Genomic DNA, 57,214 nt, shown 5'->3' with positions numbered 1-57,214 from the left:
TCATCCCAAGAATGATCGCCACTTCGCGCCACCCATAAATGCGGTTGCGCTCGGCGTAGTCGGTTGAGAGTTCAGCGCCCCAGCTTTGATGCGCAATTGTGAGCATGGTGAAGCCCACATAAAGCACGAGCATCCACACCAGAAGGTAGCCGGCGCTTGCGTCAGGCGAGGGGAAATACACAAAAAATGCCGCGACCAGCAGCAGCGGCACCGACAGGGCTATCCAATGGCGGCGGCGGCCCCAGCGGGTGGGGTAGTGGTCAATCACCACGCCCATGATCGGGTCCGTCACCACATCAAAAATGCGCGTCAGCATGAAGATGGTGCCGACCAGCGCAAGCCCCAGACCAACCTCGGTTGCATACAGTGGCGGCAGGTACACCGTGATAGGCAGGCCCAGCCCGCCCATGGGAAAAGTAAGGGCGGCATAGGCCGCCAGCGGTGCGGCTTTCAGGCGCTCGCCCATGGAAGGGCGGGAGCCTGCGGTGCCAGGCGAAGTTGTGTTGGTCAAATGTCCTCCGGCGGGTCGTGCCCGCGTTCTGTGCGCGAGCTTTGACCATCACATGCTGATATCGTCTAGTGCGCATCATGTGGGTGTCATTGTTTGAATGTCACCCCGCAAAAGTGGGACATAATGCCTGCGAAGGGGAGCATCGGGCGGATGAAAGACTTCAGGGACAAGGTGGTGGTTATCACCGGCGGCGCAACCGGCATCGGCTTTTCATTCGCCAAACAGTTTGGGGCGCACGGCGCAAAAATTGTGCTCGCAGGCCGCCGCAGGAACCGGCTTGATAAAGCGGTTGCAGCCCTTGGTGCACAGGGTGTGGATGCTGCGGGATGTGTTTGCGATGTCAGCAAACGTGCGGATGTAGAGGCGTTGGCGGATTTTGCGTGGGACACTTTTGGGCAGGCCGATGTTTTGCTTAACAATGCGGGCGTCAGCCAGCGGCTTTCAACTCTGTTGAAAATGGACCTCGACGATTTTCGGGCGCTGTATGAGATAAATGTGTTTGGCGTGCTCAACGGCATACAGGTTTTCGGGCGGCGTTTTGTCGAGCAGGGCACACCGGCAGCGATTTACAATCTGGGTTCAGAGAACAGTCTGTTTCCGGCCGTTCCCGCATCACACGCCTATGTTTCATCAAAGCACGCGGTGCTGGCGATCACTGAATTGTTGGCCGAGGAAATGCCGGACTTCATAGATGTGGCGCTGATCTGTCCGGGGTTTGTGCAGTCTGAAATGACGCAGGCCATGCCCGGCGGCATGGACACCGATGCCTATACGGCCATTGCGATGAAGCAGCTTATGGACGGTCAGTTCTATGTGGTGTCACACGCTTACAACATGGTGCATATCGATAAGCGATACACTGCGCTGAAAGAAGCCTACGCAACATATGCGCCGCGCTATGAGGGTGATGATGAGCACGACGCGCGGACAATGTTCGCGAAAATGCGCGGGTAGAGATTTTTGAAGACGCGCCGACAACACAACCAAATCCCGCTCCTGCACGATTTGCAGTGGCGGGCAACAGGCGGTAAATGAAGCCCTTGACCGCGACGATGTTTATTCCCCCAGACACCTTTTGATACACCCTTAAGACAATCGGAGCCTGACCCCTTGGACCAGCAAGAAATCATCCGCCTTGAGACTTATCTTCGGAAGAAGTTCCGGCTGGATATCATTGAAGTGCGCCAGCGCCCCATCAAGGATGATTCCGTTGAGGTGTATTTGGGCGATGAGTTCATAGGTGTGATTTTCCGCGACGACGAAGATGGCGAAGTCTCCTATGACTTCAACATGGCTATTCTGGGCTTTGATCTGGATACGGACGCCGCGTAAGAGCGCGGCTTATGGCTCGACGGGGGCCAGCCGCAACTCCTGTGGCGGTGCCTCGGGACGGGCGTTGGCACGGAATGTGGCAATCAGAGCCAGAACCTGATTGTCGATCTCTTTCCATTGTTCCAGATGGGCCCGCTTGTAGCGGTAGCGTAGCACCACGCGCTCACTCAGCAGTATTTCGCGGCGACACCACAGCAATGGCGCGTCGCGTGAACACACCAAAATGGCGGGTGCGCCAGCAGGCCCCGGCCCCACATACATGTCCTGACCGCTAAAGCCCGTATCATTGCGGAATACATAATGGCGCAGGCCATGCGGCCCAGGCTCGCCGTCCCGGTTGGTGACGGCGGGCAGGTAGACAAGCTCAAGGCGGGGTTGGGAGGCAAGCACGCTGTTGGCTTCCTCAATGCGGATGTGCAACACCGGCGATAGCGGATCTGATCGGTCGAACTCGTCACGGGTGCGTTCGGTGAACGGCGTTAGGTCGGGCAGCAGGGCGTGCATCTCAAGGCGCTCAAACGCGCCGCCCTGTCGGGCGCCGGCAAAGCGGGTGTAGTTGGCGGGAATGGCGAGCTGCACATCCACAATAGAGACTTGCACTTTATCCAGCCGGTCTGTTGCCTCAGGCGCAAGACCCAAAATCTCCTCGGTTGTGGGACCGACGTAATACCACAGGAAGATGGCGGCAAACACGATGACGCCAAGTGCCACGAGAACGGGAATAAGCCAAGGCGGACGCTCTACAACTTCATCACGGGTATTCGTCGAGCGGTCACTTGCCATGGGTTTTGATCGGGCTTTTGCTTTTGTCGGTTAACGGCGCGCAGCTAGCGGTACGACATCCTACAGGATTCGTGTTGGGCTGGTGGAGGTTGGTTCCGGTGGCGAGTGTTCTTGCCGTGCCATTTCAGTACGCCGTACGCGTTATTGCGTCACCATTCAGGGCAGCCTGAGGCGGGAAGTCTCAAAAACTCAGAAATGCCTTCGATTTTCACGCTGGTACGCGTCTTGCGCCCCAATCGATGCAACCGCCCGTTTGTGGGTGGTTCTGGGTCAGTTTTGGTGTCCGGGGCAGTTCAATGGGTGAGATGACAGTTTTTATGATGGCTGTGCTGACGGGTCTCGTCACCGCAGGCGTTACATCAAGTTTCTATCGGCTGATCACGCACAAGCCGCCAAGCTTCAATGTGCTGACCGCGCCGTTGCCGGAAGTTATTACCGGCACCGCAACTCTCGTTTTTGCCGGCCCGATGGTCATCATGCGCAACGCCGTGCGGGCAAGAGTTCTGGAACAACGGGCATGGATATGGCTCGCTCTATCAGCTGGCATTGCGGTTTTCTGGAGCTTCATGTCGGGCATTTTCGTGCTGCGTTTGATCCTGTCTGCCTAGACATTGGTGTGCCAATTGGAGGGCAGTTGGTCTGGCCGATGCGCAAACCATCTGACAAAACGTCATGGTGCACTGCATTTAGTTCCCGCGGAATTGCATGGCTGGCATACTGGTTTGAGAATGATCTGAAAATGGTTCACCATTCATAAACCGGGATTTTTGTGGCGCCCCTCCGTAAAACCCTTCTTTTTTTTTATTTTCAGGTGTTTATGAGATTTTGTCATTGTCTTGACAGATAGTCACCTGAGAACACCAATATCGAACTGTCATATACTTTTGCATCCACGCGTGCTGTTGCACCTTGACCTGCGAGGCCGTCACTCCTATCTGAATACTCGGAACAACGAGTTTAGATGCACTGCACAAACAAGCCGGTGGCTAACGTTTGATCAGTTTGGAGGGCCTACAGATGCAAAGCCTGTTTGGAAACATTCTTGCTGTCGTCGCTATCGCGGCCAGTGCCATTCTGTATGAAGTTGGCGTTCTGGCTCCAGGTGATGCATTTTTTGCAGTGGCCGTTGTGCTGCTGGTGTTCACGGCCAACCAGTTGATCGCGCGCGAAAATCAGCCGCTGCGCGATGCTGTCGTGAACATGTTCACAAACCCACGCTCTTACTCTGGACGCGGTGCATTTGCTGCTTACGTCGGCACTTCGGCAGTTGGTGCCATCGTGATCTTTCAGACGATGGCCTATCTTTAGACCCTCATCGACATAACCAAGACGGCATTCCTCCCTTATCGTCTTGCAATTGGGGCGCTTTTCCTCCTCCTCGGAAAAGCGCCCTTTTTTTATCTGATTTAGCGCCTTGCAATTGCGGGCACCGGCAATGGGTCAGGCCAGCTTATTTGGTGTTGTGTCGGCTGACTGCTGCGCACTACGCGTACGGCGACGCTTGATGACACGGCGACTTCCGGCCAGGCCCAGCCAGCCCAATACGGCGACGCCCAGTGCCCAGACCCATTCAAGCATCCAGCGCAGTATATTGATCGCCCCCTTGAAGGCTCGCAGCGAGGTTTTGCCGGTCAGTTCAATGATGCCGCGCGTCTTGACGCCCAATGTCATGGACATGTCGGCCACATTCTCTAGGTCGCGCGTATTATCCACATAGCGCATCAGCCGCACGCTTTCGGCGGGGCCAACGGCGGTACGCATTTCGTCCATGCGCGACAATACGGGAAAGAGTTCGGCGCTCTTTACGTTGTCCGTGTAGGCCCCGATGGCGCGGCGGGTGGAGGCCGGGTCTGCAAGTGATACATCGTTCAGGGTGCGGCGCAGAGCGGGAAAGTCCACGGCGCGGGACACCAGCGTGCCCAGCTCATCCGCAAATGATCTGGTCATGGTGCCGGCTTTCTTGGCCACTTTGAGCAGCGATACGCCCACACGTGCGGGCAAGCCACCCCCGGCGGTTGCAACCGTACCGGCGGTTACCGCGAGGCCTACAACCGAGAGGCCCAATATGATCTGGCTGTAGTCCTCACCAGCCACCATTTTGGAGCCTTCGCTGCTGATATCGCGAATATCGCCAATGACGGTGAGGTCTGAGGTTACAGCGCCTGCGAACGCGGCGCTGTCTGAGCCTTCGCCACTCACAAACCCTTCAAAGAAGCTGCCGGTATTGCGCAGTACAACTGCGGTTGTGGTTTGAGACGCTGCAAGGGCATCGCGGGTTTGTGGCGCCAGTTCGCGGTCCATATAGGCTGCAATTTCAGCATACATTTCCGCGTCGTCCTGGCGATTGTCGGCCAGTGCTTCGAGAATGCGGCCGTCCAGTTCATCCGCCGACACAACAGCATCGAGTTCCTGCATGATGAGGGTTTCTGTCGGGATTTCCTCAAGATAGGCGTCAAGCAGACCCGCCTCCAGCGCCAGAATAAGGCCGCCGGGAATGACGATCGCCAGAAAAACAAAGAAAAACGCCCGCATTTCCAACCCTCCGCGACATGCACCTATGTCCGGCCCCCACTACTGCCAGTAGCGTGCTGCATTGCGTAACAGGATGCAAATGACCGTTTGCATGAGGCTTAACGAGGTTTAGGCGCCTTCAGTTTCGGGTTTAATCCGGCGCCTGTCAGCTTGCCTGCTTCATTTTCGCAAGCATCTCACCCATCGCTGCATGAACCGCATTTACGGCCTGCAGGGGGCGGATCATCACGCGAAACTCCGTGATTTTGCCCTCGTCGTTGCAGGTGATGATGTCCACGCCGTTGACGTATTTGCCGTTCATCTCGGTTTCAAACTCAAGCACGGCGTGATGTCCGGCCATCACTTCCTTGGTGTATTTGAACTTGCCGGCATTGTCGGCGGGCTTGCCATCCGCAGATTTGCCCTCGCCGCCAAGCGTACCGCCTGCCGCCCGCAGATAGGCCAGGGTCAGATCCTTGCCGTGCTGTGGCGTGAACACTACCGGTGAAATGAACACGCAATCTTCCGCGATCAGATTTTCAAGACCACCCGGCTTCTTGTGAATGATGTAATCGTGCCAGTCGGCAATGCATTTTTCGATCATGTGATGGTCCGTCCCTGTTTGCTGTGCGCGGGAGAGTAACCCATCAACCGATAGGCCCGCCACCTTGCCTGCGGATTGCAACGACAGACGGACGCGGCGGCGTTGCATCATCAAAATCCGGCCAGCGGGTCATCGGGTCTTCAAAGGTCGAGGCACGGCCGTGCGGCTCAAAAGCCAGAGCACCGTCTGTTCCGGGGTGCTGCACCGCCACAAACAGGGTTTCGCCGTCTGGCGTAAAACATGGGCCGCACATTTCTGCACCAGCAGGCACACGGTAGAACATGGCACTGGTACCCCTTTGGTCGCCATGTGTGCCAAGTGCCCAAACACCATCGGCGGTACCCGACGTTTGGCTCCAGCCAGAACCTTGGTCAGTGGTCACCCACAAGCGGCCTGACGGATCAATTGCCAGATTGTCGGGGCAGGCAAACCAGCCATTGGCGCTTGTCGAGGGTGAGAACTTGGCACCAATCTGCGGCACCGACGGATCGCCGGCCTTGACCAGGATGTCCCACCTAAATGTATCAGCTGCGTGGTCGTCATCGGGCGGCGACAGCTCGACGATCAGGCCCCAGAAATTGGGACCACGGTCCTGCATGGCGTCCGTCTGACCCGGCGTGCGGCGGGAATTGTTGGTCAACGCCACATAGACTTTGTTGGTTTTGGGGTTTGGTTCCACGTCTTCGGGCCGGTCAAGCGGTGTGGCTTCCAGAAGGTCTGCTGCACGGCGGGTTTCGATCATCACGTCGGCCTGGCTGTCAAACCCGTTTTCAGCGGTCAGCGGACCTTGCCCGTGAATGAGCGGCATCCATGTCAGCGATCCGTCGTCGCTGAACCTGGCAACACTCAGCGTGCCCTCATCGAGAAGGCCAAAATTGGCGGCACGGTCGTCCGTATTCACCGTATTTTTGCTGACGAAACGATAAAGATAATCAAACCGCTGGTCGTCGCCCATATAGATGACAAGACGACCATCCTTGTTGATGATGCTTTCAGCACCTTCATGCTTGAAGCGACCCAGAGCCGTGCGCTTTACCGGCGTTGAGGCGGGGTCCAGCGGGTCCACTTCGACCACCCAGCCAAAGCGGTTTGCCTCGTTCGGCTCTTTGTTGATATCGAAACGCTCGAAGTGGCGACCCCAATCGTAGCCACGGCCCATGGCCACGCCGTAGCGGCAGAAGTTGCGGGCCTCCGGGTGGGTTGCCTCACCTGCCATGCACAGGGCTGCAAGCTCGCTATCGGTTTCCCATTGGCGATCGGTGTCGTGCAGCTTGCCGCGAAAATAGAAATGGAAATTCTCTTCCGCCATCAGGTAGCTGCCATAGGGCGTGATGCCGCCCGCGCAGTTATTGACTGTGCCGATGACGCTGGTGCCGGTCGGATCAGCGTTTGTCTGCATCCGGACGTGGCCGGCGGCGGGGCCGGAGATGTTCATCACTGTTGAGCGCGTTGAAATGCGGCGGTTGAGGTTACTGTCCGACACAACGGTCCAGATGCCGTCCGCATCACGCGCGATCTCGACAATGGATCCGCCATGGGCCGCCATTTCCATCTCGGCGAGTTCGGCGGGGCTGTTGAACCGCAGGTCATACGGGAACATCACGTCGCGCGATGTGAATTCGTGATTGACACACAGCACGCCGCGCGAACCGTCGTCATTCAGCGGTATAAAGCCCACATAATCATTGTTGTAGCCGAACTGCTTTTCCTGCGCGTCCGCATCGGTGCTGCCGGGCACAAAAGCCGGCGCATCTGCAACCACCGGGTCACCCCAGCGGATCAATATGTCGGCCTGATAACCCGGCGCGACCACATGGTCGGTTGAGACACCATGGCTGATCTCGGTGAACGAGGGCAGGGAGCCAGGCGAGCGCGCGGGCTCTACTGCGGCTGTGGTTTCGTCGCCTGCATCCTGCCCGCAGGCGGCCAGCAGGGATGCCGGAGCAATGGCAAGTGCTGCATATGCCGTAGTGCCCATTGCACCTTTCAGGAAGCCGCGACGTCCCATACGTGCAGCGGCGACCTCTCCAAAGGTGGGTGCTCCCACGGGGCTGGACCGGACATTCTCATCGTCTTCCAGCATGACGCCGCAATTGACATCGGTATTTGAACGGCCGGACATGACGGGCAGTCTCCTGAGTTTGGTCGCGATGATCTGCCGCGTAACCTATGCCGAACCGATGACGTGTAAATGACGTGCGACGGAAGCCGCCCATCGTGCCAAAATGGCAGGCGACTCGACAATTTTTAACTGCACAAAGACAGGGGATATCGCATGGCCATTTATGGCTTGGACGGAGTGGAGCCGGTACTGCCGGCGCAGGGGCGTTACTGGGTGGCCCCCAACGCTGCCGTCATTGGTAATGTGCTGCTGGAAGAAGATGCCAGCGTTTGGTTCAACGCCACCGTGCGCGGCGATAACGACCAGATGCGCATCGGTACACGCAGCAACATTCAGGATGGCTCGGTGCTGCACTCAGACCCCGGAATGCCTCTGACCATCGGCGCGGATGTCACTGTTGGTCATATGGTTATGCTGCATGGCTGCACTATTGGTGACGGCTCGCTCATCGGGATTGGATCAACGGTGCTCAACGGCGCAAAGATAGGCAAAGGATCGATCATCGGGGCCCATGCGCTGGTGACCGAAGGCAAGGAAATACCTGACGGTGTTCTGGCTGTTGGAGCCCCCGCAAAGGTGGTGCGCGAGCTGACGCCGCAAGACAGCGCCGCGCTCAAGTTTTCCGCCCATCACTACGTTGAAAACTGGCGCAAATTTGCTGTTTCCATGCAAAAGTTGGCGGACTGAGCATTAGTGCCTAGAGTGCTTAAAACCGCTAGTTGACTACATTGGGGAGGGCTAAATGAGTGAAGCCCATGATCTGAACAGCGCTGAACCGAATGAGGTTCTGTATGAGGTTGATGAGTGCATTGCCACCATCACCCTGAACGCGCCTGAGCGCATGAACACCATCTCGGGACCGATGCTGCGGCAGTTGACTGAATTGCTGGTGACCGCAGAGGAGGACACCGGAGTGCGTTGTGTCATTCTGACCGGCAGCGGGCGGGCTTTTTGTGCCGGGCTCAACCTTGAAGAAGCAAAGTCCAGCAGCGGCATAAGTGGGGGCACTTTCAGTGCAACGCTTGATCTGCGCAACACGCCGCCTACCGTCATGCAGGCGATGGACACCCCCACCATCTGTGCTGTCAATGGCGGCGCGGCAGGCTATGGCATGGATACAGCGCTGGGCTGCGACATTCGGCTGATGGCGGACACTGCAAAGCTGGCCGCAGCATTTACCAGGCGCGGCGTTGTGCCTGAGTCCGGCGGCACCTGGTTTTTGCCGCGCATGATCGGCTGGGAAAAGGCCTCCGAACTGATTTTTACCGGACGCACCCTGTCGGCGGAAGAGAGCGTCGAGTGGGGGCTTGCCTCCCGCGTGGTCCCTGCGGCGGAACTGATGAGCCATGCCCGCGCGCTCGCAAAAGAGATTGCCGAGAACGCACCGCTGGCCGTGCAGGCCTCAAAACGGATGATGCGGATGGGGCTCAACGAAACCTTCCCCGACCATGTTCATCATGTCTATTTGCAGCTTCTGCCGCTGATGCGTTCGCAGGATATGAAAGAAGGCATGATGGCGTTTCTGGAAAAGCGCAAGCCGGACTTCAAAGGCCGCTAGGAAACATCATTTTGGCATTTGACCGCATCGGGTTGATATTCAAAAGAACGCCAGGCGTGCTGCTGCTGGCGGCTATGGTTTTGTTGCACGTTGAGTTTGCTTCCGCACAAAGTGCTGAGGGTGTCGCGGGCCGGTATGCCGGGTTTGCCATGAGCGAAGGCGTGGTTGCGAACCTGGCTGAAGATAACGGGCGGATTATTGGTCAGTACACCGACAAGTCAGGCCGCGTTTATACACTCAACGGCCAGCGTGTGGGCGAGGGTGCTCAGGGGCTTTTGGAGCGCGATGGCACCCAGGCTTTTTTCCAGCTTGAGCCGCGGCCGTTGGGTATTCAGTTTTTGTATATCCCTGCTGACAACACAGGCACGCCTGATCTGAGCAATGCGGTTCAGGCAGCGCTGGCCCGCGAGAATGTTGACGTGGATACGTTGCTGGGACAGGCCCCGCGCGAAACCAGCCGGGGGGAAGTTGTGCTCGCGGATGGCGCAAGCGGTGCTGACCTTGCCGAAGACTATGTGAACCTCGCTCCGCGTGAGCGGGAACTCATCAGGCTGTTTGACCATGTGCAGGCGCATCTGGCAGGTCGTCTGTGCAGCGCTGTCGTTGCACGGAAACTTGACGCTTCCCATCGTGCGATCGGACTGGCACTTGAACGTCAGCAGGCAGGCTGCAGTGCAATCTCAACGCTGCGCGAGCGCGCCATAGAATCTCAGGCCTATGATAGTTTTGAAACCCGCCTGGCCGTTCAACAGGAGTTGCTGACCACCACTATGGCCTGCGATGCAGGCCAAAAAGATGCGGCAACCTGCCAGACGGCGGGAGCCATGAATGCGACGATGTTTGAACAGTGGCGGCGGGCAGCGGTCATATTCGCCGAGGTTGCAGAGGGTGGCGGCACCGCCGAAGGGAGCGGTGCGGGTTCAGGACCGATGACACTCAGGGGCGGTGTGGGCGAAGTGCCGACACCCGGCGCGCGTCCGGAGCGCTAGACCGAAAAAGACGTGCCGCAGCCACATGATGCGGTGGCGTTAGGGTTTTTCACCTGAAAAGACTGGCCGATCAGGTCGTCCACATAATCAAGTTCGGAACCGCTCATATATTCGAGTGACATCTCGTCCACCAGCACGGTGGCCCCGTCACGCTCGATGACCAGATCGTCAGCGTTTTTGCTGGTCTCAAGGGTAAAATTATACTGGAAGCCTGAACAGCCGCCGCCATCGACGCTGACGCGCAGCATGGTGCCAGCGGGTTCGCCTGACAGGATGGCTGCGACCTGCTTGGCCGCATTGGCCGTCACCGCAAAAGGTGCCGTATCCGCTGGCCTGCTCTCGACTTCAACACCACTCATGGGTACACCCTCACTTAATATGCATCGCGCTCTCAGGGGTATGCGATGCAACCTGTTATCAATAGGTAATGGCTGGCCCCTGAATGTCAATTCACCGGGCATTGGCCTGCCGCGACCAAGCGAAGAGGCACACCCCATGAGCAAGACCTGGCGGGTTTATCTTTCCGGCGAAATCCACACCGACTGGCGCGACCAGATTGAGGCCGGCACTCGTGACGCGGGCCTACCGGTGACGTTCTCGGCTCCGGTGACAGACCACGGGGCCTCCGACGCGGCGGGGGCTGAGATACTGGGCGCGGAAGACGATGAGTTCTGGTTCGACAACAAAGGTGCCAAGGTAAACGCTATCCGCACTTCAACGCTGATCAAGGATGCTGACATCGTGGTGGTCCGTTTCGGGGACAAATACAAACAGTGGAACGCCGCGTTTGATGCTGGCTACGCCGCAGCGCTGGGCAAGCCCATTGTCACGCTCCATGACCCTGATCTGCGGCACCCGCTCAAGGAAGTGGATGGAGCAGCGCTTGCCTGGGCGCAGGAACCTGCACAGGTAGTGCGCGTGCTGAAATATGTCATTGAAGGCACGTTGTAGGCGTGGCACCGGCTCTGAGCAAACCATCTGATCACGCAGGTGCGGCGTATGCATCCGACCCTACCCAAACGCGCGGGCGGCGGTTTGAGGAGATGGAGAGCCGCACGCGGTCGCCCTATCAGCGCGACCGGGACAGGATCATCCATTCGGGTGCCTTCCGGCGGCTCAAGCACAAGACGCAGGTGTTTGTCTATCACGAGGGTGACTATTACCGCACGCGGCTTACGCATTCGCTGGAAGTGGCGCAGATAGCCCGCTCGCTCAGCCGGTTTTTGAACCTTGATGAAGATCTGGCCGAGGCCTTGGCGCTGGCTCATGACCTTGGCCACACTCCGTTTGGCCATGCGGGCGAGGATGCGCTGGCGGAGTGCATGAAAGGCTATGGTGGCTTTGACCACAACGCCCAGACATTGCGCATCGTCACGCGGCTTGAGCAGCGCTATGCGGACTTTGACGGGCTGAACCTTACCTGGGAAACGCTGGAAGGCGTTGTAAAGCACAACGGTCCGGTAATTTCGAAAGGCCAAAGCACCGCGCATCTGCCGCGCGCGTTTCGGGAGTATGAGGGGCTCGAGGCGCTTGATCTGCACACCTATGCAAGCCTTGAGGCGCAGATCGCCGCGTTGTCAGACGACATTGCCTACAACAACCACGACATTGACGATGGCCTGCGCGCCGGACTGTTTACGGTTGATGATCTGATGGCGCTGCCGCTGGTGGGTGAGATGTTTCGTGAGGTTTACGATGCCTATCCCGGCCTTGCACCGCGTCGGCTGCGTCATGAATCCATCAGGCGGTTGATTTCTCATATGGTTGAGGATGTGATCGGTGAAACATCGCGGCGGCTCTCAGCGCTGGGGGCTACGAGCAGCGATGATATTCGCAACGCTAACCATCAGGTTGCCGCGTTCTCTGACGAGATGCAGCGCCACGACAAAGCGCTGAAATCGTTTTTGCTGGAGCGCATGTATCGGCATTACCGCGTCAACCGCTCCATGAGCAAAGCCAAGCGGGTGATGACGCAGCTTTTTGAGTTGCTGGTGAGTGAGCCCAACTTGCTGCCCGATGAATGGCAGGCGCTCACGGATGGCGCGCGCACTCAGCAGACAGCGGAAACGGTGTGCGACTTTGTGGCAGGCATGACAGACCGGTTTGCCATCGAGGAGCACCGACGGATGTTCGAGAACGATCCGATTTTCAGGTAGCCGTCTGACACACCGATGACAAACCGGCTGCAAGGGTGTATCGACCCGCACTGCCTTTTACCTTACAGCGACATTCATGAATCTCTTCTCTGACATCAAAACCGTGCTGACGGCCACCATTGAGGGGCTGGCGACCAGCGGCGTTTTGCCTGCTGATCTTGACCTTGCAAACGTCACGGTCGAGCCGCCGCGTGATGCGTCCCATGGCGACATCGCCACCAATGCTGCGCTGGTACTGGCGAAGCAGGCGAAGATGAAGCCGCGCGATATTGCGGATGCGATTGCTGCTGCCATCGTCACGGATGCTGCTGTAACCAAGGCAGATGTTGCAGGTCCGGGGTTCATCAACCTGACATTGGACCTGGACGTTGTTCGGGCGCAGGTGCCCGGCGTGCTCACAGCGGGAGATACATTCGGCAGCACCGATGTAGGGCAGGGACGGCCCGTCAATGTGGAATACGTCTCCGCCAATCCGACGGGCCCGATGCATGTGGGCCATTGCCGCGGGTCTGTGTTTGGCGACGCGCTGGCCAACCTGCTGGACAAGGCAGGATTTGCCGTCACGCGTGAATACTACATCAACGATGCGGGCGGCCAGATTGATGTGTTGGCGAAATCCGCCTTCCTGCGCTACCGCGAAGCGCTGGGCGAGGACATTGGCGAGATACCCGAAGGCCTGTATCCCGGTGACTATCTGGTGCCCGTCGGCAAGGCACTTGCCACACAGCATGGCGATGCGTTGACCAAAATGGACGAGGCGGAGTGGCTGCCCATCGTCAAGGATGCCTCCATCGACGCCATGATGGATATGATCCGCACCGACCTGGGCGTTCTCAACATTCATCACGATGTTTTTTTCTCGGAGCGTGATCTGGGCCGGGCGGACGAACAGGGATCAAAGCTGGCAGAAGCGTTCGATCTGCTAGAGAGCCGGGGGTTGCTCTACACCGGCGTGCTTGAGCCGCCCAAGGGCAAGACGCCGGACGACTGGGAGCCGCGTCCGCAACTCCTGTTCAAGGCCACACAGTTTGGCGATGACGTTGACCGGGCGATGAAGAAGTCTGACGGCACACACACCTATTTTGCCGCTGACATTGCCTACCATCTGGACAAATACCGGCGCGGCTTTGCCGACATGATTGACGTGTGGGGCGCGGACCATGCGGGCTACATCAAGCGTATGCAGGCGGCCGTGAAGGCTCTTTCAGATGGCGAAGGTGCCCTCGACGTCAAAATCTGCCAGATGGTGAAGCTGTTTCGCGACGGCGAGCCGGTCAAAATGTCAAAGCGGTCAGGCGAGTTCGTGACGCTGCGTGATGTGGTGGATGAGGTGGGCCGCGACGTGGTTCGGTTCATCATGCTGACGCGCAAGAATGACGCACCTCTCGATTTTGATTTCGCCGCAGTGATGGAGCAATCAAAAGACAATCCGGTTTTCTATGTGCAATACGCTCACGCCCGCATCTGCTCCGTGATGCGGATGGCGGGGGATGATTTTGCGGATTCCGATCTGTCAGATGCAGCGCTTGCGAAAGCTGACCTGTCGGTGCTCGGTGATGAAACCGAACTGGCGCTGATAAAGCAGGTGGCCGCGTTTCCACGGCTGGTAGAGCAAGCAGCGCACGCCCATGAGCCACATCGTGTGGCGTTTTATCTTCAGGAACTGGCGGCCGGGTTCCATGCACTTTGGAATAAAGGCAAAGATGACGCGCGCTTGCGGTTTATCCATACGGATCAGCGGGGTGTTACGATGGCGCGTCTGGCGTTGATTCGCGCGGTGGCGGTCACGCTGTCGGCGGGTCTTGGTATTCTGGGCGTTACACCAGTTAGGGAAATGCGCTGAAGCGGCTTTCATGGCCCAAGGCGCGCGCACAAGCATCAGGAGAACACCCCATGTCCGATAGGGATCGTGATGACGACAGATATTCACGCGGTGCGTTCGACCCTGTGATGGTGGACACCTTGGATACCTATGATGCAACCGACGAAGACGACGAGCCGCCCAGCCGTGGCTGGCTGATGCTGCTCGTGGTGCTGGCGGTGCTCGTGGCACTGGCGGGTGTTGTTTACTTTGCCTACCAGCAGGGGCGCGAAGAAGGCATCCGCACGGCACCGCCAATTGTGCGGGCCGATGGAGGGCCTGAGAAAGTTGCCCCGCAAGACCCCGGCGGCATGGAAATACCGCATCAGGACAAAGAGATTTTTGAACGCATAACGGGCAATGCGCCAGGGGAAGAGGCTGAAAGCGGTGTTGAGCGGCTGCTGCCGCCGCCTGAAGAACCCGTGACGCCATCAACGCCTGTGGCGGCTGATCCCCCTGCGCAGGCTGAGGCGCCCGTGGTGAGCGAACCCGCGCCTGCAGAGCCTGCACCTGTTGCTCGAACGCCGGTCCCAGCCCCAACACCGGCACCCACACCGGCACCAACACCGGCACCAACTACAGCAGCGGGTGGTTGGGTCATTCAGATTGGCGCTTTCCGCGATAATGCCCGTGCACAAACCGAGTGGGCCGGGCTGCAAAGCAAACACCCAACCATTCTGGCGGGCGCGTCGGCTGATGTTCAGCGGGCTGACCTTGGCGACCGGGGCATCTGGTATCGGCTACGGGCCGCGACCTATGCCACCAAGGCTGCTGCTGACACAGCCTGTGGCCAGCTCAAGGCCGCCGGAACTGACTGCCTGGTGCGTCGCCGCTGATGACGCAGGCTGCGATTTACGGCTGCGAGGGCCTGTCGCTTACAGATGCCGAACAGCACTTCTTCAGGGATGCTGACCCCTGGGGGTTCATTCTGTTTGCCCGCAACGTGAATGATCCTGCGCAGGTCGCGGCTTTGTGCGCCCAGATGCGCGAGACAGTCGGGTGGGACGCGCCCATTCTCATTGATCAGGAAGGCGGCCGTGTCGCGCGGCTCAAACCACCCCACTGGCGGGCACACCCACCGGCGCGGGTGTATGGCACTTTGTTTGAACGCAATCAGGCCGCCGGGCTGGAAGCCTGCCGCCTGGGTACTTTTCTCATTGGTGCTGAATTGAAGGCGCTGGGCATTGATGTGGATTGCGTGCCACTGGCCGACGTGCCCCAGCCCGGTGCCCACGATATTATCGGCGACCGGGCCTACGGCGAGACGCCTGAGCAGGTCATTGCGCTGGCCCGGGCGGCGGCAACCGGGCTTGAGGAAGCCGGCGTATTACCCGTTCTCAAGCACATTCCCGGTCACGGGCGCGCAGGCGTGGATAGCCATGAGGCCCTGCCGGTAGTGAATGCCGACCTTAGAAGCTTGCAGGAGGTCGATTTCAAGCCGTTTGAGGCGCTCAGCGACCTGCCTTTGGGCATGACAGCACATGTGGTGTTTTCAGCTTTGGATGATGCGCGTCCCGCAACCACCAGCGAGACTGTCATCAACATCATACGTCACGACATTGGCTTTGACGGGCTGCTGATGAGCGACGATCTCTCCATGAAGGCACTGGGGGGGCCGATGGCGCGTCGTGTGACCGAATCGCTTGAGGCAGGGTGTGACATCGTCCTGCACTGCAATGGCCATATGGATGAGATGAAGGATGTTGCTGCGGCCACATCCGCGCTCACGGCGGCGGCTACCCTGAGATCAGAATCCGCACTTTCCCGCCGTATTCCATGCCCAACCGAATCACTTAAGTCAGCACTTCACAGATGGGATGAACTTCTGGGCGCAAGTGCTTGACGCCGGCGTTGCACAGGGCAGACGGTGGAGCCTGATTGAGCAGACCCTCACACCAAGAGGACAGGTTTTGAGCCCCGGCGAAGTTTATGATTTCAAGAGCGGTGCCCCCCGTACATCAGCGGGGCACGCATCCACAGGCGATGCCGCCCCGGACGTGCGGGCGCTCGTGGTGGACGTTGACGGCTATGAGGGACCGCTCGACCTGCTGCTGACGCTTGCGCGGTCGCAGAAGGTTGACCTGGCCAAGATCTCCATTCTTGAGCTCGCGGAGCAGTACCTGGCGTTTGTTGAAGCCGCCAAGGAACTGGAGCTGGAGCTTGCGGCAGACTATCTGGTGATGGCCTCCTGGCTGGCCTATCTCAAAAGCCGTCTGCTGCTGCCACCACCCGATGAGGACGAGGAGCCAAGTGCCGAGGAACTTGCCGCGCGCCTTGCATTCCGTCTTCAACGGCTGGAAGCCATGCGGGAGAGTGCCGCCAAGCTGATGGCCCGTGACAGGATGGGCCGCGACGTGTTTGCCCGCGGGATGCCCGAGGGCGTGACCGTTATCAAAAAAAGCCTCTACAAGGCCGAGATTTACGACCTGCTGAAAGCCTATGCCACGCAGCGGGCGATCCAGAAGATCGATACACTGAAAATGCCGCGCCAGCCGGTGCTGTCCATTGAAGATGCCCGCAAGCGGCTTGAAAGCATGCTGGGCGTTCTCATTGATTGGGACCGCATTGATACGCTGCTGCCGGATGCATTTACACACGGAAAGAGCCGTCGTTCCGGCCTTGCAAGCACCTTTTCTGCCAGCCTTGAGTTCGCCAAACACGGCAAGATTGAATTACGGCAGGCATCTGCTTTTGCACCCCTGTATGTGCGACGCAGAGCCCCCAGACCTGTTGATCCTGACACTGTTGATGCTGGCACTGCCACCCAAGCAAACGGAAATACCCGATGACAAACGCCCCGCGGATGGCTGAAAAACACGATATGCATCACGATGACGACGATATTGCGGACGAGAACGGCGAAAAGGACGCCGCCAATGTGGCGTTGGGCGTTGATGAGCCGTCCAATATCGCGGTGATTTCTGATGAGACCCGCACCAAGACCCTGCGTATGGTCGAGGCCTTGCTATTTGCGGCGTCAGAGCCTTTGGATGAAAAGAGCCTGGCGCAGCGGCTGCCCGAAGGAACCGACGTAAAGGCGCTGCTTGGCGAGTTGCAGGCTTTTTATGCCCCGCGCGGGGTCAACCTTGTGCCGGTGGGTGGCAAGTGGCTGATGCGCACAGCCGAGGACCTGTCGTTTCTGCTGCAACGCGAAGCCGTGCAGCAGAAGAAGCTGTCGCGTCCGGCGATGGAGACCCTGGCGATTATTGCCTATCACCAGCCGGTCACGCGCGCGGAAATTGAGGAAATAAGAGGGGTTTCTGTTTCTGCTGGCACACTTGATGTGCTGCTTGAAACCGGCTGGATCAGGCTGCGTGGTCGCCGCAAAACACCCGGCCGCCCGCTGACCTACGGCACTTCCGACGAGTTTCTGGTGCATTTCGGTCTCGAAAGCGTCCGCGACCTGCCCGGTGTTGATGATCTCAAGGCCGCGGGCCTGCTTGATGCGCGTCTGCCGCCGGACTTCTCGGTGCCACAACCCGACGATGCCCAGCTTGACGACGACGAGGAAGAACTCGCCGACGATGACAGCGGCGAGGAGTTTCTGATTGCCGAGGTTGATGACGAGGTCGTGCCTGCACCCGACACCCAGGCGCTGGATGCGGCGACGCCGGACGGCGAGAACCGGGAATAAGTCGCATTTGAGCTTGGCAACATACGCTCTATTGTGGCGCACATGACGCCACGCCTTTCATTCAGCGGCATTGCCCACAAATACGATAGTCTTCTGGCCTTGGAGGATATTTCCCTCGAGGTGGCAGGCGGCGAGGTGGTGTGTCTGCTCGGCCCGTCGGGCTGCGGCAAGACCACAACGCTGCGCATTGCGGCAGGCGTTGAGCGGCCCACATCGGGGCGCGTCGAGATTGACGGCAGCGCGGTGGCCGCACCGGGGCTTTTTGTACCGCCGGAGAAACGCGGCGTCGGGCTGATGTTTCAGGACTACGCGCTATTTCCGCATCTGACTGTTCTGGACAACGTCAAGTTTGGCCTGCATCAGCACCCTAAAGACACGCGCACCTCCATTGCCACGCGTGCTTTGGAGCGTGTGGGCATGGCAAGGTACGCCAAGGCTCATCCTCATGCCCTGTCCGGCGGCGAACAGCAGCGCGTGGCACTGGCACGGGCGATGGCGCCGGGGCCACGCATTTTGTTGATGGACGAACCGTTTTCGGGCCTCGACAATCGCCTGCGCGACAGTGTGCGTGACGAAGCGCTGACCTTGATTGAGCAATCGCGAGCAAGCGCATTACTTGTGACCCACGACCCTGAAGAAGCCATGCGAATGGCAGACCGTATCGCACTGCTGCGGAACGGACGCCTGGTCCAGATCGGCACGCCGCAAGACTTGTATTATCGGCCGGTGGACCCTGAGACCGCAGCTTTTTTCAGCGATGTGAACCAGTGCGCCGGTAGAGTATCAAACGGTGTGGTCACGTGTGCGCTGGGCACCTTTCCCGCTCCCGATCACGCGGACGGGACCGCCGTTACCGTCGTGCTGCGACCAACGGGCATTGCGCTTGGGCGCGGCGGCATCGGCGTGGCTGCCACCGTGCGCCGGGCGCGGATGCTGGGCGAGGAAAGCCTCATCGAAGTCGAAATCGGCGGGCACGATATACTGGTACAGGTTCGCGTACGCGGCGCATGGCTGCCAGAGGACGGAACCCAGGTGCGCGCGGCGGCAGCCCCTGAAAGAGCTTTGATTTTTACCCGGAATGCTTCACAGAGCCACGAAACCGGGCCTTTAGATGATACGCCGGGGTTGCAGGTTGCCGCCACGCAGGCCATCTGAGAGGATAGAGAGTAACGGGGCGCTTTTGCCCCAGCCTTGGGAGTACCCGTTATGGGATTGAGCGTCTGGCAAATACTTATTGTTGTTGCGCTGGTCATTTTGCTGTTCGGTCGCGGCAAGATTTCTGACCTGATGGGCGACGTTGCACAGGGCATCAAGAGCTTCCGCAAGGGCCTGGCCGAGGATGAGACGACCGCAAAGAACAGCGGCAAGACCATTGAGGGCGAAACCATCCAGGCGGATGCTGCGAAGGATGCTGAAGACGCCGCGCGCCGCGAAACGATGAAGAACTAAGCCACCCCATAAGGCGGATCAAAGCACGTGTTTGATATCGGCTGGCCAGAACTCATGATTCTCGTCATCGTGGCGGTGGTCGTGGTGGGGCCGAAGGATCTGCCGCGCCTGATGGCGACGTTAGGCCGCTACATGGCACGTGCGCGTGCAATGGCGGCTGAGTTTCAAAAAGGGTTTGAAGACATCGCGCGCGATGCCGAACTTGAAGACCTTAAACGCGAGATAGACCGCGCAGGCGAAGGCGACATTCTCAAAACGCCACCCCCCATCCGTCCCGATTCCAAGATAGATGAAAAATCTTCCACTAAATCCGCTTCTTCCGGATCCGGAGAATCCTCTTGAGCGGGGGCGACAGTGGCCGTAGCGGCACGGAGCACATAGAGGCCAGCCGCGCGCCGCTTCTGGATCATCTGATTGAGCTTCGCACCCGGCTCATCAAATCCATGATCGGGTTCGTGCTGGCATTCTGCGTCACGTTTTATTTTGCCGAAGACATTTACCGGTTCCTCACCCAACCGCTGGCGGATGCGCTGGCGGGCGAGCCGGGACGCAGACTGATATTTACAGCCCTGCAGGAAACGTTTTTCACCTACATCAAAGTCGCGCTGTTCGGCGCACTGTGTCTGGCATTTCCCATCATTGCCGGGCAATTGTGGATGTTTGTTGCGCCGGGACTTTACAAAGACGAGCGCATGGCGTTTTTGCCGTTTCTTGCAGCTACGCCCGTGCTGTTTCTGCTCGGCGCATCGCTGGTGTTTTATTTCATCATGCCGGTGGCGACAGAGTTTTTCTTGTCGTTCGAGGCACCCGGCGGTGATGGCGCGTTGCCCATTCAACTCGAAGCCAAGGTGAACGAATATCTGTCGCTGGTAATGACGCTCATTTTTGCGTTCGGGCTGGCGTTTCAGTTGCCAGTTGCGCTGATGCTGATGGGCCGGGCAGGGCTGGTGTCGTCGGCGACCCTTGCCAAGCAGCGTAAATACGCAATCGTCGGGGCGTTTGCGGCAGCGGCTATTTTGACACCGCCGGACCCGATCAGCCAGATTGGCCTTGGTGTGCCCATCATCCTGCTCTACGAGATTTCAATCATCGGTGTGCGGCTGATTGAGAGGAAACGCGCTGCGAAAGCCGCGTCAGGTACGGACGGCAAAACTGCCTGACCCTTGTCTGGACCGGGTGCGCTACAGCGTCGTATAGAGGGGCGCAATTTTCCGGCTGCGCTTGAGAGATTCGCCCCCATGCACGACATCAAAGCGATACGCGACAACCCTGATGCCTTTGACGCAGGAATGGCGAAGCGCGGTCTGCCGCCGCAAGCCGCAGCTATTCTGAAAATCGATGAGGAGCGCCGCACACTCATTCAGGAGTTGCAGGACGCACAGGCGCGCCGAAACGATGCCTCCAAGGAAATAGGTAAGGCAAAGGGGCAGGGAGATAACGACGCTGCGCAAAAGCTGATTGATGAAGTCGCCGGGCTCAAGGCTGACATTCAGGCTGGCGAAGATCGCCAAAGGCAGTTTGACGAAAAACTTGAGAGGATCCTGGCGGCTCTTCCCAACATCCCGCTGGATGATGTGCCGACAGGCAACGACGAAACTGAGAACGTCGAGATCCGCCGCCATCTTGAACCGCGCCGGTTGAACTTTGCCGCACAGGAACACTTTGATCTGGGTGAGGCGGGCGGCCTGATGGATTTTGAAACAGCCGCCAAATTGTCCGGCGCGCGGTTTGTGGTATTGCGCGGTCAGCTTGCGCGGCTTGAGCGGGCGCTGGCCAATTTCATGCTTGATCTGCACACGGGCGAGTTTGGCTACACCGAAGTTGTCCCACCTATGCTGGTGCGAGATGCGGCCATGTATGGCACTGCACAGTTGCCCAAGTTTGCTGACGATCAGTTCAAGACCGGCGCGCCCGACGACGAAGATGCGCACTGGCTGATACCAACAGCGGAAGTGCCACTCACCAACCTTGCACGCGAAGCCATTCATTCAGCCGACGACCTGCCGCTGCGCTACACAGCCTTTACACCGTGCTTCCGCAAGGAGGCGGGGTCTGCCGGGCGCGACACACGCGGCATGATCCGCATGCATCAGTTCTCCAAGGTTGAGTTGGTGAGCATCACGACGCCGGAAACGTCAAACGATGAACATGAGCGCATGACACACTGCGCGGAGGAAGTTCTCAAGCGGCTGGAACTGCCGTTCCGCACCATGGTGCTGTGTACCGGCGACATGGGGTTTGGCGCGCGAAAAACCTATGACCTTGAGGTGTGGCTGCCGGGGCAGGACGCCTACCGCGAAATCTCGTCCTGCTCGCAGTGCGGTGATTTTCAGGCGCGCCGCATGAATGCACGCTTCCGGCCTGAGGGCGAAAAGAGCACGCGGTATTTGCATACGCTCAACGGCTCAGGGCTTGCGGTGGGTCGGACACTGGTGGCGGTGCTGGAAAATTATCAGCAGGCGGATGGGTCTGTGGCAGTGCCTGATGTCCTCAAGCGCTATATGGGTGGCATTGAAACACTTGACCTTGGAGCCCGTGCGTGACCCTGAAAAAATCCGGCAAGCTGCTTATCGAGACTGCTGACGGCGGCACCCGCCCGTTGCGCATTCTGTGCGCCAATGACGACGGCATTCATGCGCCAGGCCTCAAGACACTTGAGAAAATCGCCAATGCGTTGTCTGACGATGTGTGGGTTGTGGCCCCTGAAACAGAACAATCAGGCGCCGGCCATTCGCTGACGCTGGCGCACCCGCTACGGTTGCGCAAAATCAACAAGCGCCGCTTTGCGGTGTCCGGCACGCCGACGGACTGTGTGCTGATGGCGGTGCATGAAGTAATGGCGGATACGCCGCCTGATCTGGTGTTGTCGGGGGTCAATCGCGGGCAGAACATTGCCGATGACGTGACTTACTCCGGCACCATTGCGGCCGCCATGGAAGGCACGGCGCTGGGCATTCCGTCGATTGCCCTCAGCCAGGCCTATGGATTTGAAGGTCGCGCCAAGGTGAAATGGACAACCGCCGAACATCACGGGGCGGCCCTTGTTTCAAAGCTGGTTGAAATGGGCTGGCCCGCTGACGTGCTGATGAATGTCAACTTCCCCGATGTGGCCGCAGCCTCCGTTGAGGAAGTGGAGGTGACGGTTCAGGGCAAGCGGGACCAGAACAACGCGCTGATTGAAACACGCATGGATGCGCGTGACACGCCTTATTACTGGCTGGGCTTTGGCAAGATCCCGTCAAACCCGGCAGAGGGCACTGACCTGCGGGCAATCTATGCGGGGCGTATTTCAGTAACGCCGCTGCATATGGACCTGACCCACAAAACCACCCGGCGCGCGATGGCGAAAGAAATTGGCGGCACACCACCAAAAGCCATTGTACCGGTGGTCGTGAGCGCGCGCGGCGTCAAGAAGGCCACGCGGTGAGCATGAGCGAGAGTGCCGGGGGCGACCCGTCCCGCATTATCCAGCTCATCATGACGTTGCGCCGCCAGGGCATTACCGATGGCAAGGTGCTGGGCGCAATTGAGCGCACCCCGCGCGAGGTGTTTGTTGAGGCAGCCTTTGAGGGTCAGGCCTATGAGAACAGCGCCTTGCCCATCGAGTGTGGCCAGACCATCAGTCAGCCCTATGTGGTAGCGTTCATGACTGCCAAGCTGGGTGTTTCCGACAGAATGAAGGTGCTGGAAATCGGCACCGGCTCCGGCTACCAGTCAGCCGTTCTGGCGCGCCTGTGCCGCAGGCTTTACACCGTCGAGCGCTACCGCACCCTGCTCAGGGAAGCCGAGGCGCGGTTTGCGCGGCTTGGGCTCACCAACATTACGTCAAGGGCGGGCGACGGGACGAAAGGCTGGCCGGAGCAGCAACCGTTTGACCGCATCATCGTCACAGCGGCAGCCAGTGAAGTGCCGACGCTGCTTGTTGACCAGCTCAAAACCGGTGGCATCGCCATTGTGCCGATTGATGTGCCTGCGTCTCAGGCCACGTCCCAGGGTAGTGGTCAGATGTTGGCCAAAATTACCAAAACCGACGACGGCTATACCCGCGAGGATCTTATTGCGGTGCGTTTTGTGCCATTGGTGGATGGTGTAGCCCGCGAACTTTAGCGGTTTTTGTGGCGGATGTTGCGGTCGCACACTTTTTTGTGCCCGCAGTCCAATCTTCATTAACCAAATGATCCCAAACTGCATCCGAGATTTTGCGCAGGCTTCATTCCAACGCGAAAAGTATGCGCGCAAATGACGGGTTTGGGATACGGGTTCGATGTCGATTTTTTCAGCACTAGCACGCCCTTTGAAGCGCGAAAGCGGTAGCCGGGGCGCATCGCGGGCGGTATCACTGGCTGTCATGCTGACGGCGGGTCTTGCTGTATTGGGCGCGTGCGCGGCACCTTCAGGTAATCGTGGTGTTCCCGTCGCAACATATGGAGGGTCATCGGCAGCGCCGACGGAGCCATATACAATTGTCGTGCGGTCGGGCGACAGCGTGTCCATTCTGGCGGAACGCCACAATGTACCGATGCGGGCGCTGGCACAGGCCAACGGCATTTCAGCACCCTACACAATTTACAAAGGTCAAAAATTGACTGTGCCCGTGCCGCGTGTTCACCGCGTACGCAATGGTGACACACTGTCTGAAATCGCCCTGACCTACGACACAACCACACGCGAAGTGGCACGCCTCAACAACAAGCGCAATCCGTATCCGATCTATGTGGGTGAACGTCTTCGCGTGGGGGGCTGGATGCCTGACAGCGGGCAAAATGTTGCTCGCCGTCAGGCTCCTCCCGTGCAAAACGCATCAGCGACTGTGCCGCAACCAAATGCACGGCCCGCCCGTGGTGTTGCGACACCGCGCGCGAAACCAACCCTGCCGGCACCGCCTGCGCGTGCCGGGCGTTTCCTGTGGCCGGCTGAAGGACGCATCATTTCAAGCTATGGCCCCAAGGAAGGCGGCCTGCACAATGACGGTATCAACATTCGCGTCCCGCGCGGAACGCCGGTGGTTGCCGCCGATAATGGCGTGGTGGCCTACGCAGGCAACGAGTTGCAGGGCTACGGCAACATGGTGCTTGTGCGCCATCAGGATGGCTACGTGACCGCCTATGCCCACAACACAGACCTGCTGGTCTCACGTGGTGATATTGTATCGCGCGGCCAAAAAATTGCGCACTCTGGCTCTTCGGGTGGCGTGCGTGAGCCGCAGATTCACTTTGAAGTGCGGCGCGGCTCCAAACCGGTCAACCCGATGAGCTATCTGGGTAACAACGTAGCCTCACGTTAGCCAAGCCACTATTCACAAGTCACTATTCAAGTGTGCGCCCCAAACGCGCAGCCAGATCCTGCACAAACTGCCAGGCTACGCGGCCAGACCTGGCACCACGCGTATTGGTCCACTCAATCGCCTCCGACCGGATGTCCGTCCACGGATGATTGAGCGAGTAATGCCTGACGTATTGCCTCACCATTTCAAGGTACTCGTCCTGCGAGCATTGATGGAACCCCAGCCACAGGCCAAACCTGTCTGACAGGGACACCATTTCTTCAACGGCTTCCGTCGGGTTGATGGCGCGCTGGCGCTCGTTGTCCACCATATCGCGCGGCATCAGGTGGCGGCGGTTTGATGTGGCGTAAAACAACACGTTGGCGGGTCGGCCTTCTATTCCGCCTTCCAGCACGGCCTTGAGGGATTTGTAGCTTCTGTCTGCCTGGTCAAACGACAGGTCATCGCAAAAAATAAGGAACCTGCGATCAACGTTGCGCAGTTGCGTCATCAGCCTGGGCAGGGAGGAAATATCCTCGCGGTGTATTTCAACAAGCGCCAGTGGCGTTTGCGCATCTGCCGCCGCCCGCGCGTGCACAGCCTTGACCAGAGAACTTTTCCCCATGCCGCGTGCGCCCCACAGCAAAGCGTTGTTGGCCGGGAGACCGGCGGCAAAGCGCCTGGTGTTTTCCTGCAGCGTGTCGCGGGCACGGTCGATGCCGTGGAGCAGGCCAAGGTCAACACGCGCCACGTCCTTCACGGGCATCAACGTTGCGGTATCGCCGTTCCAGATGAACGCATCGGCGGAAAGCAGGTCTGCCGCCTGGTCGGGTGCACTGGCTTGCGCCTCCAATGCACGGGCGATGCGTTCAAGCAGCGGGAGTACCTGACCGGTAATATCTGGGGGCTGGGTACCATCGGCCATGGGTGTGGTGATTCTCCGTTTTTGGTGGGGGTATTGTCCGGTTATGTGCTGATACGCACCGCGCACAATATCATGGCGGGCCTAAACGCTGAAAAACCGTACCTTTCCAAGGGTATTGTGAACGTCCGGGCACTGGTTTTCAAAGCCTGAATGCCTCGTTATAGTCCGCGCGCACTGCCGGGAACCCGGCTCGTATTTTGCCGGTTTACGGCAGACTTTCCTCAAGGCGGAGACTTTGATGCTCATTACCCCGGCATATGCGCAGACAGCGGGCGGCGGAACTGATTTTCTGGTGACGATTTTCCCGTTCATCATCGTTTTTGCGATTATCTATCTGTTGATCCTGCGGCCTCAGCAAAAGCGCATCAAGGAGCATCGCGCGATGGTGGAAGCTGTGCGCCGCGGTGACACGGTGGTGACGGCTGGCGGCCTGATCGGCAAGGTCACCAAGGTAGTGGACGAAACCGAAGTGCAGGTTGAGATCGCTGAGGGCACGCGGGTGCGCGTGGTGCGCAGCACTCTGTCTGACGTGCGCTCCAAAACAGAGCCGGCACCAAAAGATCCACCCAAGGCTGCGAATAACAAAGCAGACGATACCGATACGGGCACCAAGTCGTAGCGGTATCACGCCCGGTATGCCTGTCTGATGGAGACGACCTGAATGCTCTATTTCCCGCGCTGGAAATACACTCTGATAGCCATCGCCTGTGCGCTGGGCTTTTTGCTGTCCGCGCCCAACTTTGTGCCCAAGGAGGATCTTGCCGGACTTCCGGACTGGCTGCCGTCGAACCAGGTCAATCTGGGTCTTGATCTGCAGGGCGGGTCGCATCTGCTGCTGGAAGTAGATGTGGACACGGTGCTGAACGACCGCCTGGAGGCGCTTGTGGATGACGTGCGCCAAACCCTGCGCGAAGCGCGCATTGGCTATACGGGTCTTGGCCATGCCGGCGATCGGGTGACAGTCCGCATCCGTGAGCAGGGCGACGTTGAGCAGGCGATGACGCTGCTGCGCGAGTTGTCAGTACCTATTACGGCAAACGTATTTGCTGCCGTGCCGGAGCGTGATCTGGCGTTTGAAGAAAATGGTGGGCGCATAAGCATCGAGATGACGGACGCCGCGCGCACGGAGCGCCTCAACAGCGCGCTGGAGCAGTCCATCGAGATTGTTCGTCGCCGCATTGACGAACTGGGCACGACCGAGCCGGTCATTCAGCGGCAGGGCACGGACCGTATTCTGGTGCAGGTGCCGGGTCTCGATGACCCGCAGCGCCTCAAGGCTTTGCTGGGCCGGACCGCGCAGCTGAACTTCCATCTGGTTGATACGTCGGTTTCTGTCATCGACGCTATTCAGACCCGGCCACCTGCGGGGTCGCAGGTTCTGCCGCTTGTGGACGGCTCCGGCGGATCTGTCCTGATCCGCCGACGGGTGATGGTATCGGGCGAAAGTCTTGTGGATGCCCAGCCTGGATTTGACCAGCAAACCAACGAACCTGTTGTCTCCTTCCGGTTTGATGCCTCAGGGGCCAAGCGGTTTGCCGATGTCACGCAGGCCAATGTCGGGCGTCCGTTCGCTGTTGTGCTGGACAATGAAGTGATCACCGCGCCGGTTATCCGCGAGCCTATTCTGGGCGGCAGCGGGCAGATCAGCGGCGGATTTACGGTAACTGAAGCAAACGATCTGGCGATCCTGCTTCGCGCCGGCGCGTTGCCAGCGCCGCTTGAAGTGCTGGAGGAGCGCACCGTTGGCCCCGGCCTTGGGGCTGACAGTGTGGCCGCGGGTGAAATTGCCGCGGCCATCGGCTTTGCCGCCGTCATCCTGTTTATTCTGGCCGTGTACGGATTGTTTGGCGTGTTTGCCAATGTGGCGCTCATCATCAACGTAGCGATGATTTTTGGTCTGCTCTCGTTGTTGCAGGCCACTTTGACGCTGCCTGGTATCGCCGGGATTGTGCTGACAATCGGCATGGCGGTGGATGCCAATGTGCTGATCTTCGAGCGTATCAAGGAAGAAGCCGCCGCGGGCAAAACCCCCATCAACGCCATTGATGTGGGCTACTCGCGGGCGCTTGGCACGATTGTTGACGCCAACATCACGACCTTTATTGCCGCCGCCATTCTGTTTCAGATGGGTTCAGGCCCGGTACGTGGCTTTGCCGTGACTTTGGCCATCGGCATCATCACGTCCGTTTTCACGGCCTTCACGGTTACACGCCTGTTCGTTTCCATCTGGCTCAAGCGGCGTCGCCCCGCTGAAGTGCCCCTTTAGCCGACCGGACCCTCAGCACAATGCGCAAGCTCAAACTCATTCCCGACGACACGCATATTCCGTTTATCAGGATGCGGTTCATCGCGATGATTGCTTCCACAGCAGCCGTTCTGGCGTCAATCATTCTTGTTGCCGTCATGGGGCTGAACTTTGGCATTGATTTTCGCGGCGGGACGCTGATCGAGATCGGTACCGAAGAACCGGCTGATGTTGCTGACCTTCGCAGTCGCCTGGGGGGCTTGGGACTGGGTGATGTGCAAATCCAGTCCTTTGGTGCTCCAACAGATGTGTTGATCCGCGTTGAAACGCAGCCCGGCGGCGCGTCAGCGCAACAGGCCGTTGTGGATGCAGTGCGCGCTGAACTGGGAACTGAGGTTGAGTACCGCCGCGTTGAAGTTGTGGGACCGACGGTTTCGGGCGAGCTTATTGAAGCCGGTGTTTTGGCTATCCTGCTCGCTGTCGGTCTGATGCTGATCTATATCTGGTTCCGCTTTGAGTGGCAGTTCTCTGTGGGGGCCGTCGTGGCGTTGGTACATGACGTGGTTATCACGCTTGGTCTGTTTGCCATCCTGCAGCTTGAGTTCAACCTCTCCATCATTGCAGCGCTGCTTACAATCGTCGGTTATTCGATGAACGACACGGTGGTTGTGTATGACCGGGTGCGGGAGAAGCTGCGTAAATACAAGCGTATGCCACTGGCGGAATTGCTGGATCTGGCTGTAAACAAAACACTTTCGCGCACAATCATGACGTCACTGACCACGCTGCTGGCTCTGTTCTCGCTCTACATCTTTGGCGGCGAAGTCATTCGCGGTTTCACTTTCGCGATGATCTGGGGCATCGTCATCGGCACCTATTCATCGATCTTTGTGGCGGCACCTTTGCTGCTGTGGCTTGGCGTGAAACGTGACTGGTCCGGTGCGGGAGCCGGTGAGCCGGGGCAGGCGACTTCGGGCAGCAGCACCCCCGCCGAATAAGTACGGGTGAGGTGTGAGGACGGCGCTTTCCAAGTGCTGAACTTCGGGCCTATTCTTACGCATGAGTCGATATGTCCTTGCGCAATGCAGCATTTGGACGAGGCCGACCAGCGCCGGAACGCTGGCAAAAAAGGGAAGGAAACCGGGGATGGCTGGGATTTTGACAAATCTGCGCAGCACAGTGATAGCGGGCTTCGTGCTCGCGCTGGCGCTGATGATTTTTTACGTTTACGGGCAATACAGTGCGTCCAGCCATATTGGCGAGGCTTTGGGCACAACGGCGTTCTGGGCGTTTATCGTTCGTTGGGCACATGTGCTGTGCGGCATCATGTGGATTGGTCTGCTGTACTATTTCAACTTTGTACAGATCCCCAACATGCCCAACATTCCCGATGAGCAAAAGCCTGCCATTGGCAAGGTCATAGCGCCGGCAGCCCTTTGGTGGTTCCGCTGGGGCGCCATGGGCACGATAGCGTTCGGCATCATTCTCGCCGCGCTCAATGGCTATCTTGTTGATGCCTATCTGCTGGGATTCACCGATGGCGGGGCCAGCACCATTATTGGCATCGGCATGTGGCTTGGCACCATCATGTGGTTCAACGTGTGGTTCGTCATTTGGCCAAACCAGAAGATTGCGCTTGGCATCGTCGAAGCACCCGCTGAAGACAAACCCAAGTCGGCGCGTACTGCCATGCTGTTTTCACGCACCAATACGCTGCTATCGATCCCCATGCTGTTTGCCATGGTGATCAATCAGAACGTGTTCTAACGCACGCGCACATCACACAACCGACAACGGCGCTGCACCCGACCGGGGCAGCGCCGTTTTCATGTGGGCGATATGTTGATCTATGACGCTTGCCCGAAGTTGGCGTTGGCAAACTTCCAGTTCACCAGATGGTCAAGGTAGCTGGCAATGTAGTCAGGCCGCTTGTTCTGGTAATCCAGATAGTAGGCGTGCTCCCATACATCCAATGTCAGGATGGCCCGCTTGCCATGCGCCATGGGCAAATCAGCATCGTGGGTGTTCATGACACTCAACTTGTCGTTTTCATCTGCTACGAGCCATGCCCAGCCGGACCCGAACTGGCCTGCCGCCACGTCCTTAAAGGCCAGAGCAAACTCATCGTAGGATCCAAAGTCCCTGTAGATCGCGTCCGCGATTGGCCCATCGGGCTTGCCGCCGCCTGTTGGCGACATCGAGTGCCAGAAGAATGTGTGATTCCACACCTGCGCTGCCTGATTAAAAAGTTTGGCCTTATCAGTATCGCCCTTGCTGGCGGCAATAATCTCCTCAAGCGACTTGCCCTCGAGATTGGTCCCGGAAATCAGCCCGTTGAGCGTATCAACATATTTTTGATGATGCTTGTCATGATGGTAGCTGAATGTCTCAGCGGACATATGCGGTTCAAGTGCGTCAGGCGGGTAGGGGAGGTCTGGCAGTTCAAAGCCTGAAGCTGTTGGCCGGGTGGCTGTGGCAGGGTTTGTCATGTGAAAAGACCTCCTTAAACTCTGTTGCAAACGGGGCACGATAAAAGGTGTGCCCTATGCGTTACCTTGTGCGCATGACGTGTTTATCAAGGATCAACTCCTCAAGGAATGTCATGGTGCCTGACCCTTATCTGCCGCTATCCACCAAGGATGCTGAACTTCCGGCTTCTGTGACCGAGACATTGAGGCGGGACGATTCGGACAGGTTTCTGTCAGCGCTTTTTGTACCGGCTGAAAAACGTTCTCAGGTTCTGGCACTTTATGCCCTCGACCGGGACTTGAAACGCATACCGGCAACCGTCAGTGAAGCAATGCTTGGGGCTATCCGTTTTCAATGGTGGCGCGACACAATTGGCGCAATCTATGAGGGACAACCACCCCGCCACGAAATTGTTCCTGCGCTCGCGGCAGCCGTCCGTGATGGCAACCTCGACCCAAAGGATTTTCATGCATGGCTGGATGCACGCGAAGACGAAATGGCAGAGCAACCATTTGCATCACTCGATGACATGACATCTCATGCGGCGCGCAGTGACGGGACAGTCATGTCAATGGCGGTGCAGGTATTGACCGGCGAAACACTGCCGGCGGCAGCGTCGCTTGGCACGGCCTATGGGCTTATTGATCTGCTCAGACGCGCTGCACCGGCAGCGGCCCGCCGCATATTTCTGCTTCCCGCGGACGGTGCAGCCGCAGAGATAGAAGTGTTTTTAAGTGGCAAAATAACGTCGGCTATTTCGCAAAGTTACACGGCCATTGCCGATGCAGCCCTCGCCATTATTGAGCGCGAGCGCGCCACTCCCATGAACAAGAACGCATTGCCCGGAATCCTCCATGCGGGATTGGTTCCGGGATATGCAAGGCTAATGGGCCGGGCAGGCTTCAACCCCATGACAATGTCTGCTGATATTCCCGCCTATCGCCGCCAGCTTTCCCTTCTGGCGCGTGTCCTGCGAGGGCGCATCTAGCGCCTGCTACTCAGCAGCGATGGGTGTCACGCCAAACCACGCTTCAGCATCCGCCAATGCGCGCGATGTGTATGCGCGCTTGCGGGCCGGCCCTTTGGCCTTACCACGCAGACGCTTTCCATCGGGGCCTTTAGGCATTTCCACTTCCGGGAAAAGTCCAAAATTGACATTCATCGGCTGAAACGACCCTTTGCCGCCATCAAGATGACCGCCGGTTATATGCGCAAGCAACGCACCCAAAGCAGTTGTTGCGGGCGGTGGTGCGGCGGTTTTCCCCAATGCCTGCGCGGCAGCAAAGCGTCCGGCGAGCAGACCGATGGATGCACTTTCAATGTATCCCTCGACGCCGGTTATCTGACCGGCAAACCGCAGGCGTGGCATGGCCTTGAGGCGTAGTTCACTGTCCAGCAGTTTAGGGCTGTTGAGGAACGTGTTGCGGTGCAGCCCACCCAAGCGGGCAAAGGTTGCTTTTTCGAGACCGGGAATGGACTTGAAAATGCGGGTCTGCTCGCCGTGGCGCAGCTTGGTTTGAAAACCCACCATGTTGTAGAGCGTGCCAAGTGCATTGTCCTGACGCAACTGCACCACGGCATAGGGTTTTACGTCTGGTGCGTGCGGGTTGGTAAGGCCAACGGGCTTCATCGGCCCGTAGCGCAATGTCTCCCGACCGCGCTCAGCCATTACTTCGATTGGCAAACAGGCCTCAAAATAGGGTGTGGATGCTTCCCACTCCTTAAAGTCGGTTTTTTCGCCTGCGAGCAGCGCATCAATAAAAGCGTGATACTGAGTTTCGTCCATCGGGCAGTTGATGTAATCCGCACCGGTGCCGCCGGGACCAACTTTGTCGTAGCGTGACTGGAACCACGCCTTGGTCATATCCACCGTATCAAAGTTGACGATGGGGGCGATGGCATCAAAAAAGGCCAGCTCGTCCTCACCGGTCAGCCCCTGAATGGCGGTGGCCAGATCGGGTGACGTCAGCGGGCCGGTCGCAACAATGACACTCTCCCAGTCTTCCGGGGGCAGGCCAGCGACCTCGGCACGGTCAATGGTAATCAGCGGCTCCGCCTCGATGGCTGCCTGAACAGCCTGCGAAAACCCCTCTCGGTCAACCGCAAGCGCCCCACCGGCAGGCACCTGATTGGCGTCACCGCATTTCATAATCAGCGAATTGCCGCGCCGCAGCTCTGCGTGCAGCAGACCGATGGCACTGGTTTCCGCGTCATCGGACCGAAACGAATTGGAGCAGACAAGTTCCGCCAGCCCATCAGTCTGGTGCGCATCGGTGCCGCGATGCGGGCGCATCTCGTGCAGGATCACCGGCACGCCGGCGCGTGACGCCTGCCAGGCAGCTTCAGACCCTGCCAGACCGCCGCCGATAACATGAATAGGCTGTGTTTTGCTCATGGGCGCAGATTTAGGTCACAGCGCTGCGCATCGCAAGACCGTTTTGGGTGTGGTGAATGGGCACTTGCGCTCGCTTCGGCAACAGAACACCATGCGCGCGGGTGCTTGAGGGAAGGTGTCCCTTGAGGAGATGCTAAATGAAACGCTTTTTGCTGGTCGCTGCTGCGATCCTGACGGGGCTGGGCGTCTTTGCCGGATTGGCCGTTACGCCCGCACATGCAGCTCTTGATGGGTGCACCTATCAGGGCCTGCCGTTGCGTGGTGAAGTTACTATTGTGCCGAATAATGCCACGCTGACCGTCGAGATTGTGGACAGCAACCCTGACCTTAAAGTGGAATGGATTGACCGCCACTCAAACGCATGCGGACACTGGCGCAAGGTCGGGCTGGGCGCTGACTTCACCATTCAGATCGTGCCCAGCGGCGGCGACATCCGCATTCAGGAAGTGACCAGCGGCGCAGGACTTCCTTAGCAGCATCACGGCGTTGGCGTGATGGCTGCCAGCTCGCCCGCATCGCCCAGATAGCCTTCCCAGGCAAACCAGAAGGCTATGTGTCCTGGCAGGCGGTGGAACTGTGTGCCGCCGGGTGAAGCAAGGGCGCTTTCGGTGACAGACCATTCCTCACCCTCAGACAATAGGCGTGTTGCATCGTTGGTTTTTTCAAACAGGCGTCCGTCGGTGCGATAGGCCCGCACGCTGAGGGTCGTGGCGTTGCCAATCAGCGTGACCGGAATAACGCCAGCCATATCGTTGACCACAGCGCCGCCCTCAAACTGAGAAAGACGCCAGGCTTTGTCAGCACCTGCGCCGCGAAGGGCAAAGACATAGTCTTTGGGAGCAAGCGTGGATGCATCAACGGGTGCCGGGAAAATAAGTTCCGGGCTTGCAAAATAATCCGCATACGGCGCACCGGGTGTATAGTCCCGACGGTGCCCCGTGTTAAGCGACAAAACCTGTGTCGTGGGGTTGCGCGCCAGCCAGTCACCCCACGTGGTGATGGTGACGGGGCGGGTCTTAAGCTCGATGCCTGAACCCGTCAGACCACCAACTACGGGGCGCCCGGTGAACTGGTTCCACAGGCTTTCTGTTTGATGGTCATACATCAGCTTGTTGGACCGGTAGAGCAGGCCGGACGAGCCGAACGTGAAGGGTGTTGAGCGCCCCTCAACGGTTGTTTCAAACAAGATACCTGATCCACACAGCGTGCAGTAAGCCAGGCTGACCGGCACACCGCCAATCACATCGTTGAACATTTCATGCCAGTCGAGAATGCGCAGCGGGTAGGCGCGCACGTCGCCGTTTATTTCAACGCCGAACACAAGCTCGTCGTCTGTCAGGTAAGTTGCAGAATCAGGCGCCACCAGTTCAGGGTTAGTCAGCGCGGGAATACCGTCCTTGAGCACACCGCCCCACACGGCTTCCCACAACGGCACGTCATGGGCGACACCGGGATAAATGAAACCGTAGAAATTGGGGTCAATACGCGCCAGCACCAGCGCGCGGGCCTCGTCAAACCCATCAAAGGGTTGAAGGTCGGGCTGGGTTTGCAGCCATTGCATCCAGTCAAACCAGCTGTCCCCATGATCCACACCGGTGATGCTTGAAAGGGCGATGCCAAGGGCCGGACGCAGGCTGCGATGAAAGCGCATGGCCTGCACCAGTGCAAAGGCGCCATCCGGGCTTTTGCGTTTGATGAAGTAGTCAATCGCATCCGTTACGGCGCGCGGGTTGTCGCCCACCAGATCAATCGCTCGCGACACGGGTTCAGGACGATCGGCAGACAGTTCCTGCGCGCCCACAGCGGTTGCTGTGAACGCCACCAATGCGACGCTGACGAGCGACATGCGCAGAAACGTGAAATGGCGGGTCATGGTATCGGCACCGTTGGTTGAGGAGCATCAGGTTGCCCCAGACCAACGGTGCCGGTTTTTTGTATGCCCTGCACATCAAGCAGGCGCACATTTGTGTGAGCAGCTAGTTCCAGACAGGCGGCTTTTTGCCGATCCAGGGTTGGGCCTGCTCAAGCTGACCGGCCAGCCGATAAAGTGTGGCTTCATCGCCGTAGCGGCCAGTGAACATCATGCCCAGAGGCAGGCCATCTGTTGACCACCACAACGGCAGCGACAACGACGGTTGACCGGTGAAGTTGAACGGCGGCGTAAAGGGAAACACCTTGCCCTGACGTTTGTTGACTTCCTTGGGATCAAGGTTCACCGGGTCCACGTAACCGATTTCCGGCGGCGGGGTGCCCATGACCGGGCACAGATATGCATCAAAAGGTGAAAGTGTACGCAGTATCTCGCGCGACAGGCGCCGCAGCGTGCGCCAGCCCCAAAATGCCTGCGGGCCTGTGATCTGGTTGCCCGAGTTGAGAGCGGCCCAGGTGAGCGGTTCCAACTCATCCTGCTCCGGGTCGCGGCCAAGTAATTCGCGCCGCTCCATCATGCCAGCGGCAAAGTTGGAAGCGGATACCGCGCCTTGCGCCCGGTACAGTGTCCGGTAGTCAACACCAAGGCCTTGCTCGACCACTTCATGGCCAAGTTCCCTGAGCAACGTCACGGTCTTTTGCAGGGCCGCCAGATTTTCCTCATGCACGGGTTCCTTGCCCGGGCGTTCAGCAGAATAAGCGATGCGCAATTTGCCCGGCGCGCGGGATACTTCCTCAAGGAACGGTCGCTCATAGGGAAGCGGTGGGTAGGGGCTGTCTATTTCAGGCGCGCACGTCGCGTCCAGCATGGCGGCACTGTCGCGCACCGTGCGGGTTACTACATGGTCCACGGAAAAACCCATGGCGCGTTCGCCATCTTCACCTGAATCCGGGTTGCGGGCGCGGGTGGTTTTCATGCCGACAAGGCCGCAGCATGCAGCAGGAATGCGAATTGAGCCCAGCCCGTCTGATGCGTGGGCCATGGGCACGATGCCTGCGGCAACGGCTGATGCTGCACCACCCGAAGATCCACCGGCAATATGGTTTGTGTTCCACGGGTTACGACATGGTCCCAGGCGCGCGGATTCAGTCGTCCCTGTAATGCCGTATTCCGGTGTGTTGGTTTTGCCGACAAACACCACACCAGCTTCGCGGTATCGGGTGGCCAGAATACTATCTTCCGGGGCTACATAGTCGCGCAGGTAATGCGAGCCAGATGTGGCGGGCCAGTGCGCGACCTTGACGCCAAGGTCCTTGATAAGAAACGGCACACCCCTGAAAGGACCGTCGGGCAGATCGCCCTGCGCCCATTTGCGTGCGTCGTCATAGCCTTTGTACACCACTGCGTTCAGTGCGGGATTGTGCTTTTCTATGCGCTCAATAGCGGCATCCACCAGTTCAAGTGGTGTTACTTCCTTTTTAGCGACAAGCTCAGCCAGACCTATGCCATCATAGTCTGCATACGCATCTTTTTCCATGTGTGGTGTCTCCTAGTTCCAGATCGGGGGGTGACGGTCGGCCCAGGGGGCGGCTTCCTCAAGCTGTGCGGCGAGCCGGATGAGCGTTGCTTCCTCACCAAAGCGGGCAGCGAAGTGCAGACCGACAGGCAGGCCATCATCCGTCCAGTGCAGCGGCAGTGAGATGGCGGGCTGGCCGGTTGCATTCTCAACGGGTGTGAACGCCACATAGTTGAGAATAGGTGCAAAGGCTTTTTCCGCGTCGCTTTCATTGATGTCGATTGTGCCGATGCGCAGGGGTGGTTCGCCCAGCGTTGGCGTCAGCCACAAATCGTATTCATCATGCCAGGCAGCAACGCCGCGCGACATGAATTGCAACGCGGCCACGGCATTGAGGTAATCAGAGCCCGAGACTTTTTTGCCTGCTTCCCACAGGCCTGCTGTAAGCGGTTCAAGGTCGCCCTGACGGGGCGTTTTACCAAACAAAAGTTCCTGCACAGCGATCTGTTGCGCCACGCCGGTTGCCCAAATTGCCATAAACGCCGGTTGCATCATGCCGATGTCAATCGGCGGTGAGGCTTCTTCCACTTCATGACCAAGGCTTTCAAGCAGCTTGGCGGTATTCAGCACGGCCTTCACGCATTCCGGGTGAACAGGTTCACCGCCAAGCGTTTTGGTGGTGAAGCCTATTTTGAGGCTCCCCGGCGCAACGCCCACATCATCAGACCAGATGCCTTCATGGTGGGGGGCCGCATACGGATCGCCGGGTTCAGGGCCTGCAGAAATATCAAGGGCCACGGCTGTGTCGCGCACCGTGCGGCTGACCACCAGGTCAATTGCCAACCCGGACATGACATCACCAATCATCGGGCCGTTGGGAATGCGGCCGCGGGTTGGCTTAAGTCCGACAAGCCCGCAGGACGATGCAGGAATGCGGATTGAGCCGCCCCCATCGTTGGCGTGGGCAACGGGCACGATACCTGCCGCCACTGCCGCGGCAGACCCGCCGGACGAGCCGCCGGGTGTATGGTCAGGGTTCCATGGGTTGCGGGCGGGGCCATACAAAGCGCCTTCCGACACCGGCAACAAACCAAACTCCGGTACATTGGTTTTGCCAAGCGGGACGAGTCCGGACGCGATGAAACGCGACGTCAGCGTAGAGTGTGTGGGGGCGGGATTTCCCGCCATGAAGCGCGAGCCGTATTGCGTGGCCACACCTTCATAGTCGCCCATGATGTCTTTCAACAAGAACGGCACACCGGCAAACGGTGCTGACCGGTCGCCCTCGTCTATGTTTGCGGCGAGCCTGCGGCCCTGATCGGCCATGTCGGTCACCACTGCATTGAGCGCCGGATTGTGTTTCTGGATGCGCGCAAGCGCCTCTTCGGCCAGTTCAGACGCACTGACCTCGCCATTGTGAACCAGATTGGCCAGCCCGACGCCGTCATAGTCTGCGTAGTCATCCATCGCCATGGTCCACATCCTCCCAGAAGTGATTTTTTGTCGGGAGTTACGCTAATGGACCCATTGGCTGACGGGAAGGGGCTTAGGCGAATGGAAACGGAGGCCGCCCTTCAAACACGGGGCCCTGCATTTGGGGGTTTTCACCAGCCTGCCAGGCAGGCACGGTCAAGGTCGCGCGGCGCAGAACAGTTGCGGGCGTACTTTGCGTCTGTGCTTCGTTGGCGTTTTCAACCGTCGTGATGGTGCCGGTTATGCCCTCGCCAGTGATGGCCAGTACTGTGAAGCCATTAGAATGGCTATCCATGTACTTAAGATAGGGATTGGCATTGTCGTTGCCGAGCCAGCCGCCGATTGTTGTGCTGCCGGTGAGGTTGGCTGCGAGTGCCGCGCGCGTCCCGCGCATCATCAGCAGGTTGAAGTTTTCAAGTATCTCGCCATCCGGACCTTCCGCAACGACCAAAGGGCGGAACGGATCGTCCGGCCCACGAGTGACACGCTCGGCGCCACCAAACATGGTGAGAGACGAAATGCCCGTGGTGGCAAACTCGACCGCCGCAGGCTGTGGGTCTTCTGCATCCGGATCGGTTGTGAGAATGGCGGCTGCGTGCATGTGGTAGTCACCGGCACATGACACCACGCCTGAAATATTTTGTTCGTGCACAAAGCTCATCAGCTCCCGCAATTCGCCGGGGTAGCCGTTCCAGGCGTCAATGCCGATGGCGACATTTGGCAACCCCTGAAAGGGAAGCGACGACAGGTCGAGGCGCAGCGGCGTGGCGGGAATGGAGTTCGCCCACAGCTTCCAGGTGGCCGTGCTTTGTTCAAGCATTGTCTTGAACCATGCCTTCTGGGTATGCCCCAACAAGGATGCAGACGGGCTTTCGCTGCGCGGGTTTGGCACCTGCTCGCCGTTTGCTCCTTCAAATACTGCCGGCGGGTTCGCGTCATTTGCCATCATGCCTTCATCAAGACTGCGAATGATGCCGGTAGGTGGAGCGGGCGCGCCGATGGCACTTTCAAGCGCCGCGTCCATCGGCTGTGGTGCGCGGTAGCTGCGCGTATCCGTGACGATGATTGACGCGGTTCGCCCCCATTCAAGCGACCTATAGATTGTGAGCGAGGCGAGCGCTGCCTTGTTGTCGGCATTGTCAATCAGGTAGCCGTCCAGCGGTGCGCCGCCATCGCTGTCGATAACGTTCACCGGTGCAAAGTCATGGGCAGTCCCGGTGAGACGGGCGGGGATGAACTCAAACCATGCCTGGTTGGCCGCTACCTTGCGCTGCTGTGCGGGGCCTTCAGCGCCGGGATAGGTGGAGTAGCTTTGCCAGCTATCATTGGTAAACTCGTGATCGTCCCACGTGCAAATGAATGGCCAGCGGGCGCGGGCAGCCTGAAGGGCTTCGTCTTCCAGATAGGTTTTGTAGAGGTGGCGGTAGTCTGCGACCGTTACAGCATAGGTGCGGCCATCGGGCAGGGTGCCGCCGTCGGGAAATGGGGTAATGCGGCGTACCGGCTCTACACCTTCAGGCAGATCAGGTGAAGTTTCGTAAATAAAATCACCCAGATGCATTACAGCGTGAATCTGTTCGGCGGGTGCCGCGGCTTCATCATCGGCAACCAGCCTTGCCCACGCCCCGAAAAAGCCCTGCTCATAGTTTTGGCATGAGGCCATGGCCATGCGCAGCGCCGCCGTGCTTTGGGCATCCGGCGCTGTGTGGGTGCGCCCGGTGCGCGACGTGTCGCCGGTACCGCTGATAAAGCGGTAGTAGTACCAGCTATCGGGCTCAAGACCGGTGACAGTCACGCGCAGCGTGTAGTCGTTGGCAAGCGTTGCACTCAGTGGCTGTTCGACAACAACCGTTGCAAAGTTCTTGTCTGCCGATACCTGCACGATGATCGGCAGCGGCAGGGCAGACCTGTCGAGCGGCTCTGCGCGGGTCCACAAAACTATGCCGTCAGGTGCGGGATCCGCCGAGGCAACACCGTGGGGAAAGCGGGCACGCCTGCCTGCCAAAGAATCCTGTGTCGCGTCCTGTGCAGAGGCGTGCCGTATGGTGGGAATGAAACTCACTCCGGCAGCCACGGTGAAGCACCCGGCACCGGCACCAAATCGCTGCAAAAAGGCGCGACGTGTTGTGTTGTTTTTGTTGTTCATGGGGCCACTTCCTATCTGCGCAGTATGATATGTGCGTGAAGGGTAGCAGCTTATGTGCGGCGCCTAGTGGTTTTTGTCTTTGCCGCCGCTTTCTTTTGGGCCGCCGCTTTTTTCTTCGTCGCAGTTTTGCGTCTGGGTGCGGGCGTCGTGTCATCCTCTGCCGGGGCTTTGCGCATAGGGCGTCGCGTTGCTGCGGCGGCAGCGGCCGCAAGAGCTGTTTTCTTTTTGCGTTCGTCTGACTTTGGTGCGGCGACGCGGCTCTTTTTGAGCAACGGTTTGAGGTAATGGCCGGTGTAGCTGCGCGGTGCGGCGGCTACATCTTCCGGCGTCCCCTGCGCCACAACTTCACCGCCGCCATCGCCGCCCTCGGGACCGATGTCGATGATCCAGTCGGCAGTCTTGATGACTTCGAGGTTGTGTTCGATCACCACAACCGTGTTGCCCTGATCCACAAGCTCGTGGAGCACCTCCAGCAGCTTGGCCACGTCATGGAAATGAAGGCCGGTTGTCGGCTCATCCAGAATATACAGCGTACGGCCTGTCGCGCGCTTGGACAGTTCCTTGGAGAGTTTCACGCGCTGGGCTTCACCGCCTGAAAGCGTTGTGGCCTGCTGGCCGATTTTGATGTAGCCAAGGCCCACCTGCTTGAGCGTTTCCAGCTTGTCGCGTACGGCGGGTACGGCCTTGAAGAAGTCCGCGCCGTCCTCAACGGTCATATCCAGCACTTGCGCAATGGATTTGTCGCGGAACTTCACTTCCAGTGTTTCGCGGTTGTAGCGCTGACCGTGGCATACGTCACACTGCACATAGACGTCTGCCAGAAAGTGCATCTCGATCTTGATGACGCCGTCGCCCTGGCAGGCCTCGCAGCGTCCGCCCTTGACGTTGAACGAAAACCGCCCCGGTGTGTACCCACGCGTCTTGGCCTCGGGAAGACCCGCAAACCATTCGCGGATTGGTGTGAATGCGCCGGTGTAGGTCGCGGGGTTAGAGCGTGGCGTGCGACCGATGGGCGACTGGTCGATGTCGATGACTTTATCGAGAAACTCAATTCCCTCGATCTTGTCGTGGGCACCGGGTTGTGCGCGGGCGTTCATCAGGCGGCGCGACAAAGCGGGGTAGAGCGTATCCACCAGCAGCGACGACTTGCCTGAGCCGGACACGCCGGTAACACACACGAATGCGCCGAGCGGAAACTCGGCGTCCACATTCTTGAGGTTGTTTTCGCGCGCACCTTTGATGGAGAGGCGCTTCTTGTTGGTCGGGCGGCGTTCTGACGGCAGTTCGATCTGCCGCATACCGACCAGATATTGCCCGGTGAGGCTGTCGGCCGATTGCATCACCTGTTTGGGCGTGCCGGCAGCCACAACGGTACCGCCATGCACACCGGCACCCGGCCCCATATCCACCACATAGTCGGCTTCCAGAATGGCTTCCTCGTCATGCTCCACAACAATGACGGTGTTGCCGATGTCGCGCAGGCGCTTGAGGGTTTCCAGCAGGCGCGTGTTGTCGCGCTGGTGGAGGCCGATAGACGGTTCGTCGAGCACATACAAAACGCCCGTCAGCCCGGAACCAATTTGCGAGGCCAGCCGGATGCGCTGGCTCTCGCCGCCCGACAGCGTGCCGGAACCGCGTGACAAGGTGAGATAGTCCAGCCCGACATCTACCAGAAACTTCAGCCGCTCGCGGATTTCCTTCAGCACGCGCCCGGCAATTTCATTTTGCTGTTTGGTGAACGTCTTATCCACCGTGGAAAACCAGTCATGGGCTTCACGGATGGAAAACTGCGAGGCTTCACCCACGTGCAATCCAGCGATTTTTACCGCAAGCGCTTCCGGCTTGAGGCGGAAACCTCCGCAGGTTTCGCAGGGGTGGGACGACTGGTAGCGCGCCAATTCCTCACGCATCCACGCTGAATCCGTTTCGCGCCAGCGCCGCTCGATATTGCCCACAACACCCTCAAACGGTTTTTTGGTTTTGTAGGAGCGGATGCCGTCGTCGTAGTGAAACTCGACCTCTTCCCTGCCGGTGCCAAACAGGATGGCATTGCGCAGTTCATCCGACAGGTCACTCCATGCCTCGTTCATGGAGCCTCCAAAGTGGTGCACCAGCGCGTCCAGTGTCTGGGTGTAGTAGGGTGATGTGGTGCCGGTCTTGGACCACGGGGCGATGGCCCCCTTGCGCAGGCTCAACGAAGGTTCAGGCACCACCAGATCGGCTTCAAACTGAAGCTCCGTACCCAGACCATCGCAGGCGGGACAGGCCCCGAAAGGGTTGTTGAAGGAAAAAAGACGCGGCTCAATTTCCTCAATGGTAAACCCGGAAACAGGGCAGGCGAACTTTTCAGAGAAAATGATCTGGCGCGGGCTGCCGTCATCATTTTTGGCATCAGCAAACTCGGCAATGGCAAGGCCGTCTGCCAGTCGCAGGGCAGTCTCCATTGAGTCAGCAAGCCGGTTGCCGAGATCAGGGCGCACCACAAGGCGGTCCACCACCACTTCAATGTCGTGCTTTTTCTTTTTGTCGAGGGCGGGGACGGCGTCCAGCTCGTAGAACTCGCCATCCACCTTCACGCGCTGGAAGCCGCGTTTTTGCAGGTCGGCAAACTCCTTGCGGTATTCGCCTTTGCGACCACGGATCATGGGGGCCAGCAAAAACAGCCGCGTGCCTTCGTCCAGAGCCAGCACCCGGTCCACCATCTGGCTCACGGTCTGGCTTTCAATAGGCAGGCCGGTGGCAGGCGAATAGGGAATGCCGACACGGGCGAACAGCAGCCGCATATAGTCATAGATCTCGGTGACTGTGCCGACGGTGGAGCGTGGATTACGCGATGTGGTTTTCTGCTCGATGGAAATTGCCGGTGACAGACCCTCAATCAGCTCGACGTCGGGCTTCTCCATCATCTGCAAAAACTGGCGGGCGTAGGCCGAGAGACTCTCTACATAGCGGCGCTGGCCTTCCGCATAAATCGTGTCGAAGGCCAGAGACGATTTGCCGGAGCCGGACAGGCCGGTAATCACCACCAGCTTGTCACGCGGCAGTTCAACATCCACGCCTTTAAGATTATGTTCGCGGGCGCCTTTGACGGTGATGGAGCGAAGTGCGGTCACGGAGGTTCCTTATTGGAATGGCGCGGAAAACATGTGGAGCGATAGATAGGGCCTACGTTGTCGGTTGGCGAGACACCCATGGCGCGACTCATAGTTTGATGATAAGAACATATCAGGAACAATTGTTTTTTGTTGTGGATTAAATTGGCATCAGCAGCGCGCCCCGCCGGAGAATCCGGTAGTGTCGCGCCAACACAATTCCCCGCCAGGCAGGCGCACAACTGTGCCGCGAGGCGACAACCAGAAAAGGCCCGCACCCATGGCAGGCAGTGTCAACAAAGTCATCCTGATCGGCAATCTGGGCGCCGACCCCGAAGTGCGGCATACGCAGGACGGCAAGCCCATCGTCAATCTGCGCATCGCCACGTCTGAAAGCTGGCGTGACCGCAACTCCGGTGAACGGCGCGAGAAAACCGAATGGCACCGGGTGGTGATTTTTTCGGAAGGTCTGGCCAAGATTGCCGAGCAGTATCTGAAAAAGGGCTCCAAGGTTTACCTGGAAGGGCAGTTGCAGACCCGCAAATGGCAGGACCAATCCGGTCAGGACAAGTATTCAACAGAAGTTGTGCTGCAGGGCTTCAACTCCACCCTCACCATGCTGGATGGCCGTGGCGACAGCGGTGGCATGGGTGCAGGTGGCGGCGGCGGAAGCTCCCGCCCGGCGGCTGCATCCTCAGGTGGCGCCGGTGGAGGCAGCGATGATTTCGGCAGCAGCGACTTTGATGACGAAGTGCCGTTTTAGCCAGAGCGTCGGCATGACAGGCGCTCCATGAGCATTGATGTTCTCGATACCATCCACGACCCCGGCAAGGCTGACGGGGCCAATGAGGATCATCTTGGGTCTGCTGCCAACTATGCATGGGTATTTGATGGCGCGACCGGGCTGGTGGATGAGCAGCTTACGGGGACCGCGAGTGATGCAGCTTGGCTGACGCAGGCGGGAACAAAAGCGCTTGAAGCGCGTGCGCCCGGCCATCGCGGGCCGCTGACAGCGCTCCTTGATGAAGTAATCGATGATGTGTCGCGGCGGTTTGATGCTGAGGCGCTGCGACAGCCAGGTGAGCGATACGAACGGCCTACGGCCTCGCTCATTCTCATTCGGCAAACCGGTGGTGTACTGGACTGCCTCAACTTTGGCGACTGCAAGCTGTTGCTGCGCGATGAGACACATGGCTTTCGCAGCTTTGGTTCTGATACCGACAGCGAAGCCTATGAATCTCACCTGGCAACGCAGTTTTCAGAGCAGCGCAAGGCGGATGGCGCCACCGGCGCACCCAATCAACACCGCAGTTCGGTGCAGGAGCGCCTGCGGAAAATCCGCAACCGGCACAACATCCCCGGAGGCTATTGGGTTTTCGGGCTTGATGCAGAGGCCGCCGAACACGCTCGGACGACGACATTCGACATAGATACCCCTGCCGTGGCCTTGATGATGACCGATGGCTTTGAGGCGCTGGCAGGCGACTATGGCCGCTACACCGAGCAGGGTTTGCTGGAGGCCGCCCTTGATAAAGGCCTTGCCGCGCTCAGGGATGAGTTACGCCATATTGAGCGCAAGCTGGACCCTGAGGCGCATCAGTTTCCGCGTTTCAAGCAGAGCGACGACGCGACGGCGATGCTTGTCAGGCTAGGCTAAAACACCCGCGTGATTCAGGTTTTTTGCATCGCGGGATTGATGTTCTGAGCGCGACTTCGAGCGCCACTTTTTCAGGCCATATTTACCAACAAAAACAATGTGTTACGAGCCTCCCCTGTGACCCGCCCCCAAACGCTGGGAAGTTTGCGGCAGGGGGGCTGAAATGCTAGTTTTCGGGATATGTTTTCCAAGCGATTCCGCACATCCAGCTAGGTCTCCGACGCGGCCCCAATCAGGTACGCGCCATCTCCGGCTTGGTCCGGCAAAAAGCAAAATACAAAGCGCAAAATACCAGTGTCAGACATCAACGATAACGACCCGGCTGAAGATCAGATTGACGCTGATACCGGTGACGGCGGTGCGGGTGATCCGCCTTCTGGTGGTGACGGCATTGGCGGTGGTGATGGCGGGAGCCTGCCTGAAGGCATAGGCCGCATTTCCATCGAAGATGAGATGCGCAGTTCGTATCTCGACTACGCCATGAGCGTGATCGTGTCGCGGGCGCTGCCGGATGCACGCGACGGGCTCAAGCCCGTGCATCGCCGCATTTTGTTCTCGATGAATGAGAACGGCTACGACTGGAACAAGCCGTATCGCAAGTCCGCCCGCGTGGTGGGTGACGTGATCGGTAAGTATCACCCGCATGGTGACCAGTCGATCTATGACGCGCTGGTGCGGATGGCGCAGGACTTTTCGCTGCGGCTGCCGCTGCTCGACGGGCAGGGCAACTTCGGCTCGGTGGACGGTGATCCGCCCGCTGCCATGCGTTACACCGAAGTGCGCATGGGCAAGCCCGCGCACGCGCTGCTGGAAGATATCGACAAAGACACCGTCGATTTTCAGAACAACTATGACGACAGCGAGCGCGAGCCGGTTGTGCTGCCTGCGCGGTTTCCCAATCTGCTGGTCAACGGGGCGGGCGGCATTGCAGTTGGCATGGCCACCAATATCCCGCCACATAACCTTGGCGAGGTTGTGGATGCCTGCATTGCCACGCTGGATACACCGGCAATCAGCGACGATGAACTGATCCGTATTGTGCCGGGTCCGGACTTTCCCACCGGGGGCATAATTCTGGGCCGTTCGGGCATCAACAGCGCCTACCGCGAGGGGCGCGGCTCTGTGGTGATGCGCGGGCGCGCCACCATTGAACAAAACCGCGGTGACCGCGAAGCCATCATCATCACCGAAATTCCCTACCAGGTGAACAAAGCCTCGATGGTGGAGAAGATTGCCGAGCTCGTGCGTGAGAAACGCGTTGAAGGCATCTCGGATCTGCGCGATGAGAGCGACCGCGATGGTATGCGTGTTGTTGTCGAGCTCAAACGCGACGCGGTGGCAGACGTTGTGCTGAACCAGCTTTACCGGTTCTCGCAACTGCAATCGTCGTTTGGCTGCAACATGATTGCGCTGAACGGTGGTCGCCCTGAAATGCTGACCCTGCGGGGGTTCATTGATGCATTCCTGTCGTTCCGTCAGGAAGTAGTGACGCGGCGCACGAAGTTTGAACTCGGCAAGGCGCGCGACCGGGCGCATGTGCTGGTTGGGCTTGCCATTGCCGTTGCCAATATCGACGAAATCATTCGCCTCATCCGCAGTGCGCCGGACCCTGCGACCGCACGCCAGCAGTTGATGGATCGTGACTGGCCTGCCGCTGACGTGGCACCGCTGGTACAGCTCATTGCTGACCCGCGCCATGTGCTAACAGAGGGCAACACCCTGCGCATGAGCGAAGAGCAGGCGCGCGCCATTCTTGACCTGCGTCTGCAACGCCTCACAGCCCTTGGCCGCGATGAAGTGGGCGACGAACTCAAGGGCCTTGGTGAGAAGATCGAAGACTATCTTGAGACATTGCGTTCGCGCGAAAAACTCTTTGGCATTATTCGTGATGAACTGCAGGCGGTTCGTGATGAGTTTGCCACGCCGCGCCGCACTGAAATTGCCGAGTCACTGGGTGACTTTGAAGACGAAGACCTGATCCAGCGTGAAGACATGGTGGTGACGGTCAGCCACGGCGGCTACATCAAGCGTGTGCCGCTGGATACCTACCGGGCGCAGCGTCGCGGCGGCAAGGGCCGCTCCGGCATGGCGACCAAGGACGAGGATTTCGTCAGTAAGATTTTTGTTGCCAACACCCATACGCCGATCCTGTTTTTCTCGTCGGAGGGCATGGTTTATCGGATGAAAGTGTGGCGGCTGCCCGCGGGCTCACCGCAGTCGCGCGGCAAGGCGATGGTCAATCTGCTTCCGCTGAGTGACGGCGAGCGTATTACCTCCGTCATGCCAATGCCAGAAGACGAAGAAAGCTGGAGCAACCTGCAGCTTATGTTTGCTACCCGCTCCGGCGGTGTGCGGCGCAATCAGCTTTCTGATTTTACGCGTATCAATGTCAGCGGCAAAATCGCCATGAAGCTCGACGACCCCAATGACGGTATTCTGGGCGTTGCCATCTGTGGTGAGCACGAAGATGTGTTGCTGACGACAGCCAAAGGCCGCGCCATTCGTTTCCCCGTCACGGATGTACGCGTGTTTGCAGGGCGGACATCCACCGGCGTTCGCGGCATCCGGCTTGACAAGGATGACCAGGTTATTGCCATGGCCATGCTGCGACACACAGGCGCAAGCCCGGCCGAGGCGCGCGCCTACCTCAAGCAGTCACGCGCCATGCGTGCCGCCATTGATGAGGATGGTATTGCGGCGGAGGATGCCGATGACACCGCCGACGACAACGGTGACGACGTGTCGCTGACATCCGAGCGCTACGCCGAGCTTGGTGCGCACGAACAGTTTGTGCTGGCCGTTTCGCAAAACGGGTTTGGTAAACGTACATCGTCCTACGAGTACCGCACGTCCGGGCGCGGCGGCAAAGGCATCATCGCCATGACCGTGACAGAGCGTAACGGTTTGCTGGTTGATGCGTTCCCGGTTGAGGATGCCGACCAGATCATGCTGGTAACGGATGCCGGACAACTCATCCGGTGTCCGGTGAATGACGTGCGCGTGGCCGGACGGGCTACGCAAGGCGTCACAATTTTCCGTACCGCGAGCGACGAGAATGTTGTCTCCATCTCGCATATCGCTGACGCGGGTGAGGATGAGGCGGTTGCCACCGGGGATGCTGATGAAAAGCCGGGTGGGGATGCAGGCCTCGACGAAGGCGGTTCGGACGGCTAAAACACCGCCTCATATTTAGCTGGCGTGTGCAAGACTGTCTTCAATTGTACCGCTGCACGCCAAGAAAATTCGCAGCGTCACAGACGCTGAACCAAGGACAGGGGGCCGCCCGGCATGATGAAGCGGACGGGATTATATCCGGGTACATTCGACCCGATCACAAACGGACACATGGATATAATCGGTCGGGCCATGAAGATGGTGGATCATCTGGTGATTGGCGTTGCCATCAACCGCGACAAAGGCCCGTTGTTTTCACTCGAAGAACGCGTTGCCATGGTTGAAGAGGAAGTTGCCAACCTGCAACGGGACGGCACCACTTCCACGACCGTCAAAGTGCAGCCGTTCGAGTCCCTGCTGATGCATTTCGCTGAGGAAATTGGCGCGCAGATGATTATTCGCGGGCTGCGGGCTGTCTCTGACTTTGAGTACGAGTTTCAGATGGCAGGCATGAACGAGCGTCTTAATCCTGACATTGAAACAGTGTTTCTCATGGCGGAAGCGCAACATCAGGCGGTGGCATCCCGCCTGGTCAAGGAGATTGCCCGGCTGGGGGGAGATATTTCGCACTTCACCACTCCAATGGTGCGCACAAAACTGCTGGCGCGGTTTGAAGAACTCAAACAGGCCGCTTCGTAAACACACTGAATGGCAGCGCGCTGCCGTACGGGAGTAACATAACCAATGCGTATTTCTGATCTCACCATGTCATTGCGTGGCCGCATTCTGGTCGCCGCAGCGCTGCTCTTGGCTGCTGTTGGTTTTACAGCGCCGGGCGCGGCGCAGGTTCCGTTTACTGACGATGCTGAAAACATTCTGGTATTGGAGCTGAGTACCGGAACCGTTGAAATCATGATGCGGCCTGACCTGGCACCACTGCATGTGGAACGCATCAAGAAGCTTGCTCGTGAAAACTTTTATGACGGCATTATTTTTCACCGCGTGATTGACGGTTTCATGGCGCAGACCGGCGATCCCACCGGCACCGGGATGGGTGGTTCACCCTATGCCGATCTTCCCGCTGAGTTTACTGAAACAAAGATGCGCCGTGGCACATTGGGCATGGCACGCTCTGCAAGCCCTGACAGCGCCAACAGCCAGTTTTTCATCATGTTCAATTTCGCACGCCACATGAACAATCCGCGCAACCCGCAGATGTTCTATACCGCATGGGGCGAAGTTGTCAGCGGAATGGACGCTGTGGATGCCTTACCCAAGGGCGAACCTCCGCGTGAGCCGGGCAAAATCATCAGCGCCCGGATCAAGGCTGATATCGCACAGACCGAGTAAACTGCCCCTTCAAAGACACTGACTCAAACCGAAAAAGAGAGCCCCGATGACAGATGCTTCGCCGGAAAACACATTGATCCTCACCCTCAAGGGGGGCGATGTCACAATCGCGCTCAAGCCTGATCTGGCCCCAAACCATGTGGCCCGCATCAAGGAGCTTGTGCGCGACGGTTTTTATGACGGCGTTGTGTTTCATCGGGTGATTGACGGTTTCATGGCGCAGACCGGCGATCCCACCGGCACCGGGATGGGCGGCTCTGGCCAGAACATTAAAGCAGAGTTCTCGCAGGAGCCCCATCTGCGCGGCACCTGTGCTATGGCCCGCGCAGCGGACCCGGACAGCGCGGACAGCCAGTTTTTCATCTGTTTTCAGGAGTCGTCCTGGCTGGATGGTCAGTACACAGTCTGGGGCCAGGTAACCGACGGCATGGACCATGTTGATGGCATTACCAAGGGTGAACCACCGGCCAACCCCGACAAGATTGTGAAAGCCGTCCTTGCCGCAGACGCCTAAAACAGCCGACGGTCGCGACGATGGTCTGAGTCTCGACCGTTTTGACTTTGTCCTTCCTGAAGCGCTGATAGCGCTGCGCCCGGCGCAGCCGCGCGATGCTGCGCGTATGCTTGTCGTCAACGCTAAGAGCGCCGGCAGTATTTCAGATGCGCATGTGCGACATTTACCGGACTATCTCAACGCGGGCGACGTGCTTGTGGTGAATGATACCCAGGTCATTCACGCACGCCTGCGCGGCCAGCGCACGCGGGCTGGCTCTGTTGTGAATGTTGAGCTTCTGCTCCACAAGCCGTCTGCCGAGCCTGGCGTGTGGCACGCATTCGCAAAGCCCGCACGCAGGCTGGCCGCAGGCGATATTGTTGAGGTAAGCCCGGCATTGAGGGCACATGTGAGAGGGCGCGACGGCGGCGACGTGGAGGTTGAACTCGAAGCAACCGGGATGTCGCTGGACGAGGCAATTGCGCAAACCGGCGAGATGCCTCTGCCGCCATACATTGAAGGCAAGCGCAAAGCCGACGCGCAGGACGAGCGGGATTACCAAACCGTGTTTGCCCGCGCGCAGGGCTCGGTCGCAGCGCCAACGGCGGGGTTGCACTTCACGCCCGCACTGCTTGAGGCTTTGGAGAGCATAGGCATTACGCGTCAGACCGTGACGCTTCATGTGGGCGCCGGCACGTTTCTGCCGGTCAAGTCAGACACGCTCGACGGCCACAAGATGCACAGTGAATGGGGCGAGGTAACTCTGGAAACGGCTGCCGCGCTCAATGCTGCACGCGCCGCAGGTGGGCGCATTGTTGCGGTTGGCACTACGTCAATGCGACTGCTGGAAAGCGCTGTTGATACTGATGGCGTCTTTCATCCGTTTACTGATGAAACTGACATCTTCATTAAACCAGGGCATACGTTCAACGCCGTTGATGTATTGATGACCAATTTTCATCTGCCGCGCTCAACGCTTTTTGTTCTGGTATCTGCCTTTGCAGGGCAAGACACCATGCACGCTGCTTATGCGCACGCTATCAAAGAGACCTATCGGTTTTACTCCTACGGCGACGCTTCACTGCTGTTCCGCGCTGCCTGCACGGATGAGAGCGCATGAGCGGATTTTCCTTTCACCTTGACGCCACCGACGGCGAGGCACGCACCGGCCGCGTAGAGACACCGCGCGGCACTATCCGTACACCTGCTTTCATGCCTGTGGGCACGGCGGGAACGGTCAAAGCCATGCTGCCACAGACCGTTGCATCGACAGGTGCCGATATTGTGCTGGGCAACACCTACCACCTGATGCTGCGGCCCGGCGCTGAAGAAGTGGCGGCGCTTGGCGGGCTGCACAGCTTCATGAACTGGCAAAAACCGATTTTGACGGACTCAGGCGGGTTTCAGGTCTGGTCACTGGCCAAGCTGCGCAAAATGACGGAGGAGGGCGTAACATTCCAGAGCCATATCGACGGCTCCACCCATTCCCTGACGCCGGAACGCTCCATTGAGATTCAGTGTCTTCTGGGGTCTGACATCCAGATGATACTTGATGAGTGTACGGATTATCCGGCCACTCGCGCGCAGGCCACATCCTCCATGGAACTGACAACGCGCTGGGCCAGGCGCTCGCGGCAGGCTTTCGCGGACCAACCACAGCGCGTGTCGGGGCAGGCGCTGTTTGGCATTGTTCAAGGCTCAACCTATCCTGATCTGCGGCTGGCCCATGCTCAGGCGATTGTTGATATCGGCTTCGACGGCTACGCACTTGGCGGCTTGTCGGTTGGCGAACAACAGTCCGCCATGCTGGATACGATTGAAGCTGCCGCACCCGCGCTGCCCAGGACGCAGCCGCGCTACCTGATGGGTGTCGGCACACCGGAAGACCTGGTGGAGGCCGTGCGGCGCGGAATTGATATGTTTGATTGCGTGATGCCCACACGCTCTGGCCGCCACGGGCAGGCGTTCACCCGTCATGGCCGGGTCACCCTCAAGAATGCCCGCCATGCCGCCGACCCGCGCCCGCTGGATGACCAGAGCACCTGCGAGGCGGCCAGCGTCTATTCACGCGCCTACCTGCACCATCTGGTGAAATCAGGCGAGTATCTGGCTGCAATGCTGATCACCTGGGCCAATGTGGCTTACTATCAGGCGCTGATGGCCGACATCCGCGCGGCAATCGCCGAGGCACGCTTCGAGGCTTTTGTTGCACAGTTCTATGCTGAGCGCGAAGCAGGCGACATAGAGCCGCTCTAGTGCCCGGCAACGCCAGTTACACCTCAAGCAAAATGCCGCAATCTGGCAGGTTGACCCCGGCGACCCACCCCCCTAGTTTCCCGCCACACAAGGGCGGCGGTCACCAGATTCCCGCTCTCCCCATGTGGGCCCGTAGCTCAGTTGGTAGAGCGGCTGACTTTTAATCAGTAGGTCACAGGTTCGAACCCTGTCGGGCTCACCATTTTTTCGGATATCTGAAACCAAAAAGAAAAGCCGACAGCATGATTGCTGTCGGCTTTGTGTCGCTGGCGAATTGAAGCTAGTGGCTAACGCCCGGCTCCATGCCCTTTGCCTGCTCAACCCATTTGGTGACCATGGATTCGCTGGGCACCTGACGGGTGAGTTTCTTTTCGTCGTTGGTTTTTTGCAGGGCTTCGGCCAGGTTGGCGGCGTTGCGATGCTTGAGTTCCTTGACCGTGTCCACGCCAGCAGCTTCCAGAAGTTCGGCATATTCACCGCCAATGCCTGAGATGCGCATCAGGTCTGCATGGTTTACCCATTTGAGAATAAGCTTCTCGGACAGGCCACTGTCACGCGCAATGTCGCCACGGCCATTTTTTGAAGCCCCAATAGCCAGCAGGTCGGCTGTTGTTTTGATGCCGGCTTTGGCCAGTGCTTCCGCATAGGCTGGGCCGACGCCTTCAATATCTTCAATCGGATAGCTCACAGGTGATGTTCCTTCTTTGAAATGCAGCTCCCTGAAAACTACTAATCAGAGTGCGAATTAGTGTGGTAGCCCCACGCAATACTTAACCTTTACGGCAGTTTGCCGGGTACAGGGCGGGTTGCCAAGCCTTGCGCCGGAGTAATTCGCGCCGACATTTCACTTGAGAAAACACCCGTCGTTCATGGGCCATTTACTGACAGATGCGCTATAGTGTTTGTCGGGGGATTCATCGGCCACTTTTTGGTACACTTATTGGTACAACGGACCAGACGTCCCATGATTTCCAGAACCAGTTCAGCGCGTTCCCGCCTGCTGGCGTTTGCGGCAGCACTTACCGTCATACTTGCGCCGGGAGGACCGGCCAAGTCTCACCCGCATGTCTGGATAGACATGACGGTCTCGTCGATTTTCAATGAGGACGGCGAACTGACGGGCCTGCGCCATATCTGGGCGTTTGATGAGTTTTATACTGTCTTTCAGCTTGAGGACTTTGGTGTCAGCGATGGCACTTCGCCCAGCGACAGTCAGCTTGCGGGCTATGCATCTGACCTGCTGACCAACATTGCTGAGTACGGATATCTCATGCGTGTAGAAGGCAAGGACGGGCGGCTGGAATTAAAGGGCCACAGTGAGAGCGCGCGGCTTCGGCCTGACAACCGCCTTGAGATTACCTTTACTGTGGATGCTCCCGCACCGATTGACCTCACTGACTGGCCGGTGAGTTATTCGGTATTTGATCCACAGTACTTTATTGAAATGCTGCATGAGAAGGACACGGGCGTTTTGATGACCGGGTCACCACCGAGCACCTGCACCTCTGATTTACAACGCCCCAACCCGACATTTGAAATGATAAGTCTGGCCGCCTCGCTGGACCGGCTGGAAACAGGCCCGGACACACTGGGTGCCATGTTTGCGGAAACCGTTGTGATCGATTGCCGGGCGGAAAAAGACCGGGAGACAAACTAAACTATGCGCGTTTGTGTTTCGGCCTTTGTGCTGCTGTGCGCCATGTTGTTTGCGCATGTACCCGCCATTGCCATGTCCCCTATCGCCGTGCCCTCCATTGCCGTGCCCGCCAGTGCCATGCCCGGCCAGGATACTGTTTCAGTCGCACAGAGCACAACGAATGCGGCGAGTGAGCCATCGTTTTTTGCACGTACTGTTCTTTACATTCAGGCAGAGCAGCAGCGGTTGCATAGGTTGCTTGCAGGTGCGATCCGCGACTTGCGCTCCGAAGGCTCGGCCAGCGCGGCATGGGTGCTGATCTCGTTGAGCTTTATGTATGGGTTGTTTCATGCGGCAGGGCCGGGGCATGGCAAGGCCGTGCTGTCGGCCTATCTTTTAACGCAGCCGACAGCACTCAAGCGCAGTCTGGCGCTCGCAGCCGCGTCATCGTTCATGCAGGGCGTAACAGCGATTGTGGTGGTCAGCGGCATCATTGCGGTGTTCGGCCTGGCCATGCGCAGTTCAGGCATTTTCGTGCAGTGGCTTGAGGCGGCCAGTTTCACGCTGGTAGCGCTGGTCGGTACATGGCTTGTCTGGCGATCCGTGCAGGCACTGGCGCCGCGCTTTGGCTATTCGCTGGGCGGGCATACGCATGACCACGGACGCGGGCACGGGCATGACCATGATCATGAGCACGATCACAGTTGTGAAAAGGATCATACGCATGATGCCTCGTGTGGCCACGCTCATGTGCCGACACCGCAGCAGGCGATAAATGCGGGGTCGTTACGCGAAATGGCGGGCGTGGTTTTTTCCATTGGTCTGCGGCCATGCTCGGGCGCGGTGCTTGTGCTGGTATTTGCGCAGGCTGTGGGTATGACGTTTGCCGGTATCGCGGCTGTGCTGGCCATGTCTGCGGGCACGGCGTTCGCCGTGGCGCTGATAGCCCTTGCCGCCGTCGGCGCGCGCGATACGGCGTGGGCGCTGACACGGCTTGATGATGCGCGTGTAGCGCTCACGGCGCACGGCATTGCCATCATCGGGGGGCTGATCCTGATGGTGATGGGCGGGATGCTGGCCTATGCCAGCGCCACTCAGCCAGCCGGCGCTATTTTGGTAATCTAGGGACTTAAGCCGCCTTGCTGGTGCTGCAGCCATTGCGTATTGCTTTGGGTCACACTCATTTGCCGGAGAGTTATTGCCCATGAAAACCCGCGCCGCCCTTGCCGTTGAAGCCGGTCGCCCACTTGCAATTGTCGAGGCTGACCTTGACGGCCCGCGTGCAGGCGAGGTGCTGGTGGAAATCATGGCCACCGGCATCTGCCACACTGATGAGTTCACCTTATCGGGCAAAGACCCGGAAGGACTTTTCCCGTCCATTCTGGGGCATGAGGGCGCCGGTATTGTGCGGGAGATCGGGCAGGGCGTTACATCGCTGGCTGCGGATGACCATGTCATTCCTCTGTACACGCCTGAATGCGGTGAGTGTGAGTATTGCCGTAATCCGAAAACAAACCTGTGTCAGAAAATAAGATCCACGCAGGGGCAGGGACTGATGCCGGACGGAACGAGCCGCTTTTCCGTCGGTGGCAAGCCCGTTCATCACTATATGGGCACCTCAACCTTTTCCAACTTCACGGTGCTGCCGGAGATAGCGCTGGCCAAGGTGCGGCGGGACGCGCCGTTCGACAAGATCTGTTACATCGGTTGTGGCGTGACCACCGGCATCGGCGCGGTCATTCATACAGCCAGGGTTGAAGAAGGCTCGGTGGCCATTGTGTTTGGCCTTGGCGGCATCGGCCTGAATGTGGTGCAGGGGCTGCGCATGGCAGGCGCGCGGATGATTGTGGGCGTTGACCTCAATGATGAGCGCGAGGCGTGGGGCCGCAGGTTCGGCATGACGCATTTTGTCAATCCGGCGCAGGTAACCGGCGATCTGACGGCTTATCTGATTGATCTTACCGGCGGTGGCGGCGACTACACCTTTGAGTGCATCGGCAATACGGATGTGATGCGCGTGGCGCTTGAGAGTGCGCATAAGGGCTGGGGGCAGTCCATCATCATTGGCGTGGCACCGGCGGGGGCCGAGATTTCGACGCGACCGTTTCAGCTTGTGACCGGACGCCATTGGCGCGGCACGGCATTTGGTGGCGCGCGAGGGCGCACGGATGTGCCTCAGATTGTTGACTGGTACATGGACGGAAAGATCGAGATCGACCCGATGATCACGCACACGCTTGCGCTAGAGGATATCAACAAGGGGTTTGATCTGATGGATGCGGGGGAAAGTATCCGCAGTGTGGTCGTGTACTGACGGTTTGGATGTGTGCGGCCGAGATACCAAGAGTGATTGCCGCGATCGTTTGATTGCCCTGAAACACTCTGCGTTTGCACTGCTCACAAAGAGAACGGGCCGTAGAATGCATCCACGGCCCGCTCCGATTAGAGATTCGAAATCAAATGCTTAGCGCGCCATATTGATGATCTTGAGTTGGGTGAACTCTTCCAGCCCATCTGCGCCAAGCTCCGCACCAACGCCCGACATTTTTGAACCGCCAAACGGGATCATCGGGTCGAGTTCAGCGTGCTTGTTCACCCATACCGTGCCTGCGTCCATCTTATCGGCCAACGCGTAAGCGCGGTCTGTGTCCTTCGCCCAGATGGAGCCGCCAAGCCCATAGGGCGAGGCATTGGCACGCGCCACGGCGTCGTCTGCATCACTATATTTGATGACCGGCAGAACGGGGCCGAACTGCTCCTCGTCCACAAGCCGTGTGCCATCTGAAATATCGCGCACGATGGTGGGGCGGATGAAATAGCCCTTGCTGTCGGGGGTCGTCCCACCGGCAATGATCTTGCCGTTGCCACGGGCATCCTCAATCAGCTCCTTCACCTTGTCATACTGCATCTTGTTTTGCAGCGGTCCAAGCTGGGTGCCCTGTTCCAGTCCATCACCAATGATGGCCGCCTCGGCAAGCTGGGCAAGCTCCGCGCACATTTCGTCGTAGATGCTCTCATGCACATACAACCGCTTCATGGCGATGCAGACCTGACCGGAGTTCTGGAATGCTGACTGAAAAAGTTTTGGCGCGGCTTCCTTGGGGTTCACGTCGTCCAGCACAATTCCCGCGTCATTGCCGCCAAGCTCCAGAGTTACACGCTTGAGCAGGCTGGCGGCACCGGCCATGACCTTGGCCCCGGTGGCCGTTGAGCCGGTGAACGAAACTTTGCGGATGTCGGGATGTGCCGTCAGTGGCGCGCCAAGGTCATTGGCATCGGTTATGACGTTCACCACACCTGCGGGCACAATGTCTTTCAGCAGACCTGCCAGCTTGAGGGTTGTCAGCGGTGTTGTGGGGGCAGGCTTCAGCACTACCGTATTGCCGGCCAGCAGTGCCGGGGGCAGTTTGAATGCCATCAGGATCATCGGGAAGTTCCACGGGACGATGGCTCCGATCACACCAAGCGGCTTGCGGTGGGCTTCCACGCGGCGACCGTCGCTGTCGTCCAGAACTTTTACCGGCATATCCAGCGTTGCGAAGTAGCGCATGAAGGCAACCGTGCCCAGCACTTCGCCGGTCGCATCCTGCAGGGGCTTGCCCTGCTCCTGGGTGAGCAGGCGGGCAAAGCTCTCGGCCTCTGCTTCAATGGCACCTGCTATGGCGTTGATGACCGTGCGCCGCTGTTCGATGGGGGTGGCGGCCCATGCTGGGAATGCGGCCTTGGCAGCAGCAACAGCCTCGTTTAGCTGCGCTTCGCTGGCGCGCGGGGCGGCCACAATCACGTCTTCGGTGGCGGGGTTCA

Annotated in this window: 55 protein-coding genes and 1 tRNA gene (2 of these 56 cut by a window edge); 40 read left to right on the top strand and 16 right to left on the bottom strand. The window is 58.8% G+C overall.

Annotated features, from left to right (window positions below; genetic code table 11):
• A protein-coding gene (locus RIB87_RS01785) for an MFS transporter (RefSeq protein WP_350142892.1) crosses the window boundary here: on the bottom strand, positions 1-511 show its 5' end (the start). It extends 887 nt beyond the left edge of the window; only the first 511 of its 1,398 coding nucleotides appear in the window; its start codon is at positions 509-511; its stop codon lies off the left edge, out of view.
• A gap of 150 nt (positions 512-661) precedes the next feature.
• On the opposite strand from RIB87_RS01785, the gene RIB87_RS01780 reads away from it, so the two are divergent.
• Both RIB87_RS01780 and RIB87_RS01775 read left to right on the top strand, forming a co-directional pair.
• Positions 662-1,465, top strand: a complete 804-nt coding sequence (locus RIB87_RS01780; RefSeq protein ID WP_350142890.1) for an SDR family NAD(P)-dependent oxidoreductase — start codon at positions 662-664, stop codon at positions 1,463-1,465.
• Between the two features lie 156 nt (positions 1,466-1,621).
• Positions 1,622-1,843 carry a DUF3126 family protein gene (locus RIB87_RS01775; RefSeq protein ID WP_350142888.1) on the top strand — a complete coding sequence of 74 codons (222 nt, stop codon included), beginning with the start codon at positions 1,622-1,624 and terminating at the stop codon, positions 1,841-1,843.
• Between the two features lie 9 nt (positions 1,844-1,852).
• Here the strand turns inward: RIB87_RS01775 and RIB87_RS01770 are convergent, their stop codons facing one another.
• A complete protein-coding gene (locus tag RIB87_RS01770; RefSeq protein WP_350142886.1) occupies positions 1,853-2,626 on the bottom strand; it encodes a hypothetical protein in 774 nt (257 codons plus the stop codon).
• A 296-nt stretch (positions 2,627-2,922) separates the two neighbouring features.
• Between RIB87_RS01770 and RIB87_RS01765 the strand changes: the two genes are divergently transcribed.
• A complete protein-coding gene (locus RIB87_RS01765; protein WP_350142884.1) occupies positions 2,923-3,234 on the top strand; it encodes a DUF6949 family protein in 312 nt (103 codons plus the stop codon).
• 409 nt (positions 3,235-3,643) lie between these two features.
• Positions 3,644-3,934, top strand: coding sequence for a hypothetical protein (locus RIB87_RS01760; RefSeq protein ID WP_350142882.1), 291 nt, complete (start codon positions 3,644-3,646; stop codon positions 3,932-3,934).
• 132 nt (positions 3,935-4,066) lie between these two features.
• On the opposite strand, the gene RIB87_RS01755 is transcribed toward RIB87_RS01760, so the two are convergent.
• From RIB87_RS01755 to RIB87_RS01745, 3 genes are all read right to left on the bottom strand, one after another.
• Positions 4,067-5,158, bottom strand: coding sequence for a hypothetical protein (locus RIB87_RS01755; protein WP_350142880.1), 1,092 nt, complete (start codon positions 5,156-5,158; stop codon positions 4,067-4,069).
• 145 nt (positions 5,159-5,303) lie between these two features.
• A complete protein-coding gene (locus RIB87_RS01750) occupies positions 5,304-5,741 on the bottom strand; it encodes a nuclear transport factor 2-like protein (RefSeq protein ID WP_350142878.1) in 438 nt (145 codons plus the stop codon).
• Between the two features lie 43 nt (positions 5,742-5,784).
• Positions 5,785-7,863, bottom strand: a complete 2,079-nt coding sequence (locus RIB87_RS01745) for a PhoX family protein (RefSeq protein WP_350142876.1) — start codon at positions 7,861-7,863, stop codon at positions 5,785-5,787.
• A gap of 153 nt (positions 7,864-8,016) precedes the next feature.
• On the opposite strand from RIB87_RS01745, the gene RIB87_RS01740 reads away from it, so the two are divergent.
• Genes RIB87_RS01740 through RIB87_RS01730 form a run of 3 tightly spaced genes read left to right on the top strand, consistent with a single transcriptional unit; the run spans position 8,017 to position 10,410 of the window.
• Complete coding sequence (locus RIB87_RS01740) at positions 8,017-8,550, top strand: gamma carbonic anhydrase family protein (RefSeq protein WP_350142874.1); 534 nt, start codon at positions 8,017-8,019, stop codon at positions 8,548-8,550.
• A gap of 55 nt (positions 8,551-8,605) precedes the next feature.
• A complete protein-coding gene (locus RIB87_RS01735) occupies positions 8,606-9,421 on the top strand; it encodes an enoyl-CoA hydratase/isomerase family protein (RefSeq protein WP_350142872.1) in 816 nt (271 codons plus the stop codon).
• An 11-nt stretch (positions 9,422-9,432) separates the two neighbouring features.
• On the top strand, positions 9,433-10,410 hold the full coding sequence (locus tag RIB87_RS01730; protein ID WP_350142870.1) for a hypothetical protein: 978 nt from the start codon (positions 9,433-9,435) through the stop codon (positions 10,408-10,410).
• On the opposite strand, the gene erpA is transcribed toward RIB87_RS01730, so the two are convergent.
• Entirely contained in the window at positions 10,407-10,769 is a 363-nt protein-coding gene (gene erpA, locus RIB87_RS01725; RefSeq protein ID WP_350142867.1) for an iron-sulfur cluster insertion protein ErpA, read from the bottom strand. The two genes, RIB87_RS01730 and erpA, sit on opposite strands and share 4 nt — an antisense overlap.
• A gap of 136 nt (positions 10,770-10,905) precedes the next feature.
• On the opposite strand from erpA, the gene RIB87_RS01720 reads away from it, so the two are divergent.
• From RIB87_RS01720 to RIB87_RS01650, 15 genes are all read left to right on the top strand, one after another.
• Positions 10,906-11,361 carry a YtoQ family protein gene (locus tag RIB87_RS01720; protein ID WP_350142865.1) on the top strand — a complete coding sequence of 152 codons (456 nt, stop codon included), beginning with the start codon at positions 10,906-10,908 and terminating at the stop codon, positions 11,359-11,361.
• A 2-nt stretch (positions 11,362-11,363) separates the two neighbouring features.
• Positions 11,364-12,566, top strand: a complete 1,203-nt coding sequence (locus RIB87_RS01715) for a deoxyguanosinetriphosphate triphosphohydrolase (protein WP_350142863.1) — start codon at positions 11,364-11,366, stop codon at positions 12,564-12,566.
• Between the two features lie 76 nt (positions 12,567-12,642).
• Positions 12,643-14,409: an arginine--tRNA ligase gene (gene argS, locus RIB87_RS01710; RefSeq protein ID WP_350142861.1), complete on the top strand. Its 1,767-nt coding sequence runs from the start codon at positions 12,643-12,645 to the stop codon at positions 14,407-14,409.
• Positions 14,410-14,459: 50 nt separating this feature from the next.
• A complete protein-coding gene (locus RIB87_RS01705; RefSeq protein WP_350142859.1) occupies positions 14,460-15,263 on the top strand; it encodes an SPOR domain-containing protein in 804 nt (267 codons plus the stop codon).
• A complete protein-coding gene (gene nagZ / locus RIB87_RS01700; RefSeq protein ID WP_350142857.1) occupies positions 15,263-16,270 on the top strand; it encodes a beta-N-acetylhexosaminidase in 1,008 nt (335 codons plus the stop codon). The genes RIB87_RS01705 and nagZ overlap by 1 nt, the downstream gene beginning before the upstream one ends.
• A gap of 67 nt (positions 16,271-16,337) precedes the next feature.
• Positions 16,338-17,216 (top strand): segregation and condensation protein A, encoded by an 879-nt coding sequence (locus RIB87_RS01695; protein ID WP_502943197.1) that lies wholly within the window; start codon positions 16,338-16,340, stop codon positions 17,214-17,216.
• Positions 17,213-18,061: an SMC-Scp complex subunit ScpB gene (gene scpB / locus RIB87_RS01690; protein ID WP_350142853.1), complete on the top strand. Its 849-nt coding sequence runs from the start codon at positions 17,213-17,215 to the stop codon at positions 18,059-18,061. The genes RIB87_RS01695 and scpB overlap by 4 nt, the downstream gene beginning before the upstream one ends.
• Before the next feature lie 42 nt (positions 18,062-18,103).
• Complete coding sequence (locus RIB87_RS01685) at positions 18,104-19,216, top strand: ABC transporter ATP-binding protein (protein ID WP_350142851.1); 1,113 nt, start codon at positions 18,104-18,106, stop codon at positions 19,214-19,216.
• Between the two features lie 51 nt (positions 19,217-19,267).
• The gene (locus tag RIB87_RS01680) at positions 19,268-19,510 is read left to right on the top strand and encodes a twin-arginine translocase TatA/TatE family subunit (protein WP_350142848.1); all 243 of its coding nucleotides are present in this window, start codon (positions 19,268-19,270) and stop codon (positions 19,508-19,510) included.
• A 27-nt stretch (positions 19,511-19,537) separates the two neighbouring features.
• Complete coding sequence (gene tatB / locus RIB87_RS01675; protein WP_350142846.1) at positions 19,538-19,852, top strand: Sec-independent protein translocase protein TatB; 315 nt, start codon at positions 19,538-19,540, stop codon at positions 19,850-19,852.
• Positions 19,849-20,670: a twin-arginine translocase subunit TatC gene (gene tatC, locus RIB87_RS01670; RefSeq protein ID WP_350142844.1), complete on the top strand. Its 822-nt coding sequence runs from the start codon at positions 19,849-19,851 to the stop codon at positions 20,668-20,670. Before tatB ends, tatC begins: the two co-directional genes overlap by 4 nt.
• A 78-nt stretch (positions 20,671-20,748) precedes the next feature.
• On the top strand, positions 20,749-22,053 hold the full coding sequence (serS, locus tag RIB87_RS01665; RefSeq protein WP_350142842.1) for a serine--tRNA ligase: 1,305 nt from the start codon (positions 20,749-20,751) through the stop codon (positions 22,051-22,053).
• Positions 22,054-22,109: 56 nt separating this feature from the next.
• A complete protein-coding gene (gene surE / locus RIB87_RS01660; RefSeq protein WP_350143515.1) occupies positions 22,110-22,937 on the top strand; it encodes a 5'/3'-nucleotidase SurE in 828 nt (275 codons plus the stop codon).
• A gap of 2 nt (positions 22,938-22,939) precedes the next feature.
• Positions 22,940-23,617 carry a protein-L-isoaspartate(D-aspartate) O-methyltransferase gene (locus RIB87_RS01655; protein WP_350142840.1) on the top strand — a complete coding sequence of 226 codons (678 nt, stop codon included), beginning with the start codon at positions 22,940-22,942 and terminating at the stop codon, positions 23,615-23,617.
• A 157-nt stretch (positions 23,618-23,774) separates the two neighbouring features.
• The gene (locus RIB87_RS01650; protein WP_350142837.1) at positions 23,775-24,794 is read left to right on the top strand and encodes a peptidoglycan DD-metalloendopeptidase family protein; all 1,020 of its coding nucleotides are present in this window, start codon (positions 23,775-23,777) and stop codon (positions 24,792-24,794) included.
• 22 nt (positions 24,795-24,816) lie between these two features.
• Here the strand turns inward: RIB87_RS01650 and RIB87_RS01645 are convergent, their stop codons facing one another.
• Positions 24,817-25,698, bottom strand: a complete 882-nt coding sequence (locus RIB87_RS01645) for an ATP-binding protein (protein ID WP_350142834.1) — start codon at positions 25,696-25,698, stop codon at positions 24,817-24,819.
• Between the two features lie 238 nt (positions 25,699-25,936).
• Here RIB87_RS01645 and yajC point away from each other — a divergent pair, with 238 nt between their 5' ends.
• From yajC to RIB87_RS01625, 4 genes are all read left to right on the top strand, one after another.
• Positions 25,937-26,317, top strand: a complete 381-nt coding sequence (gene yajC / locus RIB87_RS01640; RefSeq protein WP_350142831.1) for a preprotein translocase subunit YajC — start codon at positions 25,937-25,939, stop codon at positions 26,315-26,317.
• Positions 26,318-26,359: 42 nt separating this feature from the next.
• Positions 26,360-27,964 (top strand): protein translocase subunit SecD, encoded by a 1,605-nt coding sequence (secD, locus tag RIB87_RS01635; RefSeq protein ID WP_350142828.1) that lies wholly within the window; start codon positions 26,360-26,362, stop codon positions 27,962-27,964.
• A gap of 20 nt (positions 27,965-27,984) precedes the next feature.
• The gene (secF, locus tag RIB87_RS01630; protein ID WP_350142826.1) at positions 27,985-28,941 is read left to right on the top strand and encodes a protein translocase subunit SecF; all 957 of its coding nucleotides are present in this window, start codon (positions 27,985-27,987) and stop codon (positions 28,939-28,941) included.
• Between the two features lie 148 nt (positions 28,942-29,089).
• Complete coding sequence (locus tag RIB87_RS01625; protein WP_350142823.1) at positions 29,090-29,710, top strand: urate hydroxylase PuuD; 621 nt, start codon at positions 29,090-29,092, stop codon at positions 29,708-29,710.
• 80 nt (positions 29,711-29,790) lie between these two features.
• Here the strand turns inward: RIB87_RS01625 and RIB87_RS01620 are convergent, their stop codons facing one another.
• A complete protein-coding gene (locus RIB87_RS01620; RefSeq protein WP_350142820.1) occupies positions 29,791-30,432 on the bottom strand; it encodes a superoxide dismutase in 642 nt (213 codons plus the stop codon).
• A 113-nt stretch (positions 30,433-30,545) separates the two neighbouring features.
• Here RIB87_RS01620 and RIB87_RS01615 point away from each other — a divergent pair, with 113 nt between their 5' ends.
• Positions 30,546-31,400 carry a phytoene/squalene synthase family protein gene (locus RIB87_RS01615; RefSeq protein ID WP_350142818.1) on the top strand — a complete coding sequence of 285 codons (855 nt, stop codon included), beginning with the start codon at positions 30,546-30,548 and terminating at the stop codon, positions 31,398-31,400.
• 6 nt (positions 31,401-31,406) lie between these two features.
• On the opposite strand, the gene trmFO is transcribed toward RIB87_RS01615, so the two are convergent.
• The gene (gene trmFO, locus RIB87_RS01610; RefSeq protein WP_350142816.1) at positions 31,407-32,807 is read right to left on the bottom strand and encodes a methylenetetrahydrofolate--tRNA-(uracil(54)-C(5))-methyltransferase (FADH(2)-oxidizing) TrmFO; all 1,401 of its coding nucleotides are present in this window, start codon (positions 32,805-32,807) and stop codon (positions 31,407-31,409) included.
• A gap of 137 nt (positions 32,808-32,944) precedes the next feature.
• Between trmFO and RIB87_RS01605 the strand changes: the two genes are divergently transcribed.
• Positions 32,945-33,280: a 7(1) septoil knot domain-containing protein gene (locus RIB87_RS01605; RefSeq protein ID WP_350142813.1), complete on the top strand. Its 336-nt coding sequence runs from the start codon at positions 32,945-32,947 to the stop codon at positions 33,278-33,280.
• 5 nt (positions 33,281-33,285) lie between these two features.
• Here the strand turns inward: RIB87_RS01605 and RIB87_RS01600 are convergent, their stop codons facing one another.
• From RIB87_RS01600 to uvrA, 5 genes are all read right to left on the bottom strand, one after another.
• A complete protein-coding gene (locus tag RIB87_RS01600; RefSeq protein WP_350142811.1) occupies positions 33,286-34,680 on the bottom strand; it encodes a DUF3179 domain-containing protein in 1,395 nt (464 codons plus the stop codon).
• 103 nt (positions 34,681-34,783) lie between these two features.
• On the bottom strand, positions 34,784-36,214 hold the full coding sequence (locus tag RIB87_RS01595; RefSeq protein ID WP_350142808.1) for an amidase: 1,431 nt from the start codon (positions 36,212-36,214) through the stop codon (positions 34,784-34,786).
• A 12-nt stretch (positions 36,215-36,226) separates the two neighbouring features.
• Complete coding sequence (locus RIB87_RS01590; protein WP_350142806.1) at positions 36,227-37,666, bottom strand: amidase; 1,440 nt, start codon at positions 37,664-37,666, stop codon at positions 36,227-36,229.
• 73 nt (positions 37,667-37,739) lie between these two features.
• The gene (locus RIB87_RS01585; RefSeq protein ID WP_350142804.1) at positions 37,740-39,812 is read right to left on the bottom strand and encodes an alkaline phosphatase D family protein; all 2,073 of its coding nucleotides are present in this window, start codon (positions 39,810-39,812) and stop codon (positions 37,740-37,742) included.
• Positions 39,813-39,862: 50 nt separating this feature from the next.
• Positions 39,863-42,925 (bottom strand): excinuclease ABC subunit UvrA, encoded by a 3,063-nt coding sequence (gene uvrA / locus RIB87_RS01580; RefSeq protein WP_350142802.1) that lies wholly within the window; start codon positions 42,923-42,925, stop codon positions 39,863-39,865.
• Between the two features lie 259 nt (positions 42,926-43,184).
• On the opposite strand from uvrA, the gene RIB87_RS01575 reads away from it, so the two are divergent.
• The 9 genes from RIB87_RS01575 to RIB87_RS01535 all read left to right on the top strand — a co-directional run bounded on the left by RIB87_RS01575 (position 43,185) and on the right by RIB87_RS01535 (position 51,976).
• A complete protein-coding gene (locus RIB87_RS01575) occupies positions 43,185-43,667 on the top strand; it encodes a single-stranded DNA-binding protein (protein ID WP_350142800.1) in 483 nt (160 codons plus the stop codon).
• A gap of 27 nt (positions 43,668-43,694) precedes the next feature.
• Complete coding sequence (locus RIB87_RS01570) at positions 43,695-44,561, top strand: protein phosphatase 2C domain-containing protein (protein ID WP_350142798.1); 867 nt, start codon at positions 43,695-43,697, stop codon at positions 44,559-44,561.
• Positions 44,562-44,951: 390 nt separating this feature from the next.
• Entirely contained in the window at positions 44,952-47,735 is a 2,784-nt protein-coding gene (gyrA, locus tag RIB87_RS01565) for a DNA gyrase subunit A (RefSeq protein WP_502943196.1), read from the top strand.
• Between the two features lie 114 nt (positions 47,736-47,849).
• Positions 47,850-48,374 carry a pantetheine-phosphate adenylyltransferase gene (coaD, locus tag RIB87_RS01560; RefSeq protein ID WP_350142796.1) on the top strand — a complete coding sequence of 175 codons (525 nt, stop codon included), beginning with the start codon at positions 47,850-47,852 and terminating at the stop codon, positions 48,372-48,374.
• A 45-nt stretch (positions 48,375-48,419) separates the two neighbouring features.
• Positions 48,420-49,025 (top strand): peptidylprolyl isomerase, encoded by a 606-nt coding sequence (locus RIB87_RS01555; protein WP_350142794.1) that lies wholly within the window; start codon positions 48,420-48,422, stop codon positions 49,023-49,025.
• A 46-nt stretch (positions 49,026-49,071) separates the two neighbouring features.
• Positions 49,072-49,539, top strand: coding sequence for a peptidylprolyl isomerase (locus RIB87_RS01550; protein ID WP_350142792.1), 468 nt, complete (start codon positions 49,072-49,074; stop codon positions 49,537-49,539).
• A 25-nt stretch (positions 49,540-49,564) separates the two neighbouring features.
• Complete coding sequence (gene queA, locus RIB87_RS01545) at positions 49,565-50,638, top strand: tRNA preQ1(34) S-adenosylmethionine ribosyltransferase-isomerase QueA (protein WP_350143511.1); 1,074 nt, start codon at positions 49,565-49,567, stop codon at positions 50,636-50,638.
• Complete coding sequence (tgt, locus tag RIB87_RS01540; RefSeq protein WP_350142790.1) at positions 50,635-51,774, top strand: tRNA guanosine(34) transglycosylase Tgt; 1,140 nt, start codon at positions 50,635-50,637, stop codon at positions 51,772-51,774. Before queA ends, tgt begins: the two co-directional genes overlap by 4 nt.
• Before the next feature lie 126 nt (positions 51,775-51,900).
• A tRNA-Lys gene (locus RIB87_RS01535) sits at positions 51,901-51,976 on the top strand.
• Positions 51,977-52,054: 78 nt separating this feature from the next.
• Here RIB87_RS01535 and RIB87_RS01530 read toward each other — a convergent pair.
• Complete coding sequence (locus RIB87_RS01530) at positions 52,055-52,462, bottom strand: DUF4332 domain-containing protein (RefSeq protein ID WP_350142788.1); 408 nt, start codon at positions 52,460-52,462, stop codon at positions 52,055-52,057.
• Between the two features lie 276 nt (positions 52,463-52,738).
• Between RIB87_RS01530 and RIB87_RS01525 the strand changes: the two genes are divergently transcribed.
• The 3 genes from RIB87_RS01525 to RIB87_RS01515 all read left to right on the top strand — a co-directional run bounded on the left by RIB87_RS01525 (position 52,739) and on the right by RIB87_RS01515 (position 55,724).
• Complete coding sequence (locus RIB87_RS01525) at positions 52,739-53,431, top strand: DUF1007 family protein (protein ID WP_350142786.1); 693 nt, start codon at positions 52,739-52,741, stop codon at positions 53,429-53,431.
• Between the two features lie 3 nt (positions 53,432-53,434).
• Positions 53,435-54,535, top strand: coding sequence for a nickel/cobalt transporter (locus RIB87_RS01520; RefSeq protein ID WP_350142782.1), 1,101 nt, complete (start codon positions 53,435-53,437; stop codon positions 54,533-54,535).
• Positions 54,536-54,614: 79 nt separating this feature from the next.
• Positions 54,615-55,724 (top strand): S-(hydroxymethyl)glutathione dehydrogenase/class III alcohol dehydrogenase, encoded by a 1,110-nt coding sequence (locus RIB87_RS01515; RefSeq protein WP_350142780.1) that lies wholly within the window; start codon positions 54,615-54,617, stop codon positions 55,722-55,724.
• A 150-nt stretch (positions 55,725-55,874) separates the two neighbouring features.
• Here the strand turns inward: RIB87_RS01515 and RIB87_RS01510 are convergent, their stop codons facing one another.
• A protein-coding gene (locus tag RIB87_RS01510; protein WP_350142777.1) for an aldehyde dehydrogenase family protein crosses the window boundary here: on the bottom strand, positions 55,875-57,214 show its 3' portion. 67 nt of this gene lie beyond the right edge of the window; 1,340 of the gene's 1,407 nt are visible here — the last part of the coding sequence; its start codon lies off the right edge, out of view; the stop codon is at positions 55,875-55,877.

It is taken from the genome of Pyruvatibacter sp. (assembly GCF_040219635.1).
Lineage (GTDB): Bacteria > Pseudomonadota > Alphaproteobacteria > CGMCC-115125 > CGMCC-115125 > Pyruvatibacter.
The sequence above is the reverse complement of the archived record's forward strand: the minus strand, read 5'-3'. Positions and strand labels throughout refer to the sequence as shown.

Coding starts and splice junctions, on each gene's coding strand:
- RIB87_RS01780 (WP_350142890.1), top strand. CDS start 662: ATGAAAGACTTCAGGGACAAGGTGGTGGTTATCACCGGCGGCGCAACC.
- RIB87_RS01770 (WP_350142886.1), bottom strand. CDS start 2,626: ATGGCAAGTGACCGCTCGACGAATACCCGTGATGAAGTTGTAGAGCGT.
- RIB87_RS01765 (WP_350142884.1), top strand. CDS start 2,923: ATGGGTGAGATGACAGTTTTTATGATGGCTGTGCTGACGGGTCTCGTC.
- RIB87_RS01760 (WP_350142882.1), top strand. CDS start 3,644: ATGCAAAGCCTGTTTGGAAACATTCTTGCTGTCGTCGCTATCGCGGCC.
- RIB87_RS01755 (WP_350142880.1), bottom strand. CDS start 5,158: ATGCGGGCGTTTTTCTTTGTTTTTCTGGCGATCGTCATTCCCGGCGGC.
- RIB87_RS01750 (WP_350142878.1), bottom strand. CDS start 5,741: ATGATCGAAAAATGCATTGCCGACTGGCACGATTACATCATTCACAAG.
- RIB87_RS01745 (WP_350142876.1), bottom strand. CDS start 7,863: ATGTCCGGCCGTTCAAATACCGATGTCAATTGCGGCGTCATGCTGGAA.
- RIB87_RS01740 (WP_350142874.1), top strand. CDS start 8,017: ATGGCCATTTATGGCTTGGACGGAGTGGAGCCGGTACTGCCGGCGCAG.
- RIB87_RS01735 (WP_350142872.1), top strand. CDS start 8,606: ATGAGTGAAGCCCATGATCTGAACAGCGCTGAACCGAATGAGGTTCTG.
- erpA (WP_350142867.1), bottom strand. CDS start 10,769: ATGAGTGGTGTTGAAGTCGAGAGCAGGCCAGCGGATACGGCACCTTTT.
- RIB87_RS01720 (WP_350142865.1), top strand. CDS start 10,906: ATGAGCAAGACCTGGCGGGTTTATCTTTCCGGCGAAATCCACACCGAC.
- argS (WP_350142861.1), top strand. CDS start 12,643: ATGAATCTCTTCTCTGACATCAAAACCGTGCTGACGGCCACCATTGAG.
- RIB87_RS01705 (WP_350142859.1), top strand. CDS start 14,460: ATGTCCGATAGGGATCGTGATGACGACAGATATTCACGCGGTGCGTTC.
- nagZ (WP_350142857.1), top strand. CDS start 15,263: ATGACGCAGGCTGCGATTTACGGCTGCGAGGGCCTGTCGCTTACAGAT.
- scpB (WP_350142853.1), top strand. CDS start 17,213: ATGACAAACGCCCCGCGGATGGCTGAAAAACACGATATGCATCACGAT.
- RIB87_RS01685 (WP_350142851.1), top strand. CDS start 18,104: ATGACGCCACGCCTTTCATTCAGCGGCATTGCCCACAAATACGATAGT.
- RIB87_RS01680 (WP_350142848.1), top strand. CDS start 19,268: ATGGGATTGAGCGTCTGGCAAATACTTATTGTTGTTGCGCTGGTCATT.
- serS (WP_350142842.1), top strand. CDS start 20,749: ATGCACGACATCAAAGCGATACGCGACAACCCTGATGCCTTTGACGCA.
- RIB87_RS01655 (WP_350142840.1), top strand. CDS start 22,940: ATGAGCGAGAGTGCCGGGGGCGACCCGTCCCGCATTATCCAGCTCATC.
- RIB87_RS01650 (WP_350142837.1), top strand. CDS start 23,775: ATGTCGATTTTTTCAGCACTAGCACGCCCTTTGAAGCGCGAAAGCGGT.
- RIB87_RS01645 (WP_350142834.1), bottom strand. CDS start 25,698: ATGGCCGATGGTACCCAGCCCCCAGATATTACCGGTCAGGTACTCCCG.
- yajC (WP_350142831.1), top strand. CDS start 25,937: ATGCTCATTACCCCGGCATATGCGCAGACAGCGGGCGGCGGAACTGAT.
- secD (WP_350142828.1), top strand. CDS start 26,360: ATGCTCTATTTCCCGCGCTGGAAATACACTCTGATAGCCATCGCCTGT.
- secF (WP_350142826.1), top strand. CDS start 27,985: ATGCGCAAGCTCAAACTCATTCCCGACGACACGCATATTCCGTTTATC.
- RIB87_RS01625 (WP_350142823.1), top strand. CDS start 29,090: ATGGCTGGGATTTTGACAAATCTGCGCAGCACAGTGATAGCGGGCTTC.
- RIB87_RS01620 (WP_350142820.1), bottom strand. CDS start 30,432: ATGACAAACCCTGCCACAGCCACCCGGCCAACAGCTTCAGGCTTTGAA.
- RIB87_RS01615 (WP_350142818.1), top strand. CDS start 30,546: ATGGTGCCTGACCCTTATCTGCCGCTATCCACCAAGGATGCTGAACTT.
- trmFO (WP_350142816.1), bottom strand. CDS start 32,807: ATGAGCAAAACACAGCCTATTCATGTTATCGGCGGCGGTCTGGCAGGG.
- RIB87_RS01605 (WP_350142813.1), top strand. CDS start 32,945: ATGAAACGCTTTTTGCTGGTCGCTGCTGCGATCCTGACGGGGCTGGGC.
- RIB87_RS01600 (WP_350142811.1), bottom strand. CDS start 34,680: ATGACCCGCCATTTCACGTTTCTGCGCATGTCGCTCGTCAGCGTCGCA.
- RIB87_RS01595 (WP_350142808.1), bottom strand. CDS start 36,214: ATGGAAAAAGATGCGTATGCAGACTATGATGGCATAGGTCTGGCTGAG.
- RIB87_RS01590 (WP_350142806.1), bottom strand. CDS start 37,666: ATGGCGATGGATGACTACGCAGACTATGACGGCGTCGGGCTGGCCAAT.
- RIB87_RS01585 (WP_350142804.1), bottom strand. CDS start 39,812: ATGAACAACAAAAACAACACAACACGTCGCGCCTTTTTGCAGCGATTT.
- RIB87_RS01575 (WP_350142800.1), top strand. CDS start 43,185: ATGGCAGGCAGTGTCAACAAAGTCATCCTGATCGGCAATCTGGGCGCC.
- RIB87_RS01570 (WP_350142798.1), top strand. CDS start 43,695: ATGAGCATTGATGTTCTCGATACCATCCACGACCCCGGCAAGGCTGAC.
- coaD (WP_350142796.1), top strand. CDS start 47,850: ATGATGAAGCGGACGGGATTATATCCGGGTACATTCGACCCGATCACA.
- RIB87_RS01555 (WP_350142794.1), top strand. CDS start 48,420: ATGCGTATTTCTGATCTCACCATGTCATTGCGTGGCCGCATTCTGGTC.
- RIB87_RS01550 (WP_350142792.1), top strand. CDS start 49,072: ATGACAGATGCTTCGCCGGAAAACACATTGATCCTCACCCTCAAGGGG.
- tgt (WP_350142790.1), top strand. CDS start 50,635: ATGAGCGGATTTTCCTTTCACCTTGACGCCACCGACGGCGAGGCACGC.
- RIB87_RS01525 (WP_350142786.1), top strand. CDS start 52,739: ATGATTTCCAGAACCAGTTCAGCGCGTTCCCGCCTGCTGGCGTTTGCG.
- RIB87_RS01520 (WP_350142782.1), top strand. CDS start 53,435: ATGCGCGTTTGTGTTTCGGCCTTTGTGCTGCTGTGCGCCATGTTGTTT.
- RIB87_RS01515 (WP_350142780.1), top strand. CDS start 54,615: ATGAAAACCCGCGCCGCCCTTGCCGTTGAAGCCGGTCGCCCACTTGCA.